This window comes from Carnobacterium gallinarum DSM 4847, from assembly GCF_000744375.1.
GTDB lineage: Bacteria > Bacillota > Bacilli > Lactobacillales > Carnobacteriaceae > Carnobacterium > Carnobacterium gallinarum.
The window spans coordinates 2,768,230-2,825,900 of the sequence record NZ_JQLU01000005.1; the positions used below are offsets into that span (position 1 = coordinate 2,768,230).

General features: G+C 34.5%; 51 protein-coding genes (1 of these 51 running past the window's edge). 44 read left to right on the forward strand and 7 right to left on the reverse strand.

The features are described from left to right. From BR43_RS17545 to BR43_RS17680, 28 genes are all read left to right on the forward strand, one after another. A protein-coding gene (locus tag BR43_RS17545; protein WP_425393643.1) for a metallophosphoesterase crosses the window boundary here: on the forward strand, positions 1-911 show its 3' portion. It extends 472 nt beyond the left edge of the window; the window shows 911 of its 1,383 coding nt (coding positions 473-1,383); the start codon falls outside the window, past its left edge; its stop codon occupies positions 909-911. 51 nt (positions 912-962) lie between these two features. After that, a complete protein-coding gene (locus BR43_RS17550; protein ID WP_034564324.1) occupies positions 963-2,219 on the forward strand; it encodes a competence/damage-inducible protein A in 1,257 nt (418 codons plus the stop codon). Between the two features lie 172 nt (positions 2,220-2,391). Then, positions 2,392-3,528 (forward strand): recombinase RecA, encoded by a 1,137-nt coding sequence (gene recA / locus BR43_RS17555; protein WP_034564326.1) that lies wholly within the window; start codon positions 2,392-2,394, stop codon positions 3,526-3,528. 450 nt (positions 3,529-3,978) lie between these two features. After that, positions 3,979-5,541 carry a ribonuclease Y gene (rny, locus tag BR43_RS17560; RefSeq protein ID WP_034564329.1) on the forward strand — a complete coding sequence of 521 codons (1,563 nt, stop codon included), beginning with the start codon at positions 3,979-3,981 and terminating at the stop codon, positions 5,539-5,541. 156 nt (positions 5,542-5,697) lie between these two features. Then, the gene (locus tag BR43_RS17565) at positions 5,698-6,507 is read left to right on the forward strand and encodes a TIGR00282 family metallophosphoesterase (RefSeq protein ID WP_034564331.1); all 810 of its coding nucleotides are present in this window, start codon (positions 5,698-5,700) and stop codon (positions 6,505-6,507) included. Then, complete coding sequence (locus BR43_RS17570; protein WP_034564333.1) at positions 6,504-6,899, forward strand: YlbF family regulator; 396 nt, start codon at positions 6,504-6,506, stop codon at positions 6,897-6,899. Before BR43_RS17565 ends, BR43_RS17570 begins: the two co-directional genes overlap by 4 nt. Before the next feature lie 45 nt (positions 6,900-6,944). Further along, the gene (gene mutS, locus BR43_RS17575; protein ID WP_034564336.1) at positions 6,945-9,584 is read left to right on the forward strand and encodes a DNA mismatch repair protein MutS; all 2,640 of its coding nucleotides are present in this window, start codon (positions 6,945-6,947) and stop codon (positions 9,582-9,584) included. Between the two features lie 69 nt (positions 9,585-9,653). Then, positions 9,654-11,714: a DNA mismatch repair endonuclease MutL gene (gene mutL, locus BR43_RS17580; RefSeq protein WP_034564338.1), complete on the forward strand. Its 2,061-nt coding sequence runs from the start codon at positions 9,654-9,656 to the stop codon at positions 11,712-11,714. 29 nt (positions 11,715-11,743) lie between these two features. Then, positions 11,744-12,307, forward strand: coding sequence for a Maf family protein (locus BR43_RS17585; RefSeq protein WP_034565382.1), 564 nt, complete (start codon positions 11,744-11,746; stop codon positions 12,305-12,307). 161 nt (positions 12,308-12,468) lie between these two features. Further along, positions 12,469-12,798 (forward strand): PadR family transcriptional regulator, encoded by a 330-nt coding sequence (locus BR43_RS17590; RefSeq protein WP_034564341.1) that lies wholly within the window; start codon positions 12,469-12,471, stop codon positions 12,796-12,798. A 3-nt stretch (positions 12,799-12,801) separates the two neighbouring features. After that, the gene (locus BR43_RS19325; RefSeq protein ID WP_051934027.1) at positions 12,802-13,311 is read left to right on the forward strand and encodes a DUF1129 domain-containing protein; all 510 of its coding nucleotides are present in this window, start codon (positions 12,802-12,804) and stop codon (positions 13,309-13,311) included. Between the two features lie 114 nt (positions 13,312-13,425). Beyond that, positions 13,426-13,863 carry a peptide-methionine (R)-S-oxide reductase MsrB gene (gene msrB, locus BR43_RS17600; protein WP_034564344.1) on the forward strand — a complete coding sequence of 146 codons (438 nt, stop codon included), beginning with the start codon at positions 13,426-13,428 and terminating at the stop codon, positions 13,861-13,863. A 118-nt stretch (positions 13,864-13,981) separates the two neighbouring features. Continuing rightward, positions 13,982-14,344, forward strand: a complete 363-nt coding sequence (locus BR43_RS17605; protein WP_034564346.1) for a hypothetical protein — start codon at positions 13,982-13,984, stop codon at positions 14,342-14,344. Between the two features lie 376 nt (positions 14,345-14,720). Beyond that, a complete protein-coding gene (gene ruvA / locus BR43_RS17610) occupies positions 14,721-15,335 on the forward strand; it encodes a Holliday junction branch migration protein RuvA (RefSeq protein ID WP_034564348.1) in 615 nt (204 codons plus the stop codon). 30 nt (positions 15,336-15,365) lie between these two features. Then, positions 15,366-16,376 carry a Holliday junction branch migration DNA helicase RuvB gene (gene ruvB / locus BR43_RS17615; protein ID WP_034564350.1) on the forward strand — a complete coding sequence of 337 codons (1,011 nt, stop codon included), beginning with the start codon at positions 15,366-15,368 and terminating at the stop codon, positions 16,374-16,376. Between the two features lie 15 nt (positions 16,377-16,391). Then, on the forward strand, positions 16,392-17,423 hold the full coding sequence (queA, locus tag BR43_RS17620) for a tRNA preQ1(34) S-adenosylmethionine ribosyltransferase-isomerase QueA (RefSeq protein WP_034564353.1): 1,032 nt from the start codon (positions 16,392-16,394) through the stop codon (positions 17,421-17,423). 1,084 nt (positions 17,424-18,507) lie between these two features. After that, positions 18,508-19,122, forward strand: coding sequence for a TetR/AcrR family transcriptional regulator (locus BR43_RS17625; RefSeq protein WP_034564355.1), 615 nt, complete (start codon positions 18,508-18,510; stop codon positions 19,120-19,122). A 25-nt stretch (positions 19,123-19,147) separates the two neighbouring features. Continuing rightward, the gene (tgt, locus tag BR43_RS17630) at positions 19,148-20,293 is read left to right on the forward strand and encodes a tRNA guanosine(34) transglycosylase Tgt (RefSeq protein ID WP_034564357.1); all 1,146 of its coding nucleotides are present in this window, start codon (positions 19,148-19,150) and stop codon (positions 20,291-20,293) included. 103 nt (positions 20,294-20,396) lie between these two features. Further along, positions 20,397-20,786: a preprotein translocase subunit YajC gene (yajC, locus tag BR43_RS17635; protein WP_034564359.1), complete on the forward strand. Its 390-nt coding sequence runs from the start codon at positions 20,397-20,399 to the stop codon at positions 20,784-20,786. A 176-nt stretch (positions 20,787-20,962) separates the two neighbouring features. Then, positions 20,963-23,533, forward strand: a complete 2,571-nt coding sequence (mprF, locus tag BR43_RS17640) for a bifunctional lysylphosphatidylglycerol flippase/synthetase MprF (RefSeq protein ID WP_034564361.1) — start codon at positions 20,963-20,965, stop codon at positions 23,531-23,533. Positions 23,534-23,577: 44 nt separating this feature from the next. After that, complete coding sequence (locus BR43_RS17645) at positions 23,578-23,862, forward strand: post-transcriptional regulator (RefSeq protein WP_034564363.1); 285 nt, start codon at positions 23,578-23,580, stop codon at positions 23,860-23,862. 306 nt (positions 23,863-24,168) lie between these two features. Beyond that, complete coding sequence (locus tag BR43_RS17650; protein ID WP_034564366.1) at positions 24,169-24,507, forward strand: DUF1801 domain-containing protein; 339 nt, start codon at positions 24,169-24,171, stop codon at positions 24,505-24,507. Positions 24,508-24,972: 465 nt separating this feature from the next. Further along, positions 24,973-27,579, forward strand: a complete 2,607-nt coding sequence (gene adhE, locus BR43_RS17655) for a bifunctional acetaldehyde-CoA/alcohol dehydrogenase (protein WP_034564368.1) — start codon at positions 24,973-24,975, stop codon at positions 27,577-27,579. A 213-nt stretch (positions 27,580-27,792) separates the two neighbouring features. Next, a complete protein-coding gene (locus tag BR43_RS17660; protein WP_034564370.1) occupies positions 27,793-28,440 on the forward strand; it encodes a metal-dependent transcriptional regulator in 648 nt (215 codons plus the stop codon). A 122-nt stretch (positions 28,441-28,562) separates the two neighbouring features. Then, positions 28,563-29,696, forward strand: a complete 1,134-nt coding sequence (gene dinB, locus BR43_RS17665) for a DNA polymerase IV (RefSeq protein WP_034564373.1) — start codon at positions 28,563-28,565, stop codon at positions 29,694-29,696. A gap of 937 nt (positions 29,697-30,633) precedes the next feature. Then, positions 30,634-31,965 (forward strand): DRTGG domain-containing protein, encoded by a 1,332-nt coding sequence (locus BR43_RS17670; RefSeq protein WP_034564376.1) that lies wholly within the window; start codon positions 30,634-30,636, stop codon positions 31,963-31,965. Between the two features lie 26 nt (positions 31,966-31,991). Further along, the gene (locus tag BR43_RS17675; protein WP_034564378.1) at positions 31,992-32,948 is read left to right on the forward strand and encodes a DHH family phosphoesterase; all 957 of its coding nucleotides are present in this window, start codon (positions 31,992-31,994) and stop codon (positions 32,946-32,948) included. A 151-nt stretch (positions 32,949-33,099) separates the two neighbouring features. Then, entirely contained in the window at positions 33,100-33,723 is a 624-nt protein-coding gene (locus BR43_RS17680) for a CAP domain-containing protein (RefSeq protein WP_034564381.1), read from the forward strand. A 95-nt stretch (positions 33,724-33,818) separates the two neighbouring features. Here BR43_RS17680 and zwf read toward each other — a convergent pair whose 3' ends face one another. Continuing rightward, positions 33,819-35,300 (reverse strand): glucose-6-phosphate dehydrogenase, encoded by a 1,482-nt coding sequence (zwf, locus tag BR43_RS17685; RefSeq protein ID WP_211252972.1) that lies wholly within the window; start codon positions 35,298-35,300, stop codon positions 33,819-33,821. Between the two features lie 277 nt (positions 35,301-35,577). Between zwf and BR43_RS17690 the strand changes: the two genes are divergently transcribed. After that, positions 35,578-36,927 carry a DEAD/DEAH box helicase gene (locus BR43_RS17690; protein ID WP_034564385.1) on the forward strand — a complete coding sequence of 450 codons (1,350 nt, stop codon included), beginning with the start codon at positions 35,578-35,580 and terminating at the stop codon, positions 36,925-36,927. Positions 36,928-36,968: 41 nt separating this feature from the next. Here BR43_RS17690 and BR43_RS17695 read toward each other — a convergent pair whose 3' ends face one another. Then, a complete protein-coding gene (locus BR43_RS17695; protein WP_034564387.1) occupies positions 36,969-37,736 on the reverse strand; it encodes a DUF1189 domain-containing protein in 768 nt (255 codons plus the stop codon). A 465-nt stretch (positions 37,737-38,201) separates the two neighbouring features. Between BR43_RS17695 and BR43_RS17700 the strand changes: the two genes are divergently transcribed. Continuing rightward, positions 38,202-38,810: a superoxide dismutase gene (locus tag BR43_RS17700; RefSeq protein ID WP_034564389.1), complete on the forward strand. Its 609-nt coding sequence runs from the start codon at positions 38,202-38,204 to the stop codon at positions 38,808-38,810. A gap of 263 nt (positions 38,811-39,073) precedes the next feature. Here the strand turns inward: BR43_RS17700 and BR43_RS17705 are convergent, their stop codons facing one another. Both BR43_RS17705 and BR43_RS17710 read right to left on the reverse strand, forming a co-directional pair. Beyond that, positions 39,074-39,709, reverse strand: coding sequence for a pentapeptide repeat-containing protein (locus BR43_RS17705; RefSeq protein WP_034564392.1), 636 nt, complete (start codon positions 39,707-39,709; stop codon positions 39,074-39,076). A gap of 1 nt (position 39,710) precedes the next feature. Further along, complete coding sequence (locus BR43_RS17710) at positions 39,711-42,512, reverse strand: YfhO family protein (protein ID WP_034564395.1); 2,802 nt, start codon at positions 42,510-42,512, stop codon at positions 39,711-39,713. A gap of 199 nt (positions 42,513-42,711) precedes the next feature. Here BR43_RS17710 and BR43_RS17715 point away from each other — a divergent pair, with 199 nt between their 5' ends. Then, positions 42,712-44,766, forward strand: a complete 2,055-nt coding sequence (locus BR43_RS17715) for a peptidoglycan D,D-transpeptidase FtsI family protein (protein WP_034564399.1) — start codon at positions 42,712-42,714, stop codon at positions 44,764-44,766. Between the two features lie 111 nt (positions 44,767-44,877). On the opposite strand, the gene BR43_RS17720 is transcribed toward BR43_RS17715, so the two are convergent. Continuing rightward, a complete protein-coding gene (locus BR43_RS17720) occupies positions 44,878-45,453 on the reverse strand; it encodes a hypothetical protein (RefSeq protein WP_034564402.1) in 576 nt (191 codons plus the stop codon). Between the two features lie 19 nt (positions 45,454-45,472). After that, entirely contained in the window at positions 45,473-45,823 is a 351-nt protein-coding gene (locus tag BR43_RS17725; RefSeq protein WP_034564404.1) for a hypothetical protein, read from the reverse strand. Between the two features lie 250 nt (positions 45,824-46,073). Here BR43_RS17725 and rpmG point away from each other — a divergent pair, with 250 nt between their 5' ends. The 7 genes from rpmG (at position 46,074) to BR43_RS17760 (ending at position 50,596) form a co-directional block, all read left to right on the forward strand. Further along, positions 46,074-46,223 carry a 50S ribosomal protein L33 gene (gene rpmG, locus BR43_RS17730; protein ID WP_034564406.1) on the forward strand — a complete coding sequence of 50 codons (150 nt, stop codon included), beginning with the start codon at positions 46,074-46,076 and terminating at the stop codon, positions 46,221-46,223. A 72-nt stretch (positions 46,224-46,295) separates the two neighbouring features. Continuing rightward, positions 46,296-46,829, forward strand: coding sequence for a 5-formyltetrahydrofolate cyclo-ligase (locus BR43_RS17735; protein ID WP_034564408.1), 534 nt, complete (start codon positions 46,296-46,298; stop codon positions 46,827-46,829). Between the two features lie 73 nt (positions 46,830-46,902). Continuing rightward, positions 46,903-47,613 carry a rhomboid family intramembrane serine protease gene (locus BR43_RS17740; RefSeq protein ID WP_051934028.1) on the forward strand — a complete coding sequence of 237 codons (711 nt, stop codon included), beginning with the start codon at positions 46,903-46,905 and terminating at the stop codon, positions 47,611-47,613. Between the two features lie 18 nt (positions 47,614-47,631). Further along, entirely contained in the window at positions 47,632-47,856 is a 225-nt protein-coding gene (locus BR43_RS17745; protein ID WP_034564411.1) for a YqgQ family protein, read from the forward strand. A 17-nt stretch (positions 47,857-47,873) separates the two neighbouring features. Next, positions 47,874-48,842: an ROK family glucokinase gene (locus tag BR43_RS17750; RefSeq protein ID WP_034564414.1), complete on the forward strand. Its 969-nt coding sequence runs from the start codon at positions 47,874-47,876 to the stop codon at positions 48,840-48,842. Positions 48,843-48,986: 144 nt separating this feature from the next. Then, positions 48,987-50,105 carry a YqgU-like beta propeller domain-containing protein gene (locus BR43_RS17755; protein WP_034564417.1) on the forward strand — a complete coding sequence of 373 codons (1,119 nt, stop codon included), beginning with the start codon at positions 48,987-48,989 and terminating at the stop codon, positions 50,103-50,105. A gap of 95 nt (positions 50,106-50,200) precedes the next feature. Further along, the gene (locus BR43_RS17760; RefSeq protein WP_034564419.1) at positions 50,201-50,596 is read left to right on the forward strand and encodes a rhodanese-like domain-containing protein; all 396 of its coding nucleotides are present in this window, start codon (positions 50,201-50,203) and stop codon (positions 50,594-50,596) included. 66 nt (positions 50,597-50,662) lie between these two features. On the opposite strand, the gene BR43_RS17765 is transcribed toward BR43_RS17760, so the two are convergent. After that, positions 50,663-50,899: an excisionase family DNA-binding protein gene (locus BR43_RS17765; RefSeq protein WP_245617884.1), complete on the reverse strand. Its 237-nt coding sequence runs from the start codon at positions 50,897-50,899 to the stop codon at positions 50,663-50,665. A 244-nt stretch (positions 50,900-51,143) separates the two neighbouring features. On the opposite strand from BR43_RS17765, the gene BR43_RS17770 reads away from it, so the two are divergent. The 6 genes from BR43_RS17770 to glnA all read left to right on the forward strand — a co-directional run bounded on the left by BR43_RS17770 (position 51,144) and on the right by glnA (position 57,387). Continuing rightward, complete coding sequence (locus BR43_RS17770) at positions 51,144-51,890, forward strand: glycerophosphodiester phosphodiesterase (RefSeq protein WP_034564421.1); 747 nt, start codon at positions 51,144-51,146, stop codon at positions 51,888-51,890. After that, positions 51,887-52,828: a tRNA (adenosine(37)-N6)-dimethylallyltransferase MiaA gene (gene miaA, locus BR43_RS17775; RefSeq protein WP_034564423.1), complete on the forward strand. Its 942-nt coding sequence runs from the start codon at positions 51,887-51,889 to the stop codon at positions 52,826-52,828. The genes BR43_RS17770 and miaA overlap by 4 nt, the downstream gene beginning before the upstream one ends. A gap of 26 nt (positions 52,829-52,854) precedes the next feature. Further along, positions 52,855-54,111 carry a GTPase HflX gene (gene hflX / locus BR43_RS17780; protein ID WP_034564425.1) on the forward strand — a complete coding sequence of 419 codons (1,257 nt, stop codon included), beginning with the start codon at positions 52,855-52,857 and terminating at the stop codon, positions 54,109-54,111. Beyond that, entirely contained in the window at positions 54,098-55,357 is a 1,260-nt protein-coding gene (locus BR43_RS17785; RefSeq protein WP_034564428.1) for a methionine gamma-lyase family protein, read from the forward strand. The genes hflX and BR43_RS17785 overlap by 14 nt, the downstream gene beginning before the upstream one ends. A 225-nt stretch (positions 55,358-55,582) precedes the next feature. Further along, positions 55,583-55,975, forward strand: coding sequence for a MerR family transcriptional regulator (locus tag BR43_RS17790; protein WP_034564431.1), 393 nt, complete (start codon positions 55,583-55,585; stop codon positions 55,973-55,975). A gap of 77 nt (positions 55,976-56,052) precedes the next feature. Then, positions 56,053-57,387: a type I glutamate--ammonia ligase gene (gene glnA, locus BR43_RS17795; protein WP_034564433.1), complete on the forward strand. Its 1,335-nt coding sequence runs from the start codon at positions 56,053-56,055 to the stop codon at positions 57,385-57,387. Positions 57,388-57,671 lie beyond the last annotated feature (284 nt).

The following is a 57,671-nucleotide window of genomic DNA, read 5'->3' on the forward strand; positions in this document are numbered from 1 at the left end:
CTGAAGCAACGGAACAAATTTTACCGAAAGATTTTAAATCAATTTTTAAGAAAAATGGGTATCAACAAGCGATTAGTAGTGATCCCACTTCATTGAGTTATTTGGTTGCACCTAGAAAAAATCTCTGGATAATGATGATTGATTCAAATAAATACAGTTGGAGTGCTTCAAAAGGAGCTCCTGTAACCAGCGGAAGTATCCGTGAAGATACGTATCAATGGATGTCAGAAAATTTCCAATTAGCAAAAGAACAAGGTGCTAAAATTATTCCAGTAATGCATCATAATTTAATGGATCATAATCAATTGGTAAATCGTGGATTTACAATCGATAAAGCTGAGAATTTACAAGACTTTTTTGCAAAAGAAAAAGTTGATTTTGTCTTATCAGGTCATATTCACGCCCAAGATATTGCTAGCCTTGATGTGAAAGGACATAAGATTTATGATATCGTAACGGGTTCGTTTATGATGGCACCTAATCCAATTGGTGAATTCACTTATCAAGATGGAAGCTTTACCTATCAAAGACAAACAACAGATGTTGATGGCTGGGCAAAAGAAACGGGAGCAACTAATCTAGATCTGTTACAACATTCAGCCTATTTAGCTGAAAATATGCAAAAAGATGGTGAAAGTTTTGCAATCGGTCAGATTTATGAAGAACAGTGGGCTGATAAAAGTCAGTTGGATTCAGTTGCAACTTTTATAGGCAACGCGAATCAACGTTTTTTTGGTGGAGAATCTTACGTTGCTCCTGAAAATGTAAAAGAAACTCAAGAGCAATTAGCTAAAAATCCAGCCTATCAAGTATTGCAGCAGCATCCAGAAAGTAGTTTAACAAGTTATATCGACAGTATCTACATTGATCAAGATACGAATAATGTGCAGATGGAATTTCCTTTTAATTAAAAAAAATTTTTAAAAAAAATGCATAGACTATAAGTGATGGAGGAATTTTTTATGAGAGCTGAGATTATTGCAGTAGGAACAGAATTACTACTAGGACAAATTGTAAACACAAATGCTGCTTTTTTATCACAAGAATTAGCAGGTTTAGGTATTAATGTCTATCATCATGTTGTAGTTGGAGATAATCCAGAGCGATTGGAACGAGTATTACAGGAAGCCGAAAGTCGCAGTGAGTTAATTATACTTTCTGGTGGGCTAGGACCAACAAAAGATGATCTAACAAAACAAACAGTTGCGAATCATTTAAAACGCCAGTTAGTAACGGATACGACTACTTTAGAAAAAGTGATTGCTTTTCATGAACATTCCAATCGTCCCATGGCTGAAAATAATAAATTACAAGCGGTGGTTTTAGAAGGTTCAATCGTTTTGAAAAATTCAACCGGTTTAGCAGCAGGGATGTTTTTACAAAATGAAAAGACAATATATGTTTTGTTACCAGGACCTCCAAATGAATTAAAGCCGATGTTTTTACATGAAGTAAAACCTCTATTATTAGCGAATATGGATAAACCAGAATTGCTTATTTCACGAGTATTACGTTTTTTTGGAATTGGTGAATCAAGATTAGTGACGATTCTAGACGATTTAATTGAAAAGCAAACAAATCCAACCCTTGCTCCCTATGCTGGTGTTCACGAGGTAACATTACGTATAAGCGCAAATGGAGCAACTGAGGAAGCTTGTATCCAGCTTTTGAATACTATGGAGGCGGAAATACAAAAGCGCGTTGGTAGCTATTTTTATGGCTATGGCGATGAAACCAATTTAGTAGAAAGTGTTGTGAATTTGTTAAAAGAACATCATTTAACAATTACAGCAGCTGAAAGCTTAACTGGAGGTGAATTTCAAAGTTCGTTAGCTAGTGTTTCCGGTGTATCTGAGGTATTCAATGGTGGGGTTGTCACATATAGCAACGAAAGTAAATCCAAGTTATTAAACGTATCCGAAAAAACAATCGCTGAAGCAGGTGTAGTCAGTGAAGCTTGTGGAATTGAAATGGCAGAAGGTGTTCGGAAGTTATTTAATACGGATATAGCCTTATCTTTCACAGGTGTTGCTGGACCTAATTCTTTAGAAGGACAGGCAGTGGGAACTGTTTGGATAGGCATCGCACAAAAAGGAAAACCAAGTTTTGCAAAATGTTACCACTTCGCTAGAAATCGTAACAGCAATCGCCAACAAGCAACACTATCTGGATTGGATTTGGTTCGTCGATTGATAAAACAATTGCCTTTAGATGAGTAAGAAGATAAGTTTTTAAGTACGAGTAAAAAAATAAAAAATAAAAAGCGAACGTTTGTTCATTTTTTGCTTGCTTTTTTTTATAATAACGATTATGATAGTTTTTGTGAAAGAAAAAAGTTATAAATTTAATGTAAAATAAATAAAGCATAGATAGATTTGAGGAGGAATTTTAATGGCAGATGATCGCAAACAAGCCTTAGATGCAGCATTGAAAAAAATTGAAAAGAACTTTGGTAAAGGTTCGGTAATGAAACTGGGCGAGAAAATTGATACCCAAATTTCAACAATTCCAAGTGGATCCTTAGCACTAGATGTTGCATTAGGTGTTGGTGGTTATCCAAAAGGTCGGATTATTGAAGTATATGGTCCTGAAAGTTCAGGTAAAACAACCGTGTCATTGCATGCAGTTGCTGAAGTTCAAAAACAAGGCGGAATTGCAGCTTTTATTGATGCAGAGCATGCGCTAGATCCAAAATACGCAGCAGCATTAGGTGTAAACATTGACGAATTGCTTTTATCTCAACCAGATACTGGTGAACAAGGTCTAGAAATAGCTGACGCATTGGTTTCTAGTGGAGCAGTGGACATTGTTGTTATTGATTCGGTTGCGGCATTAGTACCACGTGCAGAGATTGAAGGAGAAATGGGTGCTAGCCACGTGGGTTTGCAAGCACGTTTAATGTCACAAGCATTGCGTAAATTATCTGGTTCAATTAATAAAACGAAAACTATTGCTTTATTCATTAATCAAATTCGCGAAAAAGTGGGTGTAATGTTTGGAAATCCAGAAGTTACTCCTGGTGGTCGTGCTCTTAAATTTTATGCAACCGTTCGTTTAGAAGTTAGAAGAGCGGAACAAATAAAAAATGGTACAGATGTAGTTGGGAACCGTACAAAAATTAAAGTTGTAAAAAATAAAGTTGCACCACCATTTAAAGTAGCTGAAGTGGATATTATGTATGGCGAAGGAATTTCACAAGTAGGTGAGCTTTTAGATATGGGTTCAGATAAAGATATTGTTATTAAAAGTGGAGCTTGGTACTCATATGAAGGTGAGCGGATTGGGCAAGGCCGTGAAAACGCGAAAAAATACTTTATGGAAAATCCTGAACTAAGAGCAGAGATTGAAACTAAAGTTCGTGCTGCATACGGCATTGGGGATAAACTTTCTGTGGAGGAAGAAAAAGCAGAATCAAAAAAAGGAACTAAAAAAACTGAAGAAGCAAAAGAAGATAAAAATAAAGAAAATGAGCCCTCACTAAATGAAAATCCAACAGAAATAACGTTGGATTTACCAGAAATTAAGTGAAAAATGTGAGCCTACAAGAAATCAGACAGTTCAGTGGATGTTAAACTAAAGTTTTAGTTTAAAGAAATCCAACATCTGTCTGATTTCTTTTTTTTAGTGATTAAAATAGTTATAAAAAAATTTTCCAATACTAAAAGCTCAATTTTTAATTAATTAAATGAAAATTGTTTAGTTTAAGAAAAATATATTTTAAAGGCTAATTCGTTAGTAATCCTTGAAAAGTAAAGGTTTTCCTAAAAAATCTTTTTTTTGAAGTTTATAAAAAAGGAAAAAAAAGAAAAAGGTTGATTGAAATATGCTAATTAAGTTGACATGTTGAGCTTCTACAATTAAAATTAAACTTGTATATCACCTTAGTTAAATATACGCAGTTAAATTTAAGGGATTTTTGTAATAATGTACCAAAAAAGAAATAAATGACAATTAAATACGTGATACGGAGGTGGAGAAATGGTTTATTTTATCAGTGTAGCCTTCGCTATTGGTACTTTAGTTGTTGGTCTAATTGTAGGATATTTTGTCCGAAAATCAACCCACGAAAAAGAACTGGCTGGTGCTAGAAACACTGCAACTGGAATTTTGGAGGAAGCAAGAAGAGAAGCAGAAACCTTAAAAAAAGAAGCTTTGTTAGAAGCGAAGGATGAGAATCACAGATATCGAACTGAAATTGAAATGGAGCTTAAAGAAAGAAGAAGCGAGATTCTAAAGCAAGAAAATCGTTTACTTCAACGTGAAGAGAACCTAGATCGTAAAGATGATGGGTTAGAAAAACGTGAACGTACTCTTGAAGCAAAAGAAGAAAAATTAAGTTCAAGACAACAACTAATTGATAATCAAGAGAAAAAAGCAACGGCATTAGTTGAAGAACAACAGCTTGAATTAGAACGGGTTGCCGCTCTTTCTCGAGAAGATGCAAAAGATATCATTGTGAAAGAAACACAAGAAGATCTTTCTCATGAATTAGCTGTGATGGTTAAAGAATCAGAACAACGAGCTAAGGAAGAGGCTGATCGTAAAGCTAAGAATTTAATTTCATTAGCGATTCAACGCTGTGCTGCTGATCAGGTTTCGGAAACAACAGTATCTGTTGTAACTTTACCAAGTGATGAGATGAAAGGTCGTATTATTGGACGTGAAGGCCGTAATATCCGCACACTAGAAACGTTAACTGGAATTGACTTAATTATTGACGATACGCCAGAAGCAGTCATTTTGAGTGGTTTTGATCCAATTCGTCGTGAGATTGCTAGAATGACGCTTGAAAAATTAATTCAAGATGGTCGTATTCATCCAGCTCGAATTGAAGAAATGGTGGAAAAATCAAGAAAAGAAATGGATGAACGCATTCGTGAAATTGGAGAACAAGCAACATTTGATGTTGGTGTTCATTCATTACATCCAGATTTAATCAAGATTTTAGGTCGTCTACGCTTTAGAACAAGTTATGGTCAAAATGTCTTAAATCATTCAATTGAAGTTGCCAAATTAGCTGGTGTTTTAGCAGCTGAATTAGGTGAAGATGTGACTTTAGCCAAACGTGCAGGTTTATTACACGATATTGGTAAAGCATTGGATCATGAAATTGAAGGATCACATGTGGAGATTGGCGAAGAAATTGCACTTAAGTATAAAGAAAATGCAACTGTCGTTAATGCGATTGCGTCTCATCACGGAGATACAGAAGCTACTTCAGTTATCTCAGTATTGGTTGCAGCAGCAGATGCCCTATCTGCAGCAAGACCAGGAGCAAGAAGTGAATCGTTAGAGAATTATATTCGTCGTCTTGAAAAGCTAGAAGGAATTTCTAATAGCTTTAGCGGAGTAGAACGTAGTTTTGCAATCCAAGCTGGACGTGAAGTTCGGATTATGGTTCAGCCTGAAGTAATTGATGATTTGTCAGCTATTACTTTAGCACGAGATATTAGAAAACGTATTGAAGATGAACTGGACTACCCAGGACATATTAAAGTAACTGTTATTCGTGAGACAAGAGCCGTTGACTATGCGAAGTAAATAGTAATTCTAAAAATCCTTATTAAAGCATATCGCTTTAATGAGGATTTTTTGTAGATTTCTTAAAAAAACAGCTGAGCTTTTTGAGATGACTTTCAATTTTATCAAAATATTGTTAAAATAGAGAGAATGGATAAATAGAGAAGAGGCAAAAAAATGAGATTATTATTTGTTGGAGATGTTGTAGGTTCAATGGGACGTGAGATGGTTCATGAATATCTTCCAAAATTAAAACGTAAATATCGTCCTCAAGTGACGATTTTAAATGGTGAAAATGCGGCATCAGGTCGTGGAATCACAGAAAAAATATATAAAGGTTTTTTGCAAGATGGTGTTGATATTGTAACGATGGGAAATCATACATGGGATAATCGTGAAATTTTTGAATTTATTGACGATGCAAAAAAAATGATTCGTCCTGCCAATTATCCTGAAGATACAACTCCCGGTAAAGGAATGGCCTTTATTAAGGTTAATACTCTAGAGTTAGCCGTGATTAATTTACATGGTCGGGTTTTTATGGCTGATTTAGATGATCCTTTTCGTAAAATTGAAGATTTAGTTGAAGAAGCTAGACAACGGACTCCACTTATTTTTGTTGATTTCCATGCAGAAACAACTAGTGAAAAACAAGCTATGGGTTGGTTTTTAGATGGTCAGGTTTCAGCAGTTGTTGGAACCCACACACATGTTCAAACAAGTGATTCCCGCATTTTACCACAAGGAACAGCTTATTTAACGGATGTTGGAATGACAGGTCCTTACGATGAAATTTTAGGAATGACTAAGGAACAAGTGATTAACCGCTTTTTAACACAGATGCCAACGCGTTTTGAAGTGCCAAAAACAGGACGTAAGATTCTATCTGCATGTTATATTGAATTAGATGATGTGACGGGTGCGGCTAAAAAAATTGAACCTATTTTAATTAATGAAGATCATCCTTTTGGAGGAGATTTTGAATGAAACCTAGTGAAGAATCGCAACTAGACGCGGTGACAAAACATCAATTAGACCGCTTAATTGAACGTCTGGAAGCTAATGAAGTGATTCAAAATTATCAATTAATTGAAGAAAAAGCGCAAAATCATCCACGATTAAATCAATTAATTGCTGAGATTAAAGTGAAGCAAAAAGAGGCTGTTGCCTTTAATCATTATGGTAAGCCAGAGGCTGAAAAAACTGCTAGTCAGGAAGCCGCTGATTTAACCAATGAATTTAATCAGCATATTGTGGTGACTAGCTATCAAGATGCGTTGGTTGAAGCGAATGATTTATTGCAACATTTAGTTGGTACTGTTCAAGAGGAATTAGTGGATCAAATTACTGACAAACTTGAACAAAGTCGTGAAGAATAAGCAATTTTTATTGTAACTAGTTGTAACAGGAGGAATGTGAGAAAGATGCCACAAAAAACAAAAAATACACCCATGATGGAACAATATTTAGCGATTAAAGCTCAATATCCAGATGCTTTTTTATTTTATCGCTTAGGTGATTTTTATGAAATGTTCTATGATGATGCGATTCAAGCTACTCAATTATTAGAAATTACATTGACAAGCCGGAATCGTAATGCGGATGAACCTATTCCAATGTGTGGTGTACCTTATCATGCTGCTCGAGGTTATATTGATATTTTAGTTGAAAAAGGCTATAAAGTAGCTATTTGTGAACAGGTAGAAGACCCAAAAACAGCTAAAGGTATGGTGAAACGTGAAGTTGTTCAATTAGTCACACCAGGAACAGCTGTTGAAACAAAAAATTTAGATGCAAAAACCAATAATTATTTATCAGCATTAATGATGCAAAGTCCAACGCAGTTTGATTTGGCATATGTTGATTTAAGTACAGGGGAGTTAAAAGCAACTCAATTAACTTCTTTGGAAGATGTAATTAATGAACTTTCTGGAATTCAAACAAAAGAAATTGTCTTTAATCGTTTAGATGAAGATGAAGCGCTACAAATGGATTTAAAAAATAAATTAGGTGTGATGATTTCCTATCAACAAGAAATTTTGGAAAATGCCGAATTTTCTTATTTAACAAGTGAGATAGAAAACGTAGCTGTGTTGCCAGTTTTAAAGGTTTTACTGTCTTATTTAAGTGTGACACAAAAGAGAAGTTTAGCTCATATTCAAAAAGCTGAGTTATACATTCCAGCCCATTTTTTAAAGATGGATCATTATTCTAAATATAATCTTGAATTAAGTTCATCAATTCGCAATGGTCAAAAAAAAGGAACTCTTTTATGGCTATTAGATGAAACGAAAACGGCTATGGGAGGGCGTTTATTAAAACAATGGATTGATCGTCCTCTGATTCAAGAACAAAAAATTAAATCGCGTCAAGCAATTGTGGAGAGCTTAATGAATCATTTCTTTGAACGAACTGATTTGAATGAGGCATTAACAAGAGTGTACGATTTAGAACGTTTAGCAGGTCGGGTAGCTTTTGGAAATGTTAACGGGCGAGATTTAATTCAATTGAAAACGTCTTTATTACAAATCCCACAATTAATTGATATTATTGCAATTATTAATGATACTGAATGGGACCAATTATTAACAGCGTTAGATCCAGTTCCAGAGGTTGTTGAGTTAATTCAATTGGCGATTGATGAAGAGGCTCCACTTTCCTTAAAAGATGGTGGTGTGATCAAAGATGGCTATAATGAGCGTCTAGACCAATACCGTGATGCGATGCGTAATGGCAAACAATGGATGGCACAATTAGAAGCGGAAGAACGTGAAAAAACTGGAATTAAAGGCTTGAAAATTGGTTATAACCGTGTTTTTGGTTACTATATCGAAATTACAAAGTCTAATTTAGCTAATTTGCCAGAAGGAACGTATGAACGCAAACAAACTTTGGCGAATGCCGAACGGTTTATTACGCCAGTTTTAAAAGAGAAAGAAATTTTAATTTTAGAAGCTGAAGAGAAGTCGATGGCTTTAGAATATGAATTATTCACTGAAGTTCGTGAAACAGTGAAAAGCTATATTGAACGTTTGCAACATTTAGCAAAAACAGTGGCAACAATTGATGTCTTGCAAAGTTTTTCCGTTGTCAGTGAAAAATATCATTTTATTAAACCCACAATGACAGCTGGAGCGCATGAAATTAAGTTACTTGAAGGTCGTCATCCAGTTGTTGAAAAAGTACTTGGTCAACAGAGTTATGTACCCAACAGTGTTGAAATGGATCTTGCAACAGATATTTTATTAATTACTGGACCGAATATGTCAGGGAAAAGTACCTATATGCGTCAATTGGCGCTAACTGTTATCATGGCACAGATGGGCTGCTTTGTTCCTGCAGAATCAGCAGATTTACCCATTTTTGATCAAATTTTCACTCGAATTGGTGCGGCAGATGATTTGATTTCTGGGCAAAGTACGTTTATGGTAGAAATGATGGAAGCAAATCAAGCTTTACGTCATGCAACAGACCGTAGTTTAATTTTATTTGATGAAATTGGACGAGGAACTGCAACGTATGATGGGATGGCATTAGCTGAGGCAATTATTGAATACATTCATCAAAATGTTCATGCTAAGACGTTATTTTCTACCCATTACCATGAATTGACAGTTTTAGAAGATAGCCTTAAAGGGTTAGAAAATATTCATGTTGGAGCAGTTGAAGAAGATGGAGAGGTTGTCTTTTTACACAAGATGATGCCGGGACCAGCTGATAAAAGTTATGGGATTCATGTGGCAAAATTAGCTGGATTACCTGAGGAGTTATTGGAACGCGCTGCAACTATTCTTGAAAAACTTGAACAGCAAGATACCGTGGTTTTAGACTATCAACCAACTTATGCAGTAGCAAGTAAAGAAGAAAGTGCTACTGCAGGATCTAAAGCAGTTGAGATGGTGGATAAGGTGGAGGAATCAGAAGGACAGATCTCTTTATTTGATGCCATCAATCCAAATGAAGCAGAAGTAATTGACGCAATTCATCAAATGAATTTAATGGCAATGACTCCGTTGGATGCCATCAACTTATTAAATCAATTGAAGCAAAAACTAGAAAATTAATAAATTAAACAGTTTGAAGATAGCTAAGAGCGCGGGTTCTTAGCTTTTCTGTCAGAAAGGAGTTTTAAAATGGCAAAAATCATTGAATTATCTGAGAAATTAGCTAATCAAATTGCTGCTGGTGAAGTAGTAGAGCGCCCAGCTTCAGTCGTCAAAGAGCTTATTGAAAATGCAATTGATGCTGGCAGCACACAAATTGATATTTTGATTGAAGAAGCTGGCTTAAAAAAAATTCAGATTATTGATAATGGTGCAGGAATTGCATCCGATGATGTTAAAAATGCCTTTAAACGTCATGCCACAAGTAAAATTCATTCACGAGATGATTTATTTAGAATTCGCACGTTAGGTTTTCGTGGTGAAGCCTTACCTAGTATTGCTTCGGTTTCTGAGATTAAACTAGAAACAGCAACTGGAATGGGTGCCGGGAGTTATTTGGCACTTAAAGGTGGCGATATTGTGGAAGAACGTGGGCATTCGGCTCGTAAAGGAACAAGTATTACTGTTGAGAATTTATTTTTTAATACACCTGCTCGTCTAAAATATGTCAAAACCATTCAGACGGAGTTAGCCACTATTGGAGATATCGTCAATCGCTTGGCTATGAGCAACACTGAGATTGCTTTTCGATTAGTACACGATGGCAATCAATTGTTACGAACATCAGGAAATGGTGATTTAAAGCAAACTTTAGCTGGTATTTATGGTGTTTCAGTAGCGAAAAAAATGCGTGAAATCACAAAAGAAGATTTGGACTTTAAACTTTCTGGTTATATTTCACTGCCTGAACTAACACGAGCAAGTCGTAATTATATGTCGATTATGATTAATGGTCGGTATATTAAGAATTATTTGCTGAATAAAGCCATTGTTTCTGGCTATCGCTCTAAACTAATGGTTGGGCGTTATCCAATTGTATGTTTATCGATTCAAATGGATCCTTTATTGGTAGATGTCAATGTGCATCCAACTAAACAAGAAGTCCGAATTAGTAAAGAAAAAGAATTGATGGCTTTAATTGAAGCTGCGATTCATGAGTGTTTAAGTCAAGAGCAGTTGATTCCAGAATCGTTAGAAAGTTTTAGTTTTAAGCGCCCTTATGATAAAACACGTTTTCAATCAGAACAAACGAAAATTAATTTAGATCGACCTACTGAAAAGATTGATTTAGTTCAAAATAAAGAACAATCTCCTAAATTTGATCAAGAAAATCTTCAGATAAGCGAAGAAGATAAATTTAAAACAATTCCTTTTAAATCAATTCCAACTTCTAATTCAAGTTGGCGTGAAGAAACGCCCTTTGAACGTGGAATTGGCTATAACGCTAGTGAAGGTGAGTTATATTTAAAGAAAGATCAGATTGAAGAAGAATTTCCAACGGAGCCGTATCAAGTAGAGTCAGCTAAAGAATCCCAATCTGCTAGCGAATTTATGGAGCAAAGCTCTAGTGAACTGCTTGAGTTACATGAGGAGTCTTTTGTAAAAACAGCTGAAAAATTAATGAAGCAAGAAGCAAAATTAGCGAATAAAGAAATGGCTCATTTGCCAGCTTTAGAATATATTGGGCAGATGCATGGCACGTATTTATTTGCTCAAAATGAAAATGGTCTGTATATTTTAGATCAACATGCGGCGCAAGAACGAATTAAATATGAATATTTCCGTAAAAAAATTGGAGACGTTAGTCGTGATTTACAGGATTTATTAGTTCCAATTATGCTAGATTATCCGAATAGTGATGCAATTAAAATCAAAGAAAATAATGAGGCATTGGAAGAAATTGGTATATTTTTAGAACCTTTTGGACAAAATAGTTTCTTGGTTCGGAGTCATCCTGTTTGGTTTAATCGTGGACAAGAGGAAGAGATTATTAAAGAAATGGTGGATTTATTGCTAGAGCATGGTAGCTTAAGTGTTGCAAAATTTCGTGAAGCAACCGCTATTATGATGAGTTGTAAAGGATCAATTAAAGCCAATCATCATTTAAATGCTCAAGAAGCACGAGCTTTATTGGTTGATCTAGGTAAAACAGAAAATCCTTATAATTGTCCTCATGGTCGTCCAGTACTAATTCATTTTACCAATAAAGATATGGAACGAATGTTTAAACGGATTCAAGATCCCCATTAATGAATCAAGTTAAAGTGAGGTTAGAACCAATGGAATTAATTTTAGCATCAGGCTCTCCTAGACGTAGGGAGCTATTAGCACGGATTACCCCTGATTTTAAGGTAGTCATTTCAGATGTGGATGAAACGATTGATGAAACACTACCTGGCACAGAAATTGTTGCCGAATTAGCAAAACGTAAAGCACAAGTTGTTGCACAAGACTATCCAACGGATTTAGTTATTGGCAGCGATACGATTGTTTATTTAGATGGACGAGTTTTAGGAAAACCAGCCGATGAAGCAGAGGCAAAACAAATGTTAGAAGCATTAAGCGGGACAACACATCACGTGTATACGGCAGTGTATTTAACGAATGGTATAACGGAAGAAACTCAGATCAGTGATACAAAAGTGACCTTGCACCCTTTAACAGCCAAGGAAATTGCTGATTATGTGGATTCTGGTGAGCCGATGGACAAAGCAGGAGCGTATGGAATCCAAGGATTAGGTGCCTTACTGGTGGATGAGATTCAAGGTGATTTTTATGGTGTTGCTGGCTTTCCAATCGCCACCGTGTATCGGATGTTGAAAAAGGTTGGATTTATTAAATAGGTTATTTAAAAGGCAGTTTCATTTTTATGAAACTGCCTTTTTTTACTTTACAAATTAAGATTAATTAGTATAATGGAGATATTAGCTATTTTGCTTTGCAAGATAGTGAAAAAAAGACTAGCTATCTTGCAAAGCAAGTGAGCTGATAAAGGTGATATTATATGGATACTAGCCAGATATTAAAAGGATTACTAGAAGGTTGTATTTTAACAATTATTAAGGAACATGAGACCTATGGATATGAAATGGTGACTAAACTAGAAAGTTATGGACTAGATATGGTCAGTGAAGGAAGTATTTATCCAGTTTTACTAAAATTGCAAAAGCAAAAATATGTTAGTAGTCGTATGTTACCTTCTAATGAGGGGCCAAAACGTAAATACTATTCGATTACACCAGCTGGAAATAATTATTTACAAGAGTTTCAGTTAAAATGGAACAAAATTTCAACAAGCATTAATACAATCTTAGATATGAATTTGGAGGGATGAGAGATGGATTATTTAGAAGAAAATAATCGTTTGAGAAAGCAACTAACTTCTGAGAATGAAAGAGCTTATGGAGATGTTGTTGTTTATTTGCGACTTTCTCATGCTGAGGAGCGGCAAACGGAAGAGTTGCTCCTTGAGATTATAGACCATTTATTAGAAATTCAAAAAAAGGGTGGATCGTATCTTGATTTATTTGGCTCTAATAGTGAACGTTTTTGTGATGAACTACTTGCAAATTTACCAGGAGAAAATAAGTCTGCTTTGTTTAAATTCGGCTTAGTGTTAGTTAGTGTTTCCGTAGTTGTTTGTATGTCGCTATTTTTATCTGATTTTCATTGGTGGAGTATACTCATTCGGATTAGCTATTTACTAGTGGTAGTGATGTTAACGTTTAAAGTATTAAAAAAGTTACTTTTTTTGCCAAAAATGAAAAGTTTGATTTATTCTTGGCTTTTTTTTACAGTAGTCATTGTTTGTTTGGTGGGGATTGAATTTTTTATTGCAACGGTTTGACAAGAAGTAACTAAACTGGCAATAAAATAGATAAATATAGTTTAGTAAGCAACTTCAGCCTCTATTTTTACTTTTTTTGCTATAATAGAATGTAGAAAGAATGAGGTGAGCAGGATGACAAATGAAAACAAAGCGGATTTAAAAAGTAAGTTAAGCGATATTCAATATGAAGTAACACAAAATAATGCAACAGAACGTCCATTTACAGGTGAATATGATGACTTTTATGAAAATGGGTTATATGTAGATATTGTTAGTGGAGAACCCTTATTTACATCAAAAGATAAATACGATGCTGGTTGTGGTTGGCCTGCTTTTACAAAACCGATTGCAGAAAAAGAAGTTGTTGAAAAAACTGATTCAACGTTAGGAATGCGTCGTGTGGAAGTTCGTAGTAAAGAAGCTGATTCCCATTTAGGTCATGTTTTTACCGATGGACCAAAAGAATTAGGCGGTTTACGTTATTGTATTAATTCAGCAGCCTTGCATTTTATTCCAGTAGCAGAATTAGAGGCTCAAGGCTATGGTGCGTATCAAAAATATTTTAATTAATTCATTCAATGCAGACATTTCCTTTGTAGGAGTGTTTGTATTTTTTTATGCTGACAGACAGTTGTCATGGTTAAAGACGTATACTAAGGGAATAAATTAAGAAATGAGGCAGTAAAAAATGAATTTAAAAAGTCAATGTATCTTACTTAACTGGACTGAAAGTCAACCAATCAACGGAATTTCTCAAGCTACAGCAGAATATCAGGTTGCTGGTGCAATCATGGGTAAACTATATTCTCAGTATACGATTCATTATCTTGAACTGAATGAAAAAGACAGTCATCAATCAACTTCAACGTATCTAGGTTATAGCTATTTTGAAAGTGAGAATGAAGCGCATGTCCAACATGGAACGTTTGAAGATAAAGGTTGCTTTGTAAAGGGGGAACTGTCAGGTATTTTGAGTGGGAATCGAGAGTATCTTGGACGATACTATTTAGAAGAGAATATAATGTACCTTGAATTTAAAAGAATATCTTAATTGGTTTCTATTTTCCTATGAATAAATAAGAGTTAGTGTAAAAATTCATAAGATTTAATTTGGGATCTAGTAAGAGACAAAGATGGTTATGGTTGTACCATTTGATATGAAGTTGCTACTAAGATGAATTAGGGCGTATTTACGAGTTTAGTTATGGGGTAAATTGGTCAGATCAAATTTAAGACAGCCGAGTAAGTCAGTATCAACCGAAAAAATAACGTAGCAATACTCCTTCATAACCAACTGCTTTGAGGGAGTATTTTTGCGTATTTCAAAAGATTTTCGCATTTTGCAGTGAAAATATGGTAAAATGCATACGGGAACGAATGTACTATTTCATTCAGAAAAATGTAGTGTGATGGGAGTCATTTATAAAATGTATGAATATATTAAAGGGACACTGACGTTTGTCGGACCAGCTTATATTGTCATTGAAAATAACGGAATCGGCTATCAATTGTTAATTGCCAATCCTTTCCGTTTTTCAAGCAAATTAAATCAAGAAGTTCAAGTTTATGTTTATCAAGCTGTTCGTGAAGATGCGATTACATTATTTGGTTTTAAAGATTTTAGTGAAAAACAGCTTTATCTAAAATTAATTAGTGTTTCAGGAATCGGACCTAAAAGTAGCTTAGCAATTCTTGCTAGTGATGATCATACTGGTTTAGTGCAAGCAATTGAAGGCGATGACGTCACTTATTTGACTAAATTCCCTGGAGTTGGGAAAAAGACAGCATCACAAATTGTCTTAGATTTAAAAGGCAAATTAGATGATTTAGCTGTACCGATTAGCCAAGTGACGGGAGCCTTACAAGAGAAATTAGAATTAACGAGTAATAATGCACCTGTACAGGAAGCGATGGAAGCATTGCTGGCTTTAGGGTATAGTGCTAAAGAAATCAAACGAATTGAACCTAAGATTCGTAGCTTAAATGAACAATCAACAGATGCTTACTTAAGAGCGGCATTGCGTTTATTAATGAAAAAATAAGGGATACTTGAATGAAAAGTGGTGAAAAAAATGAATGAGGAAGAACGAATTATATCTGGTGAAATAGAGAATTTTGAAGAGCAGTCAATAGAGAAATCCTTGCGCCCACAACGATTAAGCCAATATATTGGGCAAGATAAGGTTAAGCGAGAATTAACTATTTATATTGAAGCAGCTAAAACAAGGGAAGAAGCATTAGATCACGTTCTGTTATATGGACCGCCTGGATTAGGAAAAACAACGATGGCAATGGTGATTGCCAATGAAATGAATGTTGGCATTCGGACAACTAGTGGACCGGCTATTGAAAAGGCAGGAGATTTAGTCGCTTTATTAAATGAATTAGAAGCGGGTGATGTTTTATTTATTGATGAAATTCACAGAATGCCTCGAATGGTAGAGGAGATGTTATACTCTGCAATGGAAGATTTTTTTGTAGATATTATTGTTGGACAAGGTCCTAGTGCTCATCCAGTTCACTTTCCTTTGCCACCATTTACATTGATTGGAGCAACTACCAGAGCTGGTTTGTTATCGGCACCTTTGCGTGATCGTTTTGGGATTGTTTCACATATGGAGTACTATACTGTGACTGATTTAAAAGACATTGTTTTACGTTCAGCAGATGTTTTTCAAACACAGATTGATTTAACTGGGGCACATGAGATTGCTCGCCGTTCAAGAGGCACCCCACGGATTGCCAATCGTTTATTGAAACGGGTTCGTGATTTTGCTCAAGTTGAAGCAGATGGTGTTGTCAGTCAAGAGATTGCAGATGAAGCATTAGCCTTATTACGTGTAGATCAAGAAGGCTTAGACTTTATTGACCAAAAAATGCTACGAACAATGATTGAATTGTATCAAGGCGGACCAGTTGGCTTGTCAACGATTGCTGCCAATATTGGTGAAGAAACGGAAACGGTGGAGGATATGTATGAGCCGTATTTATTGCAAATGGGTTTCTTACAGCGAACTCCTCGTGGCCGAATGGTGACAAAACAAGGTTATGAACATCTAGGATATCCATATAAGACAGAATAGTAGGAGAAATGTAAAATGTTAACAACAAAAGATTTTGATTTTGATTTACCAGAAGAATTAATTGCTCAAACCCCATTAGCAGATCGCTCTGCTTCTAAGTTGCTGATTTTAGATGGTCAGACAGGTGCTATAGAAGATCAGCATTTTACTGATATTCTTGCGGAATTAAATGCTGGAGATGCATTAGTCATGAACGATACTCGAGTATTGCCTGCCAGATTATATGGAACAAAACCAGATACGGGTGGACATTTAGAAGTCTTGTTATTAAAAAATACGACTGGTGATCAATGGGAAACGTTAGTCAAACCAGCGAAACGAGCTAAAGTTGGAACAGAGATTTTATTTGGTGATGGTCGCTTAAAAGCAGTTGTTGTGGAAGAGCTAGAGCATGGTGGACGGATTATTGAGTTTAGCTATGAAGGGATTTTTCTAGAAGTATTAGAATCCCTAGGTGAAATGCCTTTACCTCCTTATATTAAAGAACGTTTAGATGATAGTGAACGTTACCAAACAGTTTATGCTAAGGAGAATGGATCAGCTGCAGCTCCAACAGCCGGTTTACACTTCACAGAAGACTTGTTGGAGAAAATTAAAGCAAAAGGTGTTCAATTGGTTTTCTTAACCTTACATGTAGGATTAGGAACCTTTAGACCAGTTAGTGTTGATTCAATTGAGGATCATGAAATGCATTCAGAATTTTATCGTTTATCAGAAGAAAGTGCAGCAGCTTTGAGAGAAGTGAAGGCTCAAGGCGGTCGGGTAGTTGCGGTCGGGACAACATCTATTCGGACACTAGAAACAATTGGAACTAAGTTTAATGGTGAAATCAAAGCAGATAGTGGTTGGACAAGTATTTTTATTGTACCTGGTTATACATTTAAAGTTGTAGATGCTTTTTCGACCAATTTTCATTTGCCGCAATCAACATTAGTGATGTTAGTTAGTGCTTTTGCTGGACGCGATCATGTTTTAGCAGCCTACCAACATGCAATTGATGAAAGATATCGTTTCTTTAGCTTTGGCGATGCAATGTTTGTAAAATAAAACTACAAAAAAACAGTTGGCTTTTCATCGCCAACTGTTTTTTTATCTATCAGAGAGGATACAAGTAAATCAATAGTACATTTTAACTAAGAGTGAGGTCGATCTTTAAATTTCTTTCTAAAACAAAATTCGGTTCTTACTTTACTTCTTCGATTCTATTCCTAACACTTACGAAAAACACTTTTTACTGTACTTAACTAAATGAGCGAAACAGTGGAAATCTGTAATCTTAAAACACGATATTTGATTTAACTTGCTCTTTTACAAAAAATTGTAACAAATGAGAAATTTTTCTGATTTACTTGTATAATCATCTCTCTTACTATCTAGAGTATAACATGCTAAGTAAGCGTTTGCAATAGATATGCTTTTATATTTTAGTATTCAAAAGAAGAATTTTGATAGAATTGATCAATTCTATAGTATTATTCGTACTTAATGGTCATTCAGATAAAATTAAACAAGAACTTCAAAATGGAAAACATACCCTAATAAGTTGTTACCGTACTTTTATAACCTTACTGTATGCTGATGGTTCTGAAAATAGAGGTTATGAATTACACTCTACTAATGATTCTGCATAAGTTTTCAATCAATTCCGAATACCAGAAAATCTGAAAATGAGTCTCAAAGATGAGAAAAAAATTTTATAATAGAAAAGCAATGTCAAATTTTAATTATAGAGATTTTTTTGATGATCATATTCACTGACAAGCTGCCTATCGGATTTTGGAAGGAAGAGGAATAACTAAGATATTAATTGGACTCATCCATTGGCAGGAAGCATTTTACAATTGAATCTAGAAAATAAGAATAAAAAGGATTTTTGAGCTGTTTTAATCTGTTAGATCGAAGCAATTTAAGTTTAAGACTAGTCCATCTATCTTTTTATTTTATCTAATTTAAACTTCATACGTAGCATTCATTTTTTATAGAAAATTTAAATGGTTTTACTAATAATATTCAATCGATCAAAAGTCCGATTGCTCTAAAAATTAGGCTGTGCTATACTGGTGTGTAATGAAAAGTAACTACTTGCTTTTTTTATAGAAAATAAAAAATTCGTTCTAATTTAATTTATATTATGGAAGGTGTGAGTCCGATAGATGAGAAACAGATAACTGGTACGCAACAGCGGATTATTGATGCTGCATTGCACCTTATTTCTCAAGTTGGATATAAAAGTACAACAACCAAGTTAATTGCACAAGAGGCTGAGGTCAATGAAACGACAATCTTTAAAAATTTCAAATCAAAAGAAGCCTTGATGAATGTTGCTTTTAAACAGCATGCAAATCAAATTAAAGAAGAGGTTGATACTTTTTTTCAACAGGATTTTAAAGATTCAAGAGATTTATTAAAACGCACAGGACACTTTATTCAAGATACCTATACAAAGCATCGTTATGTAGTTATTGGTTCAATTAAAGAAGTCGGCAATGAAAAAGCAAAAACAATTTTTAATTATAAGCAAGAATACATTAATGCCATGCTTTCGGAAAAGCTACAAGAATTTCCTGATGCAGAACATTTTTGTCAAAAAGATTATGAAACAATCAGCTTTATTTTTAATAATGCTATTGTTGCATTATTGCTCCAAGAAATTGGACAGGCGGATGGAGAATCAGTAGAGTCTAAAATTACTTTAGAAAATATTATTGATATGACATTACGTCCATTTGAAGAAGAAAATGATTGAGATTGAAAAATAGGAGAAGATAAAAATGACAGAACCAGCAATTAAATACCGTTTAATTAAGAAAGAAAAACATACGGGAGCCCGTCTTGGTGAGATTATTACGCCACATGGTACATTCCAAACACCAATGTTCATGCCTGTTGGAACACTAGCAACTGTTAAAAGTATCGCCCCAGAAGAGCTAGATGCAATGGGAGCCGGAATTATTTTAAGTAATACGTATCATTTATGGTTACGTCCAGGTGAAGATATTGTCGAAGAGGCTGGTGGCTTGCATAAATTCATGAATTGGGACAAAGGAATCTTAACGGATTCTGGCGGCTTCCAAGTATTCTCATTAAGTGATATGCGTCGTATTGAAGAAGAAGGCGTTCATTTTAGAAATCATCTAAATGGTTCAAAAATGTTTTTATCTCCTGAAAAAGCAATTAATATTCAAAATAAATTAGGTCCAGATATTATGATGAGCTTTGATGAATGCCCACCATTTGACGAAAGCTTTGATTATGTGAAAAAGTCAGTCGAACGAACTTCTCGTTGGGCTGAGCGTGGCTTAAAAGCTCATGCAAATCCAAATACACAAGGCTTATTTGGAATTATTCAAGGGGCAGGTTATAAAGAATTGCGTCAACAAAGTGCTCGTGATTTGATTTCTATGGATTTTCCAGGCTATTCAATTGGCGGTTTATCCGTTGGTGAACCCAAACATTTAATGAATGAAGTTCTTGATTACACAACGCCACTGATTCCAGATGACAAACCACGTTATTTGATGGGGGTTGGATCAGCAGACTCGCTAATTGATGGAGTTATCCGTGGGATAGACATGTTTGATTGTGTCTTGCCAACTAGAATTGCTCGTAATGGTACATGTATGACAAGCGCTGGACGCTTAGTTGTGAAAAATGCTAAATTTGAAAGAGATTTCCGCCCAATTGATGAAAAATGTGATTGCTACACATGTAAAAACTATACGCGTGCTTACATTCGTCATTTAATTAAAGCAGATGAAACATTTGGTTTGCGTTTAACAAGTTACCACAACTTATACTTCTTGCAAAACTTAATGAAAAATGTTCGTCAAGCCATTATGGATGACAATTTGCTTGAATTCCGTGAAGCTTTTTTTGAAGAATATGGTTTTAATAAACCAAATGCCAAAAACTTCTAATAAAATGAAGAGAAACAAAGGAAATTACTAGCTGAAAATCAAAAAGTTTGTTACAGTATATAATGAACTGTTTTTCAAAGTATAGAAATGGAGTGAATCGTACATGTCAGGAATAATTAGCTTTTTACCATTCATTGCAATCATTGGAGTGTTTTACTTCTTCATGATGAAGCCGCAAAAAAAGGCTGCAGATGAAAAGAAAAAAATGATGGATTCTCTAAAAAAAGGAGATCATATTGTTACAATCGGTGGACTACATGGTGAAGTTGATGAAGTCAATGAATCTGATAAAACCGTTTCTCTTGATTGTGATGGCATCTATTTAACTTTTGAAAGAGCTGCAATTGCTCGAATTCTACCTTCAACACCAGCAGAACCTGTTGTTTCAGAAGTATCTTTAACAAAAGAAGAAGTTTCTGTTGATGAAGCAACTGAAGAAGTTGTCATTGAGGAAGACGTTTTAGATGTAACAAAAGAAGATGAAACAAAATAAATTGTCATTTACTAAGACTTGGAAAAAAGCCATTGGTTTTTTTCTAAGTTTTATTTATTTATCTCACAGTTTTTGTTCAACTATTTGAAGGAGGATTACTTTATTAATTCTTGTCAATTAGGTATGATAAACGTAGTTAGATAAAATTAATTTGGAGAGGTTTGAGGTGTGTTAAGATGAAAGAGAAGGTTCAGCTTTTCATGAAGTGGTTTCAAAAAAATTTAACTTGGGTAAAACTCTTTTTTATTGGATTTATTTTATTATTTGTACTTTCTCAAGTATTAAAAATTGCATCAGATATTAACTATCAGGAATTAAAAAGTAGTTTGTTTTCTCAAAGTCCAATTGCCGTTATTTTAATGTTTGTTTTAGGATTGATTGCGGTACTACCAATGATGTTATATGATTTTACAATTGTAAAACTTTTACCAGGTGAATTTAGTTGGATGCATATTTTTAAAGCCGGTTGGATTACGAATACTTTTACGAATATTGGTGGTTTTGGTGGGTTTTTAGGAGCCTCATTACGCGCAACTTTTTTTGGAAAAGATGCTAGTCATAAAGAAATTATTTTAGCAATTTCAAAAATCGCCTTATTTCTATTGTCTGGTTTATCCATTTATTCATTGATTGGATTAATTAGTTTAGCGATCCCAAATTACGCAACGAATTTTCAAGATTATTGGCCATGGTTATTAGGTGGCGCTTCTTATTTTCCAATTGTCTTTATTTTTACTAAGATAAAAAGCAAAACCTTATTTGAAGATTTACCTCTAAGACGCGAATTAGTCTTAATAGGTGCTTCCATTTTAGAATGGGGTTCAGCATTGGGTTTCTTTATTGTTATTGGTTATTTATTGCAAGAACCAGTGAACTTAGTTGATATTTTTCCGATATTTATCATCGCATCGATTATTGGAATTGTTTCCATGGTGCCAGGTGGAATTGGAACGTTCGATGTATTTATGATTTATGGGCTAGGACAAATTGGTGTATCAAAAGAATTAGCAGTTGTTTGGTTGTTATTTTATCGAATTTTTTACTATATTATTCCATTTTTGATTGGGATTTTATTTTTTGCTCATGATGGCGGTAGTAAAGTAAATACTTATTTAGATGGATTACCGAAACAACTCATTCAAAAGGTTGCCCATGTATTTTTAGTAGTGTTTGTTTATTTCTCTGGATTTATGATGATTTTGATTTCAACTGTCCCAAATCTAGCCTTTCATAATCATTTTTTTGCAAGGCTCTATCCTTTTACCTTTTTCTTTATTACTCAGCTGAGTAATGTTATTTTTGGGTTCTTGTTATTGGGCTTAGCACGGGGGATTGAAAGCAAAGTGAAGAAGGCTTATTGGCCGACTATTATTATTTTAGGTTTTGGAATTGTGAATACGTTACAAAAAGATTTTTCTTGGAGTTTAACGTTCTTTTTAGCTTTTGTAGTTTTTTGTGTTTATCTAGCACGTAATGAATTTCAGCGGGTAAAATTAGTTTATTCTTGGGGGAAAGTCTTTGTTGATGGAGGCGTCGTTTTTGGAACGTTATTCTTCTATATTATCTTAGGATTTTTAAATTCTCCGCGGTTTCACCAGCAACGACGAGTTCCTAGAAATTTACTATTTCCTTCACATTCTATGTGGTTGATTGGATTTATTGGAGTAGTAGTAGGGATTGTTAGTTTTCTTTTGATTGTGAATTATTTGATGCGTTCCAAATTAACAATTGGCGTTGCTTTCGATGAAACACGTTTGAAAAAATTACTTGCTGAATTTGGTGGCAATGAGGTCAGTCATCTTGTTTTTTTACGCGACAAGAATTATTATTTTTATCAAATCGATGATGGCAGTGAGCTTAAAGATCAGCTAGTTTTTCAATTTAAAAAAGAAGCAGATAAGTTAATTATTATGGGAGAACCTTTTGGAAATAAGCAGTATTTAGAAACAGCGATTGTAGCCTTTATGGATGAGGCAGAGCGCTTTGGTTACTGTTTAGTCTTCTATGAAGTTAGCGGTGATCTCGTGACGATTTTACATGAATTAGGCTATGACTTTATGAAAGTCGGTGAAGAAGGGCATGTTGAATTGGCTGAGTTTACGTTATCTGGGAAGAAACGGCGTGCTGAACGAGCGTTGGTGAATAAGATTGAACGCGAAAATTATCAATTTAGAATGGTTGAACCACCATTTACAGCGGAATTTTTAGCTGAAATCAAAGAGGTATCCGATAGCTGGTTAGATAAGCGTCAAGAGAAAAGTTTTTCATTAGGTTTTTATGATGTTTATTATTTAAACCAAGCGCCGATAGCGGTTGTAGAAGATGAAAAAGGAACAATTGTGGCTTTTGCTTCTATGATGCCTAGTGAAACGGAAAAACTTATCTCTATTGATTTGATGCGTCATGACTTACAAAAGGCTCCTTCAGGTGTAATGGATTATTTATTTGTGAAACTATTTGAACTAAATCGTGAAGCGGGTTATGTAGAGTTTAATATGGGAATGGCGCCACTTTCTAATGTGGGAGTAACTAGATATAGTTTTCTAAGTGAACGAGTTGCTAGATTAATCTATCGCTTTGGTACGAAATTCTACGGTTTTGTTGGTTTACGTAACTACAAAGAGAAATATGTGACCACTTGGATTCCAAAATATGTGGCTTTTCGCAAAAAAAATTCGATTCTATTTACTATGTTGCAATTAGTTATTGTCGTAGGGAAAAAAAAGACCTACATTGAAGAAGAGTAGTGTTATAATAGAGAGACTAATTTATATGGAAAGGAGGGTGTCCGTTGCAACAGAAAAAACCAATTATATCCTATGAACGCATCGAACCTTGGCTAGCTTTAAAAGTTAAAGAGTTTGCTAAATTGGGATATCCTTATATATCAGAGGATGATTTGTGGAATTTTCTAATTAGTTTTCGCTGGAAGCGGGCTACTCCAGACCACTATTATCAGCAAATTAAACAAATTGTCACTCTCACTCCAAATGATTATTTGGATTTTGCTTCATTGCAAGCACAAATTTATCAAGTAGAATCCTTAGAAGAGATGGATTTAGACGGACTTTTATAAAAGTGAAGAACTAAGTGAGCGATCGAAAACTATTATATTTGAATAAAATCCATTAAATGAAAAGTAAGAAACTGCAAGAAATCAGCATTTGTAAAAATGGATTTCTTGCAGTTTTTTCAATTTTAAAACTTATGTGCCAGTCTCTTAGTTTTTTTACTCAGAATCATACTTATAAGTTATTTAAATTACAGTTAGCAGAAGCTTTAATTAAGCGGATCTTTTATTCTTTACAGAGAATGTACGTTCGTGGTAAACTCGTATTAATTAAATATGATTGTATCAATTCATAGAGAAAAGAGGAATGAGATGAACTCAGAGGTGACGACTTATATTAATAATTTGGACAAACCTTGGAAAGTTACATTGACAAATGAACTAAGAGAGCTTGTGCATGAAAATATACCTGATATAGAAGAAAAAATTCAATACAAGAAACCACACTTTTTAAAAAATGGTCACTACGCAGCGGTTATCTCACCAAGCAAAGATGCCATTGCTTTTATGATTATGAATACTGAAAAAATTGAATTTCCTAAAGAGTTTTCAGGACCTAAAGAACGAAAATGGATCAAAATAACGGAAGGTCAAACAGTTGATTTTGAAATGTTAAAAAGTTTTTTATTAGAAGCCACAAAAGATTTATAAGAGAGTGAAACAAAAATCATAAAAAATGGAAATGATAAGCAATCCAGTTTTTCATAATAGAGTGACCCCAAAAAGTCTAACTTTTTGGGGTCACTCTATTTTTTACGTAATTGAATTCATATTCTCCAATTCGGTAAAGTTTATATTTACTGATTTATTTGTGATTGATTTAGTAAAAAAAATTTCGTTTAGTAGAGTGTATACTAGAGATAGTTAGTAGTTTAAACTCTCTTTGTGATAAAAGTTCAAAAGTTATCTTTATTTTTTTTAATGACTGAACTTTGAAATATCTATATGTTTATTGTTTTAAAACCTTATAAATTGCTGTTTTTATTGTTTTTTTGTGTTTTAGTGAAAAAAATCACAAAAAACTATTTACAAATCATTTAAAACAGGTTATGATGTTCTTGTGAAGTAATTAACAATTAAAAAATCAAGTTTTTAAATCATAGGAGGAACCAAAAAATGGCAAAGACTAAAACAGAAAAAACAGTAGCAGTGGAAGAAAATAATGTTCAAACAACAATTGATGCTTTAGCAACAAAAGGACAAGCAGCATTAAAAGTATTAGAAACATTTGATCAAGAAAAAATTGATTACATTGTACATCAAATGGCAATGGCAGGGTTAGATCAACATATGCCACTAGCTAAAATGGCTGTTGAAGAAACTGGCCGTGGAGTTTACGAAGACAAATGTATTAAAAATATGTTTGCAACGGAATCTATTTGGAACTCAATTAAACATAATAAAACAGTTGGTGTCATCAGTGATGACCAACAAACTCAAATCACTGAAGTTGCGACTCCAGTTGGCGTTGTTTGTGGGGTAACTCCTGTTACTAATCCGACTTCAACAACAATGTTTAAAGCTATTATCTCACTTAAAACACGTAACCCAATTATTTTTGCTTTCCATCCATCAGCACAAAAATGTTCATCAGCTGCTGCTAAAGTATTATATGATGCAGCAATCAAAGCTGGTGCTCCAGAAGGATGTATCCAATGGGTTGAACAACCTTCAATTGAAGCAACAAACACATTAATGAATCACCCTGATATTGCAATTGTTTTAGCAACTGGTGGATCTGGAATGGTTAAATCAGCTTATTCAACTGGTAAACCAGCTCTTGGAGTTGGACCTGGTAACGTACCAAGTTATATCGAAAAAACAGCTAAAATCAAACGTGCAGTTAATGATGTGATTGCATCAAAATCATTTGATAATGGAATGATCTGTGCTTCAGAGCAAGCAGTAATCGTTGATAAAGAAATTTACAATGAAGTGAAAGCTGAATTTGAAAAACATCAAGTATACGTTGTAAAACCAAATGAATTAGCTAAGTTAGAAGCAGTTGTTATGAATGAAGGTAAATATGCAGTTAATGCAGCAATTGTTGGAAAACCAGCTTATGAAATTGCTAAATTAGCCGGTATTAATGTACCAGAAAAAACTAAAATCTTAATCGCTGAAATCGATGGTGCTGGTGAAAAATATCCATTATCACGTGAAAAATTATCTCCAGTATTAGCGATGATTAAAGCAACTAGTACAGAACATGCATTTGAATTATGTGACACAATGCTTGAACTAGGCGGATTAGGTCACTCTGCAGCAATTCATACCTTAAATGACGATCTTGCTCGTGAGTTTGGTATCCAAATGAAAGCTTGTCGTATTCTTGTTAACTCTCCGACTGCCCAAGGCGGTATTGGTGACTTATATAACAACATGATTCCTTCATTAACATTAGGTTGTGGTTCTTACGGTAAGAACTCTGTTTCTAAAAACGTATCAACAATTAACTTAATGAACGTCAAAACAATCGCGAAACGGAGAAATAATATGCAATGGTTTAGACTTCCTTCAAAAATCTATTTTGAAAAAAATTCATTACAATATTTACAAAAAATGGAAAACGTAGAACGCGTCTTCTTAGTATGTGATCCAGGTATGGTTCAATTTGGCTATGCTGACTTAGTTATGAAAGAATTAAACAAACGCAACAACAGCGTTCAAGTTGAAGTATTCTCGCAAGTTGAGCCTAACCCATCTACAAATACTGTTGAAAAAGGTACTGAAGCAATGTTAGCCTTCAATCCAGACACAATCATCGCTCTTGGTGGTGGTTCGGCAATGGATGCTGCTAAAGGTATGTGGTTATTCTTTGAAAAACCAGAAACTGAATTCTTTGGCGCTAAACAAAAATTCTTAGATATTCGCAAACGTACGTACAAAATCCCAGCATTAACAAAAACACAATTTGTCTGTATCCCAACAACTTCTGGTACTGGTTCTGAAGTAACGCCATTTGCGGTTATTACAGATAGTGAAACACATGTTAAATACCCATTAGCAGATTATGCATTAACACCAGATGTAGCAATCATTGATCCGCAATTTGTTATGAGTGTACCTAAATCAGTTACTGCTGATACAGGAATGGATGTTTTAACTCATGCAATTGAATCATATGTGTCAGTAATGGCAAGTGATTACACTCGTGGTTTAAGCTTACAAGCAATCAAATTAGTCTTTGAAAACCTACGCAACTCATATGATTTAGCTAACGAAGAAGCTAGAGAAAAAATGCACAATGCATCAACAATGGCGGGTATGGCCTTTGCCAATGCATTCTTAGGAATTAACCACTCAATCGCACACAAAATTGGTGGAGAATACAACATTCCTCATGGTCGTACAAATGCAATCTTAATGCCTCATGTTATCCGTTACAATGCAAAAGATCCTTCTAAACATGCATTGTTCCCTAAATATGAATTCTTCCGTGCAGACGAAGATTACGCTGATATTGCTCGCTTCATGGGCTTCAAAGGAAAAAATACAGCTGAATTAGTTGAATCTCTAGTACAAGAAATCATTAAATTAGGTAAAGATGTAAACATTGATATGAGTTTGAAAGGTCAAGGCGTTACTCAAGAAGTTCTTGATAATACTGTAGACAACATGGCTGAATTAGCATTTATGGATCAATGTACAACTGCAAATCCTAAAGAGCCTTTAATCAGCGAATTGCGTCAAATCATTATTGATTCTTATAAAGGTGAGTAAGCTTACTTTTATTAACAAAATGAACTAAACTCCAATCAAACCTATTCGCTTGATAAGATTCAGGCGAATAGGTTTTTTATGGACAATTCATGTCAGATTTAAGAATTGTGCTTGATATTTAACGAAATATTCGATAAGATAGTGTATAAACTTTAAATGAATTAGAGTTTAATGTGCTAATTGGGAATAACTTGAAAAAGAAAGGTGAAATTGATGACACCTAATAAAGAAGACTATTTAAAAATTATATTTGAACTTGGCGGAGCTCATACTAAAGTCAATAATAAGCAGATTGTTTCTGGCTTAAATGTATCAGCTGCTTCAGTTAGTGAAATGATGTCTAAACTATTAAAAGAAGGTTTTGTTGAGCATACACCTTATCAAGGAGTGCAGTTAACGGATGCTGGTCTTTTGAAAGCAGGCATTTTAGTCCGAAAACATCGTTTATGGGAAGTTTTTTTAGTAGAAAACTTAGGTTATTCATGGAATGAAGTACATGATGAAGCCGAAGTATTGGAGCATGTCACCTCCACTATTTTATCTGATCGTTTAGAAGAATATTTAGAGTTTCCTAAAAATTGTCCTCATGGCGGAGTAATTCCTGATCGAGATGGCAGAATTATTGAAAGAGAATTGCAAACATTAATTGAAATGAAAATAAACGATACAATTCAAATTCAACGAGTGTTAGATGATCGTGAATTACTTGATTACCTCGTTTCAGTTGGATTAGAAATTGGGGATCAATGTACTATTATTGAAATCGGAGCCTATGAAGGACCAATTACGTTATTAAAAGGAACCGAAAAGATTCAGATTAGTCATAAAGCGGCTTGTAATATTTTTATTCAAGCAATTTAATTGAAGCTTAGATTTGTAATCTATAATCTTAAAATGATTTAGATGCAATTCATAAGCTTTTTTTATCACTTGGAAAGAACTTATGTTCGTGTTATACTAATAGAAAATGGAGGTGTAGAAAGATGAGAAGTAGTGTTATTCAGTTTGATGAACCTATTCGTGATACTTCCCGTAAAATTATTCATGTGGATATGGATGCTTTCTACGCCTCTGTTGAAGAACGTGAAAATCCGTCATTAAAAGGGAAACCGTTAGTAATAGCTCGACATCCAAAAGATAATGGTGGACGTGGTGTTGTGACAACGGCAAATTATGAAGCGAGAAAGTTTGGTATTCATTCAGCTATGAGTGCTCAAAAGGCTTATGAACTTTGTCCAGAAGCTATTTTTGTTCCTGGTCGTCATGAACTTTATTCAGAAGTTTCAGCAAGTATTCATGAAATATTTAAACGTTTTACAGACATCATCGAACCTTTGTCATTAGATGAAGCTTATTTGGATGTTACAGAAAATAAAAAAAATATTAAAAGTGCAACTAAAATTGCTGCTTTAATTCAACAAGCAATCTATGAAGAATTACATTTAACCTGTTCAGCAGGTGTTTCCTATAATAAATTTATAGCAAAACTTGCCTCAGATTATCAAAAACCTTCAGGTATTACGGTAATTCCTCCTGAAAAAGCATATGAATTTCTAAATAATCTAGAAATCAGCAAATTTTATGGCGTTGGGAAAAAGACTGCTGAGAAAATGTATCAATTAAACATTTTTAATGGAGCAGATTTATATCAGAAAGATGAGTTAGAATTAATTCACTATTTTGGGAAAATGGGCTATTCGCTTTATAGAAAAGTTCGTGGGATTGATGATTCACCAGTTCGCGTTTCCCGTGAGCGTAAGTCAATTGGTCGAGAGCATACGTATGGTAAACCATTAACAACAGAAGAGGAAGTATTAGCAGAGTTACGATTTTTAGCTGGAAAAGTTCAAGCATCTTTAGAACGCAATCAAAAACATGGCAAGATTATTGTTGTAAAATTACGCAATTCTGATTATGAGACAATTACTAGACGAGTGAGCTTACCAACTTATACAAAGAGTAGTGAAGAGATTTTCTTTCATGCTCAAAGTTTGTGGGAAGATGCTGGAAGTTTGGAAAAAGGAATCCGTTTATTAGGTATAACCGTGACTGGATTAGATCCTCAGGCTTTTGAGAATATTGTATTGCCTTTATGGTCGAATAAATCTTACTCTTGAATACTGATATTTATTTAAACTGTATGTGTTTTATGATAGATTGAGAAGAGAAGTAGGTTGGAGGAAAATAGGGTATGAATAATTAATTATACCGGCAGCTATTAAGGATGTTTGGCGTTTATGTGACTGGCTAAAATGATGCCACAAGTTATTGAAACGGTAATTACTAGGGAGCAAATGGGAGTAGTTGGGTCAACGTATAAATAACTTTATCAATTAGAAGACAGAATGCAATTTCATATTTTGACTTATTCAGAAAATATGCTAGTTATACATTTGATTTTAGTGAAGAAGATAGTGGGCTTAATCTGATGTGGACATGGATGCCTTTATTTATGCGAAAACACACCATTCGGAAGTGGACTCAGTCAATGATGGAGAGAGTCAAAATACAAGTCTTAAAAAGTGAATAAAGATTAAAGTATACTAGATAGAGTTTAAGCTAGTATACTTTTTTACTATATATAAGGTGTGCTTTTTTTATTAATCGGGATTATCAGTTGTAATTAAATAAAAATAACGCTATAATTAAATAATACTGATACAGTTTTTTTAGGAAAGTATAACACACTAAATAGAAACTTTAGATGGATAATACAAGGTATCAACCGTCATGTGTCATTTTTATAACCAATACAGATTGAATAATTTTAACTGTTCTTTTTATTACAGGAAATAAATTCATGAGAAACATTTTTTATTCAGAATATACCGCTTTATTTAGCAACATGGAGTGAAGGAAGAATGCTGATACAAACTCACTAGAATGGTTGATGAATGTTAAAAAAATAAATTGAACCGATTCACTATATGAGCTAGTTCATTTAATTAATCAAAGATAAAAAGCTCTCATATCATATTAGAGAAGTAAAACTTATTTAAAGTATGAGGACAGTTGTTTAAGCAACTGAATAGTAGTGAAACGGAGGGGCGAGAGATGCCTACAAAGCATGATCAGATATTGGCGTACATTGAGACACTTCCTGTTGGGGAACGAATTTCGGTGCGCTTGATTGCAAAAAACTTACAAGTAAGCGAAGGAACCGCTTATCGAGCAATTAAAGAAGCTGAAAATATTGGCTTAGTTTCAACGATTCAACGAGTTGGAACTATCCGAATTGAACGTAAAATGAAAGAACATTTTGAAAAATTAACCTTTGGTGAAGTTGTAAAAATCATTGAAGGAGATATTTTAGGTGGGATATCAGGACTAGATAAAACCTTAAATAAATTTATTATTGGTGCTATGACTGAAGAAGCAATGCTACGTTATATTACACCTGGCTCATTGATGATTGTTGGGAATCGTATTGGCGCCCAACGTTTAGCATTAGAAAATGGAGCAGCGGTACTAATTACTGGTGGCTTTGATACAAATGATGAAATTGTTGAATTAGCTAATCAATTGGAGATGCCAGTTATTCGGACAACGTATGATTCGTTTACTGTCGCGACGATGATTAACCGAGCGATGACGGATCAATTGATTAAAAAAGACATTATGCTTGTTGGAGATATTTATACCAATATAGCGAAAACAATGTACTTAAATAGCGAAGATACAGTTGCAGATTACCGGAAACTAAATGATCAAAGTCATCATTCTCGTTTCCCAGTGGTTAACAAAAAAATGCGTTTGATTGGAATTGTTACAGCTAAAGATGTTGTTGGAAAACAAGATACTTTAGGGATTGATCGAGTAATGACGAAAGAACCGTCCTACGTTAAAACTCATATGAGTGTTGCCAGTGTAGGTCATTTAATGATTTGGGATGGTTTAGAGGTCATGCCCGTTGTTATGGATGATTTAACTTTAATGGGGATTATTTCTCGTCAGGATGTTATGAAGGCGATGCAATTAGCTCAGCGCCAACCACAAGTTGGAGACACAATCGCGGATCAAATTGCGGAACAACTAGAATTGGTTAATACAGATCCAGCTGAATGGGGATCCGCGATTCCAGCCTTTAAATTCACTGTAAGTCCTCAAATGACGAATAGTGTTGGAACCATTTCATTTGGTGTCCTAAGTGAATTAATTGCGAATGCTTCACAACGTACGTTACTCGCTTATCAAAAACGCAATGCAGTAATTGAACAGATGAACTTACATTATTTTAAAATGATTCAACTTGAAAGTGAACTAGAAATCAAACCCCGTGTTTTAGAAATTGGTCGTCGTTCTTCTAAGCTAGATTTAGAAGTTTATATTGAAAATACTTTGGTGGCAAAAGCTATCGTGATTTGTCAATTAATGGAACGAACCTAAGAAGAATGAAAGAAAAGAGGAAAATTATGAGTCAGCAACTATTTGATCAAATTCTAACTGAAATTGAAAACTATCAAACGATTATTGTTCATCGTCATCAGCGTCCAGACCCTGATGCACTAGGTTCTCAAGGTGGACTAGTTGAAATTCTTAAAGCAAGTTTTTCTGAAAAGCACATTTTAAAGGCAGGTGGCTCAGTAACGGGATTGGAGTTTCTTTCTCAAATGGATTCCGTTAAACCTACTGATTATCAAAATGCATTAGTTATTGTGACGGATACGGCTAATAGTCCGAGAATTAGTGGTGATGAGTATGCTTTGGGAGCGAAGTTAATTAAAATTGATCATCATCCAAACGATGATCCTTATGGTGATATTGTTTATGTGAATACTAAGGCAAGTAGTTGTAGTGAAATTATTGTTGATTTTTATAATGCTCATCAAGCAAAATTAACAATGACAGATGAAGCCGCTCGTTTATTGTATGCTGGAATTGTTGGAGATACTGGACGCTTTTTATATCCAGGAACAACTGTTCATACGCTACAAGTTGCAGCTGAATTAATGCACTATCATTTTTCTGCACCAGAATTAAATAATCAATTGAATACAATGAGTCATTCAGTAGCCTTATTGTCTGGCTATGTCTTGCAAAATATTGAAATTGATGAGTTAGGTGTTGGACGTGTTATTTTATCTCAAGAAATATTAAAAGATTTTGGTGTTGAAGATTCAGAGACAGCTGCTGTCGTTTCTTTACCAGGTAGTGTAGAAGGAGTATTGTTGTGGTGTATCTTTGTTGAACAACCAGAAGGTTACTTCCGTTGTCGCTTACGTTCGAAAGGACCGGTTATTAATGAAATTGCTAAACGTCATCATGGTGGCGGTCATCCTTTAGCAAGTGGCGCGAATGCCAAAGATTTAGCTGAAGTTGCTGAAATTACTAATGAGCTTGAAGAAGCTGCTAAAGATTGGCTAAACTAAATAGTAAAAATAAAACTCTTTCTTTTTGTCATACGATAAAAGAAAGAGTTTTTTAAATTTATCTGAAGATTGGTGAAATATCCTCATTATTCTAAAAAAAATGGTACTATGTGGTTAGAGAAGTGATGATGCACAAAGAGAGGAGTCAAAAATGAGAATCATAAAAAAATTAATTAGCTTAGTTTTGCTCATAACAATTTCGTTAGGCATTGGTTATTACTTTGGTACTCAAAATACAGGTAATTCTGTGATGAATCAATTTGCTGAAATCATCTCCAAATCAAATAAAACTAAAAAAGAGCAACTAGTCTCGAATGTAACTTCTTCAGAGGAAGAGCAAGTAAATCAAAAAGAAATAAAAAATTCAGATTTAGCAATTATTGAAGCTAAAATCCATAAACTTGTCAATGAAGAACGAGTGAAGCAAGGCGTACCAGCTCTTGTTATTAACCAACAATTAGTTAATGCTAGTAGGCAACGTTCTAAGGAAATTGTGACGGATTTTTCTCATGAAAGAGACGGGGAATCGAGCTTTTCAATTTTTAAAGAACCTGAATATAGTTATGTTTATCAGGCTGTTGGCGAGAATATTGTAATGGCTACTTATCAAGGGACTCCAGAAGATATGGGAAGTTACTTTTTCAAGTTATGGAAAGAAAGTCCAGGGCATTATGAAAACATGATTAGTCCTAAATTCACCGAAGTTGGAACAGGTATCTACCTTAAGGATGGCTTGTTATATGGTACACAATTATTTGGGAATCCACGAAAATAAAAAATCATGTTATCAAATCATGTTATATTAGTGTGTTTCATCTGAGTATTTAAACTATAAAAAGGTCTACGAAACTAATCGTAGACCTTTTTTGTTTAGTTAGATTTTGGATTCCAGAACCATTTAAAGCCATCTTTTTCCAATAACTCATCACTGCAAACTGGACCCATTGATTTACTTGGATAGTTAGGGAATTCAGGTGTTTCTTGATCCCACGTATCACGAATAACATCAACAAATTTCCACGATTGTGCAACTTCATCCCAGTGAGTAAAGTTTGTAGCATCACCATTTAAACAATCTAAAATTAGTTTTTCATAAGCTTCAGGGCTATTTGATGATGTTTCAGCCGAGTTCTTATGTTTCAGATTTAGCAACTCTGTTTCTAAACCAGGACCAATTTTTTTAGAGTTTAATTGTAATGAAAAACCTTCTGTTGGTTGAATATAAATAGTTAATACGTTTGGCTCAAGAGCTTCAGTATGGTCATCACTAAATAGATTCAATGGCATACTCTTAAATTGAATATTGATTTGAGTTCCTTTTTGGCGCAAGTTTTTTCCAGTACGAATATAGAATGGAACGCCTGCCCATCTGAAGTTATCAATTAAAACTTTGCCGGCAACAAATGTTTCGGTAGTTGAGTCTGGAGCAACATTTTTTTCTTCACGGTAATCTAAAGAGGTAACGCCATCAACTGTACTTGCTCCATATTGTCCACGAACAAAATATTTTTGAACTTCTTCTTTAGAATAAATGCGTAAAGAACGTAATGCTTTAATTTTTTCTTCGCGAATTGCTTCATCTTTTAATTCAATCGGTGGCTCCATTGCAAGTAATGAAACTACTTGTAAAATATGATTTTGCACCATATCACGTAGGGCGCCGCTTGTATCGTAATATCCACCACGTTCTTCAACACCTAGTGACTCACTTAAAGTGATTTGAATATTGTCGATATAGCGATTGTTCCACATTGATTCAAAAATAGTGTTGGCAAAGCGAACAGCAGAAATATTTTGAATCATTTCTTTTCCAAGGTAATGATCAATTCGGTAAATTTGTTCTTCTTTAAATGATGCGCGAATCTGTTCATTTAAAGTAGCGGCACTTTCATAATCATGACCAAATGGTTTTTCGATGATTAAACGATTAAACCCTGTATCACTGATTAATTCTTGGTCTTTTAAATGTTCTGTAATGGTTCCAAAAAATTGTGGTGACATTGCTAAATAGTAAATATGATTATCTTCTAATTGGTAAGTGTCATTTAGTTTCTTAGATAATTGCTTCAGTGTTGAGTAATGTTCTGCGTCGGTAACATTGTGGGCTTGATAATAAAAATGACTAGCAAATTCAAGTGCATCCTCTTTCGATTCCGTTAAGTCTGCAATTGTATCTAGAACAATCTCACGGTAGTACTCATCTGACCATTCTCTTCTAGCCGTTCCAATTACAGCGAACTTTTTATTTAAAAAGCCTTTTTTATACAAACGATAGAGTGATGGATAAAGTTTTCGCCTAGCTAAATCTCCAGTTCCTCCAAAAATGGTGAATAATGCAATCTTTTCTTCAATCATAATAATATCCTCACCTTCAAATCTAATTCACACTAATTAATAGGGGTTATACTATATTGTACTGTTTTATTGTAATAATCGCAATATATAAAATTTAGATTAGAGATTTTATTGCGAATTTTAATCATTTTATAATCTTCTCTAAAGGAAAATAAGATAAATTTGTTGTGAATAGATATTTTAGCTCTGAATCTAGAATTAAGCAGTAATCAAGGGATTTTTATGTTATAATACTAAGGATTGAAATGAGTACGAAGAGAAACGAGGCGAAAATATGGAACATACATTTGAAAAATTTGGTTTGCAACCTTTTTTAATAGAGGCAATTCAAGAGATTGGTTTTAAAGAACCAACAGAAGTTCAAGAAAAATTAATTCCTGAAATTATGAAATCACAAAGTGTTATTGGTCATTCACAAACAGGAACTGGGAAAACACATACTTTCCTTTTACCGTTATTTAATGCAATTGATCCTTTAAAAGAAGAAGTTCAAGTTGTCATTACAACTCCAAGTCGTGAACTAGCTGAACAAATCTACCAAGCAGCTTTACAGCTAGCAAAACACGCACCTGAAAAAATTATCGTTCAAAGTTTTGTTGGTGGGACAGATAAAAAACGTCAATTAGCTAAATTAGCAGGAACTCAACCACACGTGGTTATTGGGACTCCTGGTCGTATTTTAGATATGGTAAGTGAGAATGCCTTACGCGTTCATACTGCACCTGTTTTGGTTATTGATGAAGCAGATATGACGTTAGATATGGGCTTCTTAACAGATGTCGATCAAATCGCTGGCCGTTTGCCAAATAACTTACAAATGTTAGTATTCTCAGCAACAATTCCAACAAAATTACAACCTTTCCTAAAAAAATATATGGAAAATCCGCATTATGAACATATTCAACCAAAATCAATTATTTCTCCAACAATTGAGAACTGGTTAATTTCAACTAAAGGGCGAGATCGTGTTGATGTAGTATATCAACTATTGACGACAGGTACTCCTTATCTAGCGATTGTTTTCGCCAATACAAAACAAAAAGTAGATGAATTAGCAGAGGGCTTAAAATCACGTGGCTTAAAAGTTGCGAAGATTCATGGTGATCTTCCTCCAAGAGAACGTAAACGTGTGATGAAACAAGTGCAAAACCTAGATTATCAATTTGTGGTAGCAACAGACTTAGCTGCTCGTGGAATTGATATTGAAGGAGTATCTCATGTTATTAATGCTGAAATTCCCCGTGACTTAGAGTTCTTTGTTCACCGTGTAGGACGTACAGGACGCAATGGCATGAAAGGAACAGCGATTACCTTATATGCTCCAAGTGATGAAGGCTTAGTGAATGATATTGAAAAGCTAGGAATTACATTTGTACCAAAAACAATTAAAAATGATGAAATCGTAGATACCTATGATCGTAATCGTCGTAATAATCGTGAAAAAACAACGGTTGACGTTTTAAATCCTAGTATGCGTGGGATGGTTCAAAAAGCCAAGAAAAAAGTTAAACCAGGCTATAAAAAGAAAATGGGTCGTACTATTAAAGAGCATAATGAACAAAAACGTCGTGTTGAACGTCGTAGTCAAGCTCGTGCAATTAAAAAAGCAAATAAAAAGAAATAAAAAAAAGCAATTCCTATATACTAGGAGTTGCTTTTTTTATTCTAGACTTCAGCTTTAGGTAACGTTCGTAAAGCTAAATAATAGATATAAACGGTAACGATTAAAGTTAACTGTGTTTGATAATTAATTTGTATACCAAAAATGGTTGTGACAACAAAAAAGAGTGTAGGCAGTGTTGACGCAACTAAGGTCATATTCCAAACTTGACCAAAAGGCAAACGTCGTCTAGTCAAAGCGGTAATTAAATTAGCAAAAACAGTATATAGCAGATTGTTCATTAATGTTAAGATAATGGTCATAAAGAGAATCACAAAAATAGAACTATAGAAGCCTAATTGTTTGATGACTCCTAAGAAATTCTCAACAGATTGATTATCCATACCCTCTAAATCTTGATACTCATAGGTGTTTTCTTGAAAGGGTGTTAAAAAATGCAACCCATCTTTTAGAAAACCAACTCCGATTAATCGATTAGATAGCTGATCTTCAGCATTGGAATCCGTTCCCTTTGGATCAAAAACAAAAGTAAGTGAAGTAGTTTCTTTTGTAAAATTTTTCACTGTTTCTTTAGATGTAAATGTACCATTGGTGATGGTGAAAGGTGGCAGTTCTTTCACGATTTCTTGACCTGCTTGATTGATATTTGAGAGTGTGGAGAAGGTTTCGATTCCAGCCGGAATAGCTGAAATTAAGAGAATAAAGATGAAATAGAGAAAAGCTTTGCCTTTTTTTAATTGAAGAGCTGCCGTTAATTTTTTAGGATCACTTAACGAAGCAATAAATAAGTTAGATAATTGAATAGTCGTCACCCCAGTATAGTTAGATAATTTTTAGGTTAAAGTAAGCTATTAACCTTTCTTCTATTGTAAACTCTTAGGGGATGTTATACAATAGCTCTCAATAAATATCAAAGAAAAATACGAATGATTAGCTATAATCGTAGTTGCAAAGAAGAAAAGTAAAGAATGAATTATGAAAAAATTTTTAAAGGAAGTTAATTGAATTTTTCGGCTTACAGAGACTTATATCAATTTTTGTTAGGAACAAAAGAACAGTTATTAGTTGAAGCAAGTCCTTATGATAAAATAGTGAGAAATGGTGTGGAGGAAAATTAGTAGGATTAGAGTTGATGGAAGTTCGGCAACAATTATCTATGACGAAAAAATTTTGACAAATCTAAGCAGAAGCTTTGAAATTTAGTTGTAGTCATGGTACATTTAATGTGTAGTCAGTGAAAGAGATTACATAAATAAAAAATATTGGGGGAATAGAGAATGACTTATACAGTACCAGAATTACCTTACGGATATGATGCACTTGAACCAACTATTGATACAGAAACAATGCACTTACACCATGATAAACATCATGTGGCATATGTAACTAATTTAAATGCAGCAATTGAAAAACACCCAGAATTAGGCGAAAAAACAATTGAAGAATTAGTTAGCGATTTAGATGCAGTTCCTGAAGATATTCGTGGAGCTGTTCGTAACAATGGTGGCGGACATGCAAACCATTCATTCTTCTGGGAGATTCTTTCTCCAACTGGTGGCGGCGAGCCTACAGGTGATGTTAAAGCAGCGATTGACGAAGCATTTGGTAGCTTTGACAAATTCAAAGAAGCTTTCGCAGCAGCGGCAACAACTCGTTTTGGTTCTGGCTGGGCATGGTTAGTTGTTGATGGCGGCAAATTAGCTGTAACATCAACTGCAAATCAAGATTCACCATTAACAGATGGTAAAACACCGATTTTAGGTCTTGATGTATGGGAACATGCTTATTATTTAAACTATAAAAATGTTCGTCCAGAATACATTAAATCTTTCTGGAATATCGTTAACTGGGATCAAGTAGCAAAAAATTTAGCAGCTGCTAAATAAAGATACATTTAAACCAACTTAGGGGTTCGTTCCCCTAAGTTGGTTTTTTTATTCAGCTTCAGTAGATCCATTTTTACATAAAGCGTTGGTTTCAGATTTAGGTGATGAAAAAAATAAAGATGTTAGAGGGTACTCATTACCCCCAAACATGCTCAGTTCAAAGCGATTATTAAGGATTTCGCTAAATTTATACAAACAATGAAATAAAAAAAGAGCTTTGAAACAAAACGATTTTCCGCTTTGTTTCAGGCTCTTAATTTATCTTAGTTAATGTTAACTCCCAATGCCGAGATTAGCACCAAGGATTGTTGAGGATTAATTGTACAACCTTTTAATAAATCAAAAGACAAAGCAATTTTTTCAAAAATGGATGTGCTAAAATCTAAACCACGAAGATCAGTATTCATAAAGTTGCTGCCATCTAAATTACATTGATCAAATTGAAGCTTCTGCCATTTGATCTCGAAAAAATCACTTTCGATTAAGGCGGTTTCTTCAAAAACAACACGTTTCATTGTTGCGTAACTGAAAAAACTATAATTTCCTTGGCAATCTTTAAAAAGAGTATCTAAAATCATGCCTTCTGAGAAATTGCAACCAACAAATTTACTGCCTTTAAAAATACTGCGATGCAAAATGACACCAATCATTTCTGTATTGCTAATATTGCAACGCTCAAATTCCACATCAAGTAACTCCAGCTGATGAAAGATCATATTTTCAAAAGTAACATTGACGAAGCGAACTTGTTTAAAGCAAACTTTTTCCAATTGGCGATCTGACAACGTACAGTTTTCAAATAAACAATTTTCATAAAATGCTTCATCTTCAATTTCTGTAAAATCAGATGCTGTTAAAGTGGATGAAATTCTAGGTGAATCACGTTTAATAGGTTTCATTTTAGGGTGACTCCTTATCTTTTAGATGAATTTGATTGTGACTATGACGACCTTTAACTAAAAGTAGCTGAGAAGCGACAAGTAATAGAATACTGATCAGGCTAATCAGGGCAGCTACTTTGAAGTAGGGTGTTTGATAACGTATTTCAATTTGGTGCTGACCTTTTTTGATAGGCACAGCCATTAAACTATTTAAAACTTTTTGTGATTTTGTTACTTTTCCATCGATTTTAATTTCCCAGCCAGGACTATAAGGAATGGTTGTCATTAAAATTTGATCGTCCTTATTAATGGTTACATTTCCTTTAAAATAAGTGGAACCGTATTGTTTCACATTCAACTGATTCGCTTTTAAATCCGTCACAATCGATTGAAAAGCCGATTCATTAAAACGGTAAAGATGTAAATTATCTAACCATAAAGAATCTTTTAGGAGTTCAAAGGATAACGTAATTGTTTCACCCTTTTGGCGACTAGCAATATTAATTATTAGTGGGTCACGATATGTTTTATATTGATTTAATACTTCCCCATTTAAATAAATTTTTGCATTTTCAGTTTTGACACTTGGGCCTAAAGTAATATAATACGGATCATCTGTTTGTGGAGTAAATTGGAAATCAACCATTGCTTTTTTATTGGCAATTTGTTTTTTATAGGTGATATTTTGGATATTACCGTTGGCTTGAACATTTTGGAAAACCGTGCTATTAAAGGCAATAGGTGTAAAATAGCGTAGGGCTTCTGTTTGATTATCTAAGCTTTTTAATAATTTTTCCTGTAATTGAACGGGCTGAGCAGTCAGTAAAGGTACTTTTAAGATCTCTTTATTTGCCCCAAAAGCGATAGGTAAGGCATTTGGATTTTGATAAATTGAAATAAAGGTATCTTTGTTTTGTTTTAAATAGTAACGTAAATCAGGTTTGTTTGTCATAACGCCTAATGTTAAGTTGTTTTTAGTTTTCATTTGCTGAGGTTGAATGTAGTTTTCAATTAAATTTTGTGGCAATGGGTTAGTGCTAGTATCGGTATTATTTTCGTTTAACTTACTTAGGGAACTGTTTGACGAGTTGTATAAAGGGCTGCTTTCTGTAACAAAATACTTCATACCAAAAAGAGCATCTGTAAAAAGTGTTCCATTGGAGTAGGTGATAAAACCATTTCCAACAGGGAACCCTAAGTTTCCAAATAAAATTGGGATTTCTTTTTCAAAGGTAGAACTAAAATGAGTGACACTTGGATAATTAAATTGGAAGCTATCATTTTTAGAGCGTAGGAAAGTCTTCTCAACGCGATAAAAATCAGAATCAGTCCCTTGGATTTCATCGATAGCAGCACCAACATCCTTCTTATACTCCATAAAACTATCATTACTAACATAACTTAAGCGAGATAAATCGACGGTTGCATTAATGCTCATTTCTGCTAAAACAACTAGGAAAAAGGCTAATGGTAACCAAAAATAATTCTGAGATTTTAAGATTAATAACAACACTACTAAAATGATAAATAAAGAAGTTAAAATAATCTGCACATCAAAAATGAAATCAAATTTTGTTTTTAACATATAAACAGCCGCAGTAGTTGTCAGTACTAAAATACTGATTACGCCCCAAACGGAAAGGCTTTTTAAACGACTAAATCCGCGGAATCCTAAAAGGATCATCAAGAAACAAACAACGAAAGAAAAGCGATAAGGATACCAAATTGGATATTGCAGACCATGCCAAACTAAATTCATCGCCTTAATGTCCATTGATAAAGCGAAAAAGAGCAAAATGAGTAAAGCTGTAAATCGTTCTCGAAGTGGAAACACACGATTAAAGAAAAAGCAGCCAAAAGAAATTAATGCAAGACTACCAATAAAAAGGTTAGGCGTTCCATCAGGCATTTGATCAAAATTAAATGCTCCAATATAAAATTTAGCAATCATTTCTTGAATTGGATAATCAAATTTCCACTCAAAAACATATTTGGCATAACTCGCCTTACTTGCTAATAAAGCATTGAATGTTGGAATTAATAAGATAGCTGAAATACCGCCACCTAAGATAGAATACCAGCCAAAACGTAAGCTAGTAGTGAGCAAGTAACTGATCTTCTTTTTTAAACGAGTTCCATTTGGAAAACGAATCGCTGTTAGACGAAGAATAAAGTAACAGACAATAAAAATACAAATCATATAACCAATATAATAGTTAGCTAGCAACATTATCGCTAGAAAAATCGAATAAAAGCTGCCTTTTTTAGTTGTTAACAGTTTTTCAATTCCCAATGCAATTAATGGAAGGAAAACTAGCCCATCTAACCACATAATATTTAACTGGTTGACAATGACATAACCCATTAAGGCGTAGCTGACTGAAAATGCAGCCAAAGAGAAACCATTCCCTTGATAGCCTTTTTTCAATAAAATACCAAAACTCAATCCAGCTGAACTGATTTTTAGCAAGGTTAGCGTTGTAACTGCAACTGTGATTAACTTTTCAGGGAAAAGTAGTAAAATCAGGTTAAAGGGGCTAGTTAAATAGTACGCCCAAAGTCCAACCATGTCTCCTCCAATAGCTTTCGAGAAAGAATAAAAAAAGCTAGTTGGATCATGAAGCAGTGCATTGCGGTAATAAGCATAAAAATCCACATATTGTTGTCCTAAATCAACAGTTAATAAAGTACTATTTCCAAAAGGATAGACCCCTTGAAAAGCATAAATAGTTGATAGGACCACGAAAGGGGTGAAAAAGGCCAATAAAAGCGGCCAGTGTTTTTTTAAGAACGGTTTTGTTAGTTGAAGAAATTTCGACATATTTAATAGGCTCTCCTTACATATTCAGAACTCTAAATTTTTTTTAAGAATTCACTTTTTCTATTATCAAATGTAGTATCTTGTTATAGAATAGCATATATTGAATGAGATTTGCTTTAAAAATCATTTAATAATGGTTAAATTTTCAAAAATTTGATAGAATTAACTAGTATAACTAAAGAAACAGGATGGTGACAACGTGGAAGAACCAAATAGTAACAAGAAAAAGAAAAAATCACATATTCCTTTTCGATTAAATTTATTGTTTTTTATTGTCTTTCTTTTATTTGCAAGTTTAATTGCTCGCTTAGGTTATTTACAAATTGTTCGAGGTGAAGAATTTGAAGAAGAAGTGAAGCGAACGGAAATGACAACAGCTACTGGGAATGTTCCTCGAGGGATGATTTATGATAGTCAAGGTCGTCAATTAGTAGGGAATAAAGCACTTCAAGCCGTTACCTATACAAGAGGCTCACAAGTAAGTGGAGCAGACATGATGAAGATTGCGAAAAAGTTAAGTCAATATCTGACCATGACACCAGAAAGTATTGAAGATTTGAAGGAACGTGATTTACAGGATTATTGGGCAATTGTGAATGAAAAACAATTAAATACCCGATTAACAAAAAAAGAAAGTGAGCTAAAAGGTTCAGAACTTTATACGGTTCAACTTTCTAAAATAACGCCTGAGGATTTAGCTACACTAACACCAGAAAATAAGCAAGTTGCAGCGATCTTTAAACGAATGAATGGGGCGTATGCTCTGACAACAACTTATATTAAAAGTGATAATGTTAGTGATGATGAAATCGCAGCAATTAGTGAGAATCTAGCTGAGTTACCTGGTGTGGATACATCAACAGACTGGCAACGTATTTATCCAGAAGGTGATATGTTACGAAGTATTTTAGGTAGTGTCACTACCGAAAAGGCAGGGTTACCTGAAGATCAAGCAAGTGCGTTGCTAGCAAAAGGATATGCTCGAAATGATCGTGTGGGGAACAGTTATTTAGAAAAACAATATGAAGCTGTATTGAGCGGTTCTAAATCTAGTTCTGAAACAGATACGAATGCTAAAGGTGATGTTATTAACACTATCGAAAAATATGCTGGAGCAAAAGGAGATAACCTTGTTCTGACAATGGACATTGACTTTCAAAAGAAAGTAGAAGATATTGCCAAAAATGCTTTAAGTGGAATTATTGGTGGTTTAAGTGATCGAATTTATGTTGTTGCTTCAGATCCTAATAATGGTGATATTTTAGCAATGACTGGACAAAAATATAATTTTGAAACCAATCAAATTGAAGATGATGCTTTAGGTGTAATGAATGGTCAGTATACAATGGGATCTTCTGTTAAAGGAGCAACCGTTTTAGCGGGTTATATGGATGGCGTTATCACTTTAGGAAATAATGCGATTCTTGATCAACCCTTACAATTTAAAGGAACTCAAGTAAAAAGTTCGTACTTTAATACAAACGGCTGGCAAAATCAAGTATTAACAGATGAATCGGCGTTAGAAGTTTCGTCAAACTCGTATATGATGCAGTTAGCTATGCGGATGGGTGGACAACAAAATTATGTCCCTAATGGCAACCTATCTATTGATACAAATCTAGTCTTTTCTAAATTAAGAGGGTATTATGCTCAATTTGGACTAGGCGTACCAACCGGAATTGATTTGCCAGGTGAAGCAACAGGAATACCTGGAGACCAATCTAACGGCGGTCTAGCACTGGATTTCGCTTTTGGACAGTTTGATACCTACACACCGTTACAGTTAAATCAATACATTACAACGATTGCAAATGGTGGTAAACGAATTGCCCCGCGTGTTGTCAAAGCGATTCGCTCAACAGATGCAGATGGCAAATTAGGTGCTATACAAACAGAGGTTCAACCAAAAGTATTAAATAATATTAATGTTGGCAGTGAAGAAATTAAACGTGTTCAAACTGGTTTCCATAATGTTGTTCACGGTTCAAATCAATTTGGTACCGGACGAAGCTTAGCAACGGCACCTTATGATATTTCGGCTAAGACCGGAACGGCAGAGGCTTTCTATTATGGACCGAAAAAAGAATCAAATGGGCAATCTGTATGGAACTTAACCTTTGTTGGATATGCTCCATCAACAAGTCCTGAGATTACGGTTACGGTTGTTGTTCCGTATTTACCAGCGGATAATAATCCAATCAATAAAGATGTTGCACGAGCAGTGTTTGATGCTTACTTTAATTCTAAAAAATAAAAAATCGTCAATTCCTTCTGAAACTAGAACGGGATTGACGTTTTTTCTATAGTATTAGTATTGTAAAAAAAGCACCATAAACTTTTTGAGTTTATGGTGCTTTTCTAATTATTAACGTTGAGTAATGATTTTAGCAATCTGTTCATAAGTCATTGAACTATTCACTTCATATGAACCATCACGGATATACATTTCATAATCATTTCCTGAAAGGAATTGAGTAAACTCATTGGCATCCTTGATGATACCTTGACTAGCTAACTGATCAACAGCTGTACTAGTAGGGTCTCCAGGACTAATAACAAGAGTATATTTTTTAACCTTATCTTCTTCAGCTTTTTTCTTAGCAGCTTCTTCATCGGCTTTCTTTTTAGCAGCTGCAGCAGCTGCCTCAGCTTTTTTCTTATCGGCATCTGAAGTTTTCTTATCGGTTGCTGAGTTAGAAACAGCACTTGAAGTATCAGCACTTGATTCACCAGTTACCTTTTCAAGTTCAACTTTAGTTAGTAACTCTTCATATTTCTCTTTATAAGTCTTTTCATCTGAACTTAAAGCCGACGTCTGTGTTGACGAAGCACTTTTAGCTTTGGATGTTGAAGGTTCAAAAAGAAAAAGACGATAACCTGAAAGAACTAAGGCTGAAACTAAAAACCCAACTGCTAAAAAACGTAATGCAGGTCTATTCATTCGCGATTCTCCTTATTCATTAATTATTTTCAACATACTCATCTACCACAACTTGTACAGTTGCAAGCGATAATTGCGTTTGAGAAGCAATATTTTCTAGTGATACTCCTTGTGTATATAGGGTCACCACATGATTTTTCAAAACATCATGAATTTTCATTGAAGAAGATGTTTCTTCTGATTGAATGTTTAATTCATTTTCAAGTGCAACAACACGATTTTTTAAATGATAGATGTCTTGCATTAGTTGCAATGACAATTCTTCAAATTCTTCTTGTACTTTTTCACCATTGTCTTTTTTATAGAAAGACCACACAATTAATGCGACAGAAATAATCAATAGGATAATCACAATCCACCAAATGTCCATTTTTCTAAATCACCTCTTTCTTCCAATCTTACTAAATCAGTGTACCATATTTCCCGTAGTAAAAGTATTTTGTAAAATAAATTTAATATTAAATTTTGTAAATTTTAAGGATTTTCGTGCTGTAAAGTAAAAAAACTTTACGAAGTTAAAAAAAAAGCTAGCAACTTATGAAAAAAAATGATATGATATTCAAGTCCGAAGATAACAAAAATGTTTCTTCAAATATGGTTTAATGCTTGGAGGGAAGAACATGCGTGTAAACATTACATTGGAATGTACTGAGTGTAAAGAACGTAATTACATCTCAAAGAAAAACAAACGTAACAATCCAGACCGTGTAGAATTTAAAAAATATTGTCCGCGTGAACGTCGTATGACATTACATCGTGAAACAAAATAACAACAGGAATCCTGTTGTTTTTTTTGTATTCAAATTGTAATATTTCTTTAGTTGAAAAGGGAGGGTTTTGCTTTGGATAAACCAACTGAACGTAACTTAATTTTAACAAAGTTGAATATGCTGAATTTGATAGTAAAACAAGAGAATGAGCATCGGTTATTGAAAGCTTTAACGAATCATAGTTGGTGGCTAGAAGCAGATACAGTTGCTATAACATTATCTCAGTCAATTGAGATTAATACGCAACCAATTATTGAAGCAGCATGGCGCTCTGGAAAGCAGGTTGTTGTACCAAGGACAGGACCTAAAAGCCAAATGGAATTTGTTCCTTATACTAAAGAAACTTCGTTAGAACGGACTAAATTTGGATTATTAGAGCCAATTAAGGGGATTCCTCCGCTATCAAAAAAAGAAATTGATTTAATTCTTGTTCCAGGTGTTGGTTTTAAGCGGGATGGCTATCGAATTGGTTTTGGTGGTGGGTATTATGATCGCTACTTAGCAGATTATCTAGGGAGAACGATTGCTTTGGCATTGCCTCAGCAGATGACAGAAAATTGGCAAACTCATGAACTGGATGTTCCGGTTCAACTATTGTTGACTTAATTTTTCAGTAGCAAAAAATTAGTGAATTGCGTATACTATTATTATATAATAACAATAAAAAAGAGGTGAGTGTTTGAATTATCAAACTGAAATGAAAATCAAGCGTTTTTCAAATAAACCATATGTTACGTATTTATTTTTAACGATTCAAATTGTGTTGTTTTTATTGATGACGTTATTTTTTGGTGGAAGTGAAAATACAAATACATTAGTGCTTTTTGGCGCAAAAGATGGATCTTATATTGTATCAGGAGATTGGTGGCGATTGATTATGCCAATCTTTTTACACATTGGATGGATGCATCTTATCGTAAATTCAGTCTGTGTTTACTATATCGGTATTCATTTAGAAAAGATTTTTGGTCATTGGCGTTTTGCTTTAATTTATCTTTTAAGTGGAATTGCAGGAAATATTGCTAGTTTTGCCTTCAGTGATGCAGTGTCTGCTGGAGCAAGTACGTCGATATTTGGTTTATTTGCAACAACATTAATGTTAGCTGAGACATTTAGAGGAAATGCTTATTATCGTGAAATTGCTAGAACCTTTGCTATCTTGATTGTCTTTAATTTTGTTAGTGGATTTTTATCTTTTGGGACGGGAAATGTTGACAATGCAGGACATGTAGGTGGTTTGGTTGGCGGCTTTTTAATCGCAACAGCAATTTCAGTTCCTAATGCTCCTGGGGACTTAAAAATGAAACGAATAGTCGCTGGAATTGCTTATCTAATTGCCTGTGTTTTTTTTATCGCAATCGGTTTCAAAAAAATACAGAATGGGTTATAATGATGAGGACGTGGCACAATGAGAACGTTATATGATGTACAAATGTTGCTTAAAAGATTCGGCGTTTATGTGTATGTCGGCAAACGACTGTGGGATATTGAATTAATGCAGATTGAACTTAAAAGTTTAAATGAAGAAGGTTTGGTTAGTGATGAGGTTTATATTCCAGCAGCGTTAGTTTTACGTCAAGAACATCGAATTGAAGAAGAAAAAGAACGACGTACTAAATTAGAAAATGACTAAGCTTGGAGGAAATAGTAGTGTCCAAAAAATTAATTGGGATAGATTTAGGTGGTACAACGGTTAAATTTGCCATTTTAACTGAAGATGGGGATGTACAACAAAAATGGAGTATTGAAACAGATATCAGCGATGAAGGGTCAAAAATTGTACCTGACATTATTGCATCGATTAATAAGCATTTAGAACGTTACAATATGACGAAAGCTGATTTTATTGGGATTGGTATGGGATCTCCAGGAACAGTAGATCGTGAATTAGGAACAGTAATTGGTGCGTACAACTTGAATTGGTCTAATTTACAATTTGTTAAAAAACAAATTGAAGCTGAAACAGGTATTCCATTTGCGATTGATAATGACGCAAACGTAGCTGCATTAGGTGAGCGCTGGAAGGGTGCTGGCGAAAACGGAGATGATGTAACCTTTATCACTCTAGGTACGGGTGTTGGTGGTGGAATCATCGCTGAAGGGAAATTATTACACGGTATAGTTGGAGCTGCTGGCGAGATTGGGCATATTACTGTTGATCCAGAGGGGTATGACTGTACATGTGGTAAAAAAGGCTGTTTAGAAACGGTAGCAAGTGCAACGGGTGTTGTGCGTGTTGCGCGTGATTATGCAGATAACTTTGCTGGCGATTCTCGACTAAAATATATGATTGATGATGGTCAAGAAGTAACCGCTAAAACAGTTTTTGATTTAGCAAAAGAAGGCGATGTTTTAGCAATTAAAGTGATTGATCGTGTTTCTTTCTATTTAGGTTTAGCTTGTGGAAATATTGGGAATATGCTGAATCCATCGGATATCGTTATTGGTGGTGGCGTTTCAGCTGCGGGAGAATTTTTGTTGGAGCAAGTTCGTTCTTATTTTGAACAATTTACGTTTCCACAAGTGCGTCATAGCACAAAAATCAAATTAGCTCAGTTAGGTAATGATGCTGGTGTGATTGGAGCGAGTTCGTTAGCTCGTCAATTTAAAACAAACTAAAAATAGGCTATTAAGACAATTCTGTTGTTTTAATAGCTTTTTTATTTAATCCTATCACTAGGATGGCTATCAGATGAATAAGAATTAAGTCTATGTTATACTTTCAATCATGATAGACTAAATTTAGAATAGTTGGTGATGAGGATGAAATCCAAACAAATGGTCCAGTTAACAGCAGCTGTGGTAATCGTTACGCTAGTGAGTATTGGTGTAATCGGATGTCAAAAGCACACTGATTTACAGATAAAAAAACCTCATCAAACAGAATCAACACTAACTTACAAAAAAATTCCGCTACCCTTGGAAACGTTTAAGCGTGTAATGGGATGGTTAACGAAAGATGAAATACTTATTCATGGCGGAGGAAATAATGAAGATACGCTCTATCGTTTTAATATTCTTACAGGGAAATTAAGTGTACTATATGAAGCCAAAGGATTGATTTTAACTTCAGCGATCTCGGCAGATCGTAAAAAAATTTTTATTCAACTTGCAGATAATCCAAATAGCCGTTTGGAAATAGTTAGTTCAGATGGAGTTTTGCTCCAAGAACAAAAAATTTCAACAGCAAATTACTTAAATGTAAATTGGAATGCTTCAAATAATCAAAATCTTTTTTTAGCTTATTATGAAAGTGAAAATCATTTGAAGGTGCTGAATTGGCAATTGGCTAGCAATGACTTTCAAGAAATTCCTGGTGATTCTTTAACACCAATCTGGTATTCAGACCATTTGTATGTGTATGTAGATAATTTTGGTGAGTTTTTCTTAACTAGAGGTAAACTTTATTTAGGAGATACGCGAACGGGTGAAAAAACAGAATTAAGTGATCAAGTATCTAATTTTTATTTGACAAACGATGCCTTAATTACATTTACGCCATCTGATTTTAGTGAAGATGCGTTGCTTTTGAATTATCAATATCCTTTTTTGGTAGATCAAGGATTTTTGGAAATTCCTAAAATGACTATGAATCAACGCTTACTTTTCCCTTATTTATCACAGGAGAAGCGTCAAGCCCCGATTTATGGTGTGTTTCCTAAAAAAGCTGTTCATTTGGAGTTAGAAGCAGGTGATTTTCAATTAGCAAGATTGAATTTTAAAAAATCAAAAGTCGAACCGATAGTAGATTTACCAGACAATGCTCCAATTCAAATTTCACCAGATGGTACTCGTTCGTTGTATGGGTGGCGTTTTGAAAATGTGATCGATTTAAATCAAAAAAATAGAACGCCTTTTTTTGATTTTCCAAAACAAAAATAAGAAACTACTTTTGTTTTAGAAAAAAGTCTAGCAAAATAGAGGATTCTTGTGTACAATTATTCATTGTAGACGATAGATGAAAGGGGTCAATTAAGTTGGATGGAAATTTGATTTTAAACATTATACTAGCGCTTGTGCTATTAGGTATAATTGGCTATGAAGCGTACGGTTACTTTACTAGGAAGCGTGCTGCAGTTGAGTTAACAGAAGAGGAATTTAAAAAAGATATGCGTAAAGTACAAGTAATTGATGTACGTGAGAAAGCTGAATTTGATGCTAGTCATATTCTTGGGGCACGAAATATTCCTTATTCAACATTTAAAACACGTTATACAGAAATTCGTAAAGATATTCCGGTTTATTTGTATGATCAAAAAAAAGCAATGAGTGGCCGAGCGGCTGTTCGTTTAAAAAAAGCTGGTTATACAGAGATTTATCGTTTAAAAGGTGGATTTCAGGGTTGGACTGGGAAGATTAAAAAGAGAGCTTAAAACAATAAAATAAAAAAAACCACAAAATCAATTATTGGTTTTGTGGTTTTTTTATAAACTGGAGCATCAATCTTCATCTTTAATATCAATATCTTCTGGAATAGGTTCAGATAAATAGTCTTCAAGTTCTTTTTTGTAACGCTCCATTTCTTTCATAAAGAGATTGAATTGTTCTTTATAGATTAGAATATTTTCACCGTCTGTGACAGTCCGAATCTGTCTTTCTCGGATAAAGCGTAAGACTTCATTAGTTGGAATTGCCAAATAGTCGGCAGTTTCTTCAATAGTTAAATACATAGACATCAGGCACTCCTCCTTAACAAGTTTATTCTACGCTATTTTTAGTTGAAAAACGAGCTTTTTACAGAATTTATTAAAAAAAGCACGAGTTTTCAGTGGAAACAATTAAATCTATAAATTTCATTTGAAAAATCATTAAGAATTTTAGGATTCGTGGTACAATAGATGTGCTATCATCTGAGATTAGTTAAGTAAAATAAAACGTTCGCTTTTATAAGGTGAATTCATAGATAAATGGGGTTATCGAATGAGAACAAACATAATTGCTCATCGTGGCAGTCGTAGCACGCATCCAGAGAATACATTAGAAGCTTTTTCCGAAGCTATCAGAGTTAAAAGTGATGGGATTGAATTAGATGTTCATCTAAGTAAAGATGGAGAAGTAGTCGTGATCCATGATGAAACGACGAATCGCACAACTGGAGTGGCAGGTATTGTTGCTGAGATGAGTTTAGCTGAATTGAAAGAATTAGATGCAGGTAGTTTTTTTAGCCCTAATTTTGCTGCTAGTAAAATTCCAACATTAGTTGAAGTTCTAGAGTTATTGGACCAAGTTGGATTTAATGGTATTTTGAATATTGAATTAAAAACGGATAAAACCGCATATGTTGGGATTGTTCAGAAAGTTTATCGATTTGTTCAAGCGAAATCACGAAACTATTCTGTAGTATACTCAAGTTTTAACTATGACACCTTAATTGAAATGAAAAAAATAGATGACCAAAATCAAATCGCCTTATTATTTGAAACGAATAATCGGAATCTCATTGAATTGGATGGTTGCTATCCTGTTGAAGCATGGCATCCGCATTATAAATGGGCGAAGCTAAGATTGTTAAATGAGGTCCCGAATTTGCCAATGAGAGTTTGGACTGTCAACGATTCTGATGATATTCGCTATTTTATTAAGGCTAAAGTTGCAGCAATTATTACCGATTATCCAGAGCGAGCGTTGGAAATAAGAGCGACTATGGTGGTAGAGGAGAAAGTATGAAAGAGAAAATAAAAGTTATTATTATTGTTGGACCAACTGCAGTTGGAAAAACGAGTTTAAGTATTGCTATGGCAAAAGCAGTTGACGGTGAGATTATTAGTGGGGATTCCATGCAAGTTTATCGAAATCTATCAATAGGTACTGCAAAAGCAACCCTAGAAGAACAAGATGGGGTTCCTCATCATTTAATTGATTGTGTGGATGTAGATGAAAGCTATTCAGTTTCTGATTTTCAAAAAATGGCCCGTCATGAAATTGCAGAGATTGGCAAACGTGGCAAGGTTCCGATTATTGTTGGAGGAACAGGGTTATATATTGAAGCGTTGTTGTATGACTTAAGCTTTGGGGGAACAGGAGAAGAGGATTTGGTTTTTCGAGAAGCAAAAGAAGCTTTGGCTAAATTAAAAGGTCCGGATTTTTTGTGGCGTGAATTAGAAGCAGTTGATCCAGTTGCCGCCAAAGGAATTCATCCAAATAACGTAAAACGAGTGATCCGAGCTTTAGAGGTTTACCATGTAACCGGGAAGCGGTTTTCCGATTTTCAACATGAACATCAGACGAAAGAAGCTTTTTATGAAGCCAAAATTATTGGTTTGACCACAGAGCGAGAAAAACTTTATCAGCGAATTAATCAACGAGTAGAAATTATGTTGGAAAATGGTTTATTAGAGGAAGCTGAGTGGCTGTGTCAACAAAATATACCTAATGCCCAAGCAGCTCTTGGAATAGGTTACAAAGAAATTATGCCTTATTTGCAACAGAAAATAACTTTGGATCAAGCTATAGAACAAATCCAACAAAACTCAAGACGTTATGCAAAGCGGCAATTAACTTGGTTTCGTAATCGTTGGGCAGAAGTTGAATGGTGGGATTTGGTGCAAAATCCTAAAGAACAAGAAAACGTAATTAGCGATGCAAAACGATTTTTACAAAAATAAGTAAAACTAGAAAAGAAGGTGACTGAATGGAAACCAAAGAAGCAGTTGAACGAGTGATTATTGTTGGTGTCCAAACAGATGAATTGGACCATAATTTTCAATATTCTTTAAAAGAACTAGGTCAATTAATTGAAACGGCTCAAGGAATGGTTGTAGGGGAATTGACCCAAAAGCGTCCTCGAGTAGATAGTAAAACATTTTTAGGTAAAGGGAAACTTCAAGAATTAGTTCATTTAGTAGAAGAAACAGAAGCAGATGTTATTATTTTTAATCATGGGCTAACGCCAGGTCAGACGCGAAATATTCAAGCAGAGATTGATTGTAAAGTGATTGATCGTATTCAATTAATTTTAGATATTTTTGCCATGCGTGCAAAAAGTAAGGAAGGAAAACTTCAAGTTGCTTTAGCGCAGTTGCAATATTTATTGCCTCGACTAGCTGGACAAGGGAAAAATCTTTCTAAGCTTGGTGGTGGGATTGGGACTAGAGGACCTGGTGAAACAAAATTAGAAACCGATCGTCGCCATATTCGCGACCAGATTACGGATATCAAACGAATTCTTAAAGAAACAGAAGCGCATCGTGAACGTAGCCGAGAACGTCGGAATGATGGTCAAACGTTTCAAATTGGTTTGATGGGCTATACAAATGCTGGGAAATCAACCTTGTTAAATCAACTTACAGATGCAGGGACGTATGAGCAAAATCAATTATTTGCTACCTTAGACCCGTTAACGCGTAAACTAGTTTTACCTACGGGGATGAATGTGACGTTAACAGACACGGTTGGATTTATTCAAGACTTGCCAACGCAATTGATCGATGCTTTTCATTCGACGTTGGAAGAAACGAAAAATGTTGATTTGTTATTACATGTTGTTGATGCGTCAGCTGAAGATGTAGCTGGTCATGAAAAAACTGTTATGGGCTTATTAAAAGAACTGAAGATGGATGATATTCCTATGTTGACAGTCTATAACAAGCGAGATCTAATTAAAGGGAATTTCTTAGCAGATTTATTTCCAAGCGTTTTGATTTCAGCTCGTAATGGAGAAGATATTACAGAGTTGTTTATTAAAATTATGGAAATGATGAAAGAACAATTGGTTCCATATCAATTAGAAATCGAAGCCGATCAAGGTGGAGAATTGGTTAAATTAAAAAAAGAAACATTGATGATTTCTTCTGAATTTAATGAAGAAAAAAATCATTATTTAGTGAAAGGCTATGCTAAAGAAGAATCGAAATGGGTTGGGCGGGAAGAACAGAATGAGTTGGAATAGTCAGTATTCAAAAGAATTAATTCAAAAAATTGCCAAAGTAGAAGAACAGATCCGGCCATTGCATGATAAAGTTCATGAGATTGCGTTAGTCAATCAACAAAAAGTATTAGCGAGTTTTCGTGAGAATCACGTGTCTGATCAGCATTTTAATCCAACAACAGGATATGGCTATGATGATTTTGGGCGAGATACATTAGAACAGGTTTATGCTGATGTTTTTAAAGCAGAAGCAGGATTGGTTCGCCCTCAAATCATTTCAGGTACCCATGCGATTTCTACAGCGTTATTTGGCGTTTTACGTCCGCAAGATGAGCTGTTATATATTACAGGTGCACCTTATGATACATTGTTGGAAATTGTTGGAGCAACAGGAAATGGAATTGGTTCTTTAAAAGAATACCAAATTGGTTATCAGCATGTTGAGTTATTAGAAGCTGGTGGGGTAGACTTTTCTGCAGTGGAAGCAGCTATTTCGCCAAAAACGAAAATGATTGCAATTCAACGCTCTCGGGGCTATGCAAGCCGCTCATCCTTTACTATTAATCAGATTGAAGAGATGATCCAAAAAGTGCGTGTGTATGCACCGGCTGCAATTATTTTTGTTGATAATTGTTATGGGGAATTTGTTGAAGAACGTGAACCAATTGAAATTGGTGCAGATTTGATTGCGGGTTCGCTAATTAAAAATCCTGGTGGTGGTCTAGCTAAAACAGGTGGATATATTGTTGGGCGTAAAGAATTGATAGAAGCCTGTGGGTATCGTTTAACCTCACCGGGAATTGGTCGAGAAGCCGGCGCTTCGTTATATAGCTTACAAGAAATGTATCAAGGTTTTTTCTTGGCGCCTCATGTTGTAGGGGAAGCAATTAAAGGAGCCATCTATACAGCGGCGTTATTAGCTGAATGCCAAGTTTTAAGTACACCTAAATGGGATGATCCAAGAACCGATTTAATTCAGATGATTTCTTTAAATGATCAAGAAAAAATGGTGCGTTTTGCTCAGACTATTCAAAAATATTCTCCGATTAATGCCCATGTAACTCCGATTGGAGCCTATATGCCTGGTTATGAGGATGATGTAATTATGGCTGCAGGAACCTTTATCCAAGGTGCTAGCTTAGAATTAACAGCAGATGGTCCGATTCGTGCGCCTTATACTCTCTATGTTCAAGGCGGATTAACTTATGAACATGTCAAATTAGCCGTTACTTCAGCTGTAGCAGAATTATTTTTTGCTGAAGATTAATAAATGAATAAGCAGGCCTATTTTATTTTAGATAGGTCTGTTTTTTTCGTTGTATTTACAAAGTGGTATAGTCTTTTTCGCTTTTTTTAAAAGCAGATGAATATATTTTTAATGATTTTAATGTCCGTTATTACGTGTCAGGTTTTCTTACATAATCGTTATTTTTTTGTTGACAAGCAGATTAAACACTGGTATTCTAAAAAAGTAGTTGAAAGGAGGACAAAAATGAAAGAGAAAGAACTTCGTAGATCAATGTCAGTTTTTCCAATTGGTACAGTTATGAAATTAACGGATTTAACGGCAAGACAAATTCGGTATTATGAAGAACAGGATCTTATTCATCCAGAGCGTAATGAGGGAAATAGAAGGATGTATTCTCTAAATGATATTGATGTTCTCTTAGAGATTAAAGATTATTTATCTGATGGTATTAACATGGCGGGTATTAAGCGTATATATGAATTGAAGCAACAAGAACAAGAAAAGAAACTTACTGAACAAAAGCGCATTATGACAGATGATGATGTTCGGCGGATTTTACATGCTGAGTTCTTATCGGTTAGTGGCATGAACAATCATGGTCCAAATCAATCAGTTGATCCGAATCGTATGATTTAGGGTTTAACATATAGCCATTTTTAGCTTTTATGGTAAAAAAAGCAACTAAATTAAAACCTATAACGGAGGGAAAAAGAATGCCAGAATTTACAACAGAAGAAATCAAACGTATTGCCAAGGAAGAGAATGTTCGATTTTTACGATTAATGTTTACCGATATTATGGGGATTATCAAAAATGTAGAAGTTCCAATTAGTCAACTTGAAAAAGTACTAAACAACAAAATGATGTTTGATGGTTCTTCAATTGAAGGGTTTGTTCGGATTGAGGAAAGTGACATGTACTTACGTCCGGACCTAGATTCTTGGTTAATTTTTCCGTGGGGTACTGAAAAAGGCAAAATCGCTCGTTTGATTTGTGATATTTACAATCCCGATGGCTCACCTTTTGCTGGAGATCCAAGAAGCAATTTAAAACGTGTCCTAGTAGAGATGGAAGAATTAGGCTTTACTGAGTTTAATTTAGGTCCAGAACCAGAATTTTTCTTATTTAAGTTAGATGAAAACGGTGAACCAACGTTAGAATTAAATGACAAAGGTGGCTATTTTGATTTTGCCCCAACAGACTTAGGTGAAAACTGTCGCCGTGAGATTGTTTTGCAACTAGAGGAGATGGGCTTTGAGATTGAAGCAAGTCATCATGAAGTAGCTCCAGGGCAACATGAGATTGACTGGAAATACGCAAATGCAATTGATGCTTGTGACTATATTCAAACCTTTAAACTTGTTGTTAAAACAGTAGCTCGTCAACATGGCTTACACGCAACATTTATGCCAAAACCGTTATTTGGTGTAAATGGTTCAGGAATGCATTTCAATATGTCTTTATTTAATGAAGAGGGCAATGCTTTTTATGATCCAGAAGGCGAATTGCAATTAAGTGAAACAGCACGTCAATTTATGGCTGGTATTCTGAAACATGCTCGTGGATATACAGCAATATGTAATCCAACAGTTAATTCGTATAAACGTTTAGTACCTGGTTACGAAGCACCAGTATATGTTGCTTGGAGTGGTCGTAATCGTTCACCGCTAGTCCGTGTACCAGAATCACGTGGTTTATCAACTCGGATTGAATTAAGAAGTGTAGATCCAACAGCAAACCCGTATCTAGCGATGGCAGTTTTATTGAAAGCTGGTTTAGATGGAATTAAAAATCAACTAGTTGTGCCAGATCCAGTTGATCGCAATATTTACGTAATGACTGAAGAGGAACGTCATGAACGTGGCATTAATGATTTGCCATCAACATTGCATAATGCAATTAAGTATCTACGTGATGATGAAGTTGTTCGTGATGGATTAGGCAGCCATATCTATAACAATTTTGTGGAAGCAAAACGTATTGAGTGGGCGGCTTTCCGTCAACAAGTTTCTGAATGGGAACGTGAGCAATATATGGAACTTTACTAAACGTATAAAAAGAAATCCTTTGAGTAGGATTTCTTTTTTTTGTTCTTTGTTAGATCGACTCGCCCGTACAATATTTAACAAAGAGCCGGTTTAAGTACCTCTATTCACCTAATAAATTAGCTGCATAGAGGTATCTTTTTATCTAAGTGTTTAATCGGTTTGTTTCACTTTAGCGCAATTGATAAAAACGATTGTTAGTATTATAACGTAGCAAATTATAAAAAACTACTTTAGTGAAGAATTTAATAGAGAACTAGCTATTTTGTGAAATGAAAATTTGATAA

What these genes read in the sequence shown, in the direction of transcription:
- BR43_RS19325 (WP_051934027.1), top strand. Translation starts at nt 12,802, where the DNA reads ATGGATTATTTAGAAGAAAATAATCGTTTGAGAAAGCAACTAACTTCT.
- BR43_RS17745 (WP_034564411.1), top strand. Translation starts at nt 47,632, where the DNA reads ATGAGAACGTTATATGATGTACAAATGTTGCTTAAAAGATTCGGCGTT.
- adhE (WP_034564368.1), top strand. Translation starts at nt 24,973, where the DNA reads ATGGCAAAGACTAAAACAGAAAAAACAGTAGCAGTGGAAGAAAATAAT.
- ruvA (WP_034564348.1), top strand. Translation starts at nt 14,721, where the DNA reads ATGTATGAATATATTAAAGGGACACTGACGTTTGTCGGACCAGCTTAT.
- queA (WP_034564353.1), top strand. Translation starts at nt 16,392, where the DNA reads ATGTTAACAACAAAAGATTTTGATTTTGATTTACCAGAAGAATTAATT.
- BR43_RS17680 (WP_034564381.1), top strand. Translation starts at nt 33,100, where the DNA reads ATGAGAATCATAAAAAAATTAATTAGCTTAGTTTTGCTCATAACAATT.
- miaA (WP_034564423.1), top strand. Translation starts at nt 51,887, where the DNA reads ATGAAAGAGAAAATAAAAGTTATTATTATTGTTGGACCAACTGCAGTT.
- BR43_RS17570 (WP_034564333.1), top strand. Translation starts at nt 6,504, where the DNA reads ATGAAACCTAGTGAAGAATCGCAACTAGACGCGGTGACAAAACATCAA.
- BR43_RS17585 (WP_034565382.1), top strand. Translation starts at nt 11,744, where the DNA reads ATGGAATTAATTTTAGCATCAGGCTCTCCTAGACGTAGGGAGCTATTA.
- BR43_RS17675 (WP_034564378.1), top strand. Translation starts at nt 31,992, where the DNA reads ATGAGTCAGCAACTATTTGATCAAATTCTAACTGAAATTGAAAACTAT.
- BR43_RS17790 (WP_034564431.1), top strand. Translation starts at nt 55,583, where the DNA reads ATGAAAGAGAAAGAACTTCGTAGATCAATGTCAGTTTTTCCAATTGGT.
- BR43_RS17550 (WP_034564324.1), top strand. Translation starts at nt 963, where the DNA reads ATGAGAGCTGAGATTATTGCAGTAGGAACAGAATTACTACTAGGACAA.
- yajC (WP_034564359.1), top strand. Translation starts at nt 20,397, where the DNA reads ATGTCAGGAATAATTAGCTTTTTACCATTCATTGCAATCATTGGAGTG.
- hflX (WP_034564425.1), top strand. Translation starts at nt 52,855, where the DNA reads ATGGAAACCAAAGAAGCAGTTGAACGAGTGATTATTGTTGGTGTCCAA.
- BR43_RS17670 (WP_034564376.1), top strand. Translation starts at nt 30,634, where the DNA reads ATGCCTACAAAGCATGATCAGATATTGGCGTACATTGAGACACTTCCT.
- rny (WP_034564329.1), top strand. Translation starts at nt 3,979, where the DNA reads ATGGTTTATTTTATCAGTGTAGCCTTCGCTATTGGTACTTTAGTTGTT.
- BR43_RS17605 (WP_034564346.1), top strand. Translation starts at nt 13,982, where the DNA reads ATGAATTTAAAAAGTCAATGTATCTTACTTAACTGGACTGAAAGTCAA.
- glnA (WP_034564433.1), top strand. Translation starts at nt 56,053, where the DNA reads ATGCCAGAATTTACAACAGAAGAAATCAAACGTATTGCCAAGGAAGAG.
- mutL (WP_034564338.1), top strand. Translation starts at nt 9,654, where the DNA reads ATGGCAAAAATCATTGAATTATCTGAGAAATTAGCTAATCAAATTGCT.
- BR43_RS17625 (WP_034564355.1), top strand. Translation starts at nt 18,508, where the DNA reads ATGGAAGGTGTGAGTCCGATAGATGAGAAACAGATAACTGGTACGCAA.
- mprF (WP_034564361.1), top strand. Translation starts at nt 20,963, where the DNA reads ATGAAAGAGAAGGTTCAGCTTTTCATGAAGTGGTTTCAAAAAAATTTA.
- BR43_RS17650 (WP_034564366.1), top strand. Translation starts at nt 24,169, where the DNA reads ATGAACTCAGAGGTGACGACTTATATTAATAATTTGGACAAACCTTGG.
- BR43_RS17755 (WP_034564417.1), top strand. Translation starts at nt 48,987, where the DNA reads ATGAAATCCAAACAAATGGTCCAGTTAACAGCAGCTGTGGTAATCGTT.
- BR43_RS17785 (WP_034564428.1), top strand. Translation starts at nt 54,098, where the DNA reads ATGAGTTGGAATAGTCAGTATTCAAAAGAATTAATTCAAAAAATTGCC.
- BR43_RS17565 (WP_034564331.1), top strand. Translation starts at nt 5,698, where the DNA reads ATGAGATTATTATTTGTTGGAGATGTTGTAGGTTCAATGGGACGTGAG.
- mutS (WP_034564336.1), top strand. Translation starts at nt 6,945, where the DNA reads ATGCCACAAAAAACAAAAAATACACCCATGATGGAACAATATTTAGCG.
- BR43_RS17710 (WP_034564395.1), bottom strand. Translation starts at nt 42,512, where the DNA reads ATGTCGAAATTTCTTCAACTAACAAAACCGTTCTTAAAAAAACACTGG.
- BR43_RS17700 (WP_034564389.1), top strand. Translation starts at nt 38,202, where the DNA reads ATGACTTATACAGTACCAGAATTACCTTACGGATATGATGCACTTGAA.
- BR43_RS17720 (WP_034564402.1), bottom strand. Translation starts at nt 45,453, where the DNA reads ATGAATAGACCTGCATTACGTTTTTTAGCAGTTGGGTTTTTAGTTTCA.
- dinB (WP_034564373.1), top strand. Translation starts at nt 28,563, where the DNA reads ATGAGAAGTAGTGTTATTCAGTTTGATGAACCTATTCGTGATACTTCC.
- BR43_RS17705 (WP_034564392.1), bottom strand. Translation starts at nt 39,709, where the DNA reads ATGAAACCTATTAAACGTGATTCACCTAGAATTTCATCCACTTTAACA.
- rpmG (WP_034564406.1), top strand. Translation starts at nt 46,074, where the DNA reads ATGCGTGTAAACATTACATTGGAATGTACTGAGTGTAAAGAACGTAAT.
- BR43_RS17660 (WP_034564370.1), top strand. Translation starts at nt 27,793, where the DNA reads ATGACACCTAATAAAGAAGACTATTTAAAAATTATATTTGAACTTGGC.
- msrB (WP_034564344.1), top strand. Translation starts at nt 13,426, where the DNA reads ATGACAAATGAAAACAAAGCGGATTTAAAAAGTAAGTTAAGCGATATT.
- tgt (WP_034564357.1), top strand. Translation starts at nt 19,148, where the DNA reads ATGACAGAACCAGCAATTAAATACCGTTTAATTAAGAAAGAAAAACAT.
- ruvB (WP_034564350.1), top strand. Translation starts at nt 15,366, where the DNA reads ATGAATGAGGAAGAACGAATTATATCTGGTGAAATAGAGAATTTTGAA.
- BR43_RS17690 (WP_034564385.1), top strand. Translation starts at nt 35,578, where the DNA reads ATGGAACATACATTTGAAAAATTTGGTTTGCAACCTTTTTTAATAGAG.
- BR43_RS17770 (WP_034564421.1), top strand. Translation starts at nt 51,144, where the DNA reads ATGAGAACAAACATAATTGCTCATCGTGGCAGTCGTAGCACGCATCCA.
- BR43_RS17765 (WP_245617884.1), bottom strand. Translation starts at nt 50,899, where the DNA reads ATGTCTATGTATTTAACTATTGAAGAAACTGCCGACTATTTGGCAATT.
- recA (WP_034564326.1), top strand. Translation starts at nt 2,392, where the DNA reads ATGGCAGATGATCGCAAACAAGCCTTAGATGCAGCATTGAAAAAAATT.
- BR43_RS17725 (WP_034564404.1), bottom strand. Translation starts at nt 45,823, where the DNA reads ATGGACATTTGGTGGATTGTGATTATCCTATTGATTATTTCTGTCGCA.
- BR43_RS17590 (WP_034564341.1), top strand. Translation starts at nt 12,469, where the DNA reads ATGGATACTAGCCAGATATTAAAAGGATTACTAGAAGGTTGTATTTTA.